Origin of the sequence: Amycolatopsis sp. A133 (assembly GCF_031082405.1) — a bacterium.
In the GTDB taxonomy this organism is placed as follows: domain Bacteria; phylum Actinomycetota; class Actinomycetes; order Mycobacteriales; family Pseudonocardiaceae; genus Amycolatopsis.
The window spans coordinates 1-57671 of sequence record NZ_JAVHJU010000002.1; the positions used below are offsets into that span (position 1 = coordinate 1).

The 57671-nt window shown below is 70.5% G+C and carries 47 protein-coding genes, 2 tRNA genes and 1 pseudogene (1 of these 50 running past the window's edge); 19 read left to right on the forward strand and 31 right to left on the reverse strand.

Features of this window, described 5'->3' with window-relative positions:
* From Q5425_RS01885 to Q5425_RS01905, 5 genes and pseudogenes are all read left to right on the forward strand, one after another.
* Positions 1–81: pseudogene (locus tag Q5425_RS01885) on the forward strand (RNA polymerase subunit sigma); the annotation flags it as partial.
* Positions 82–147: 66 nt separating this feature from the next.
* The gene (locus Q5425_RS01890) at positions 148–711 is read left to right on the forward strand and encodes a hypothetical protein (RefSeq protein ID WP_308670295.1); all 564 of its coding nucleotides are present in this window, start codon (positions 148–150) and stop codon (positions 709–711) included.
* 368 nt (positions 712–1079) lie between these two features.
* Positions 1080–1757, forward strand: a complete 678-nt coding sequence (locus Q5425_RS01895; protein ID WP_308670296.1) for an HU family DNA-binding protein — start codon at positions 1080–1082, stop codon at positions 1755–1757.
* A 687-nt stretch (positions 1758–2444) separates the two neighbouring features.
* A complete protein-coding gene (locus Q5425_RS01900; RefSeq protein WP_308670297.1) occupies positions 2445–2639 on the forward strand; it encodes a hypothetical protein in 195 nt (64 codons plus the stop codon).
* Between the two features lie 238 nt (positions 2640–2877).
* Positions 2878–3291, forward strand: coding sequence for an Lsr2 family protein (locus tag Q5425_RS01905; protein ID WP_308670298.1), 414 nt, complete (start codon positions 2878–2880; stop codon positions 3289–3291).
* Between the two features lie 208 nt (positions 3292–3499).
* On the opposite strand, the gene Q5425_RS01910 is transcribed toward Q5425_RS01905, so the two are convergent.
* Genes Q5425_RS01910 through Q5425_RS01920 form a run of 3 tightly spaced genes read right to left on the reverse strand, consistent with a single transcriptional unit; the run spans position 3500 to position 6664 of the window.
* Positions 3500–4099 carry a TetR/AcrR family transcriptional regulator gene (locus Q5425_RS01910; protein ID WP_308670299.1) on the reverse strand — a complete coding sequence of 200 codons (600 nt, stop codon included), beginning with the start codon at positions 4097–4099 and terminating at the stop codon, positions 3500–3502.
* Between the two features lie 28 nt (positions 4100–4127).
* The gene (locus Q5425_RS01915; protein WP_308670300.1) at positions 4128–5210 is read right to left on the reverse strand and encodes a hypothetical protein; all 1083 of its coding nucleotides are present in this window, start codon (positions 5208–5210) and stop codon (positions 4128–4130) included.
* Positions 5207–6664 carry an FAD-dependent monooxygenase gene (locus tag Q5425_RS01920; RefSeq protein ID WP_308670301.1) on the reverse strand — a complete coding sequence of 486 codons (1458 nt, stop codon included), beginning with the start codon at positions 6662–6664 and terminating at the stop codon, positions 5207–5209. Before Q5425_RS01920 ends, Q5425_RS01915 begins: the two co-directional genes overlap by 4 nt.
* A 201-nt stretch (positions 6665–6865) precedes the next feature.
* On the opposite strand from Q5425_RS01920, the gene Q5425_RS01925 reads away from it, so the two are divergent.
* Positions 6866–7249, forward strand: a complete 384-nt coding sequence (locus tag Q5425_RS01925) for a DUF6292 family protein (RefSeq protein ID WP_308670302.1) — start codon at positions 6866–6868, stop codon at positions 7247–7249.
* 33 nt (positions 7250–7282) lie between these two features.
* Here Q5425_RS01925 and Q5425_RS01930 read toward each other — a convergent pair whose 3' ends face one another.
* From Q5425_RS01930 to Q5425_RS01940, 3 genes are read right to left on the reverse strand one after another with little or no spacing between them, the layout of a single operon-like run.
* Complete coding sequence (locus tag Q5425_RS01930) at positions 7283–10333, reverse strand: hypothetical protein (RefSeq protein WP_396135118.1); 3051 nt, start codon at positions 10331–10333, stop codon at positions 7283–7285.
* A complete protein-coding gene (locus Q5425_RS01935; RefSeq protein WP_308670304.1) occupies positions 10246–11013 on the reverse strand; it encodes an ATP-binding protein in 768 nt (255 codons plus the stop codon). Before Q5425_RS01935 ends, Q5425_RS01930 begins: the two co-directional genes overlap by 88 nt.
* On the reverse strand, positions 11013–12188 hold the full coding sequence (locus tag Q5425_RS01940) for a toll/interleukin-1 receptor domain-containing protein (protein ID WP_308670305.1): 1176 nt from the start codon (positions 12186–12188) through the stop codon (positions 11013–11015). Before Q5425_RS01940 ends, Q5425_RS01935 begins: the two co-directional genes overlap by 1 nt.
* 293 nt (positions 12189–12481) lie before the next feature.
* Between Q5425_RS01940 and Q5425_RS01945 the strand changes: the two genes are divergently transcribed.
* The 3 genes from Q5425_RS01945 (at position 12482) to Q5425_RS01955 (ending at position 17769) form a co-directional block, all read left to right on the forward strand.
* On the forward strand, positions 12482–13516 hold the full coding sequence (locus tag Q5425_RS01945; protein ID WP_396135115.1) for a GlxA family transcriptional regulator: 1035 nt from the start codon (positions 12482–12484) through the stop codon (positions 13514–13516).
* A 95-nt stretch (positions 13517–13611) separates the two neighbouring features.
* Positions 13612–13992, forward strand: coding sequence for a peptidase inhibitor family I36 protein (locus Q5425_RS01950; RefSeq protein ID WP_308670306.1), 381 nt, complete (start codon positions 13612–13614; stop codon positions 13990–13992).
* A 1698-nt stretch (positions 13993–15690) separates the two neighbouring features.
* The gene (locus tag Q5425_RS01955) at positions 15691–17769 is read left to right on the forward strand and encodes an NB-ARC domain-containing protein (RefSeq protein WP_308670307.1); all 2079 of its coding nucleotides are present in this window, start codon (positions 15691–15693) and stop codon (positions 17767–17769) included.
* Positions 17770–17777: 8 nt separating this feature from the next.
* Here Q5425_RS01955 and Q5425_RS01960 read toward each other — a convergent pair whose 3' ends face one another.
* Positions 17778–19406: a hypothetical protein gene (locus Q5425_RS01960; protein WP_308670308.1), complete on the reverse strand. Its 1629-nt coding sequence runs from the start codon at positions 19404–19406 to the stop codon at positions 17778–17780.
* A 239-nt stretch (positions 19407–19645) separates the two neighbouring features.
* On the opposite strand from Q5425_RS01960, the gene Q5425_RS01965 reads away from it, so the two are divergent.
* A complete protein-coding gene (locus tag Q5425_RS01965) occupies positions 19646–20506 on the forward strand; it encodes a helix-turn-helix transcriptional regulator (RefSeq protein WP_308670309.1) in 861 nt (286 codons plus the stop codon).
* Between the two features lie 150 nt (positions 20507–20656).
* A complete protein-coding gene (locus tag Q5425_RS45680) occupies positions 20657–20896 on the forward strand; it encodes a DUF397 domain-containing protein (RefSeq protein WP_396135116.1) in 240 nt (79 codons plus the stop codon).
* Positions 20897–21811: 915 nt separating this feature from the next.
* Here Q5425_RS45680 and Q5425_RS01970 read toward each other — a convergent pair.
* From Q5425_RS01970 to Q5425_RS01980, 3 genes are all read right to left on the reverse strand, one after another.
* Positions 21812–21887: transfer RNA gene (locus tag Q5425_RS01970), tRNA-Glu, on the reverse strand.
* Positions 21888–21987: 100 nt separating this feature from the next.
* Positions 21988–22059 (reverse strand) — tRNA-Gln (locus Q5425_RS01975).
* Between the two features lie 49 nt (positions 22060–22108).
* Entirely contained in the window at positions 22109–22936 is an 828-nt protein-coding gene (locus Q5425_RS01980) for an HAD family hydrolase (RefSeq protein ID WP_308670310.1), read from the reverse strand.
* Between the two features lie 405 nt (positions 22937–23341).
* Between Q5425_RS01980 and Q5425_RS01985 the strand changes: the two genes are divergently transcribed.
* Positions 23342–24583: an FAD-dependent oxidoreductase gene (locus Q5425_RS01985; protein WP_396135117.1), complete on the forward strand. Its 1242-nt coding sequence runs from the start codon at positions 23342–23344 to the stop codon at positions 24581–24583.
* On the opposite strand, the gene Q5425_RS01990 is transcribed toward Q5425_RS01985, so the two are convergent.
* The 6 genes from Q5425_RS01990 to Q5425_RS02015 form a co-directional block, all read right to left on the reverse strand.
* Positions 24580–25350: a fumarylacetoacetate hydrolase family protein gene (locus tag Q5425_RS01990; RefSeq protein WP_308670312.1), complete on the reverse strand. Its 771-nt coding sequence runs from the start codon at positions 25348–25350 to the stop codon at positions 24580–24582. The genes Q5425_RS01985 and Q5425_RS01990 overlap by 4 nt on opposite strands.
* Before the next feature lie 31 nt (positions 25351–25381).
* Positions 25382–26986, reverse strand: a complete 1605-nt coding sequence (cimA, locus tag Q5425_RS01995; protein ID WP_308670313.1) for a citramalate synthase — start codon at positions 26984–26986, stop codon at positions 25382–25384.
* 698 nt (positions 26987–27684) lie between these two features.
* Positions 27685–28725, reverse strand: coding sequence for a 3-isopropylmalate dehydrogenase (locus tag Q5425_RS02000; protein ID WP_308670314.1), 1041 nt, complete (start codon positions 28723–28725; stop codon positions 27685–27687).
* 225 nt (positions 28726–28950) lie between these two features.
* Positions 28951–32313 (reverse strand): S8 family serine peptidase, encoded by a 3363-nt coding sequence (locus tag Q5425_RS02005; RefSeq protein ID WP_308670315.1) that lies wholly within the window; start codon positions 32311–32313, stop codon positions 28951–28953.
* Between the two features lie 229 nt (positions 32314–32542).
* Positions 32543–34141, reverse strand: coding sequence for a phosphoglycerate dehydrogenase (gene serA, locus Q5425_RS02010; protein ID WP_308670316.1), 1599 nt, complete (start codon positions 34139–34141; stop codon positions 32543–32545).
* Positions 34142–34266: 125 nt separating this feature from the next.
* Positions 34267–34830: a helix-turn-helix domain-containing protein gene (locus Q5425_RS02015; protein ID WP_308670317.1), complete on the reverse strand. Its 564-nt coding sequence runs from the start codon at positions 34828–34830 to the stop codon at positions 34267–34269.
* Between the two features lie 124 nt (positions 34831–34954).
* Between Q5425_RS02015 and Q5425_RS02020 the strand changes: the two genes are divergently transcribed.
* From Q5425_RS02020 to Q5425_RS02030, 3 genes are all read left to right on the forward strand, one after another.
* Complete coding sequence (locus Q5425_RS02020; RefSeq protein ID WP_308670318.1) at positions 34955–35779, forward strand: TIGR03620 family F420-dependent LLM class oxidoreductase; 825 nt, start codon at positions 34955–34957, stop codon at positions 35777–35779.
* A 146-nt stretch (positions 35780–35925) separates the two neighbouring features.
* Entirely contained in the window at positions 35926–37248 is a 1323-nt protein-coding gene (locus Q5425_RS02025; RefSeq protein WP_308670319.1) for an ankyrin repeat domain-containing protein, read from the forward strand.
* Between the two features lie 71 nt (positions 37249–37319).
* Positions 37320–38201, forward strand: coding sequence for a nuclear transport factor 2 family protein (locus Q5425_RS02030; protein WP_308670320.1), 882 nt, complete (start codon positions 37320–37322; stop codon positions 38199–38201).
* Here the strand turns inward: Q5425_RS02030 and Q5425_RS02035 are convergent.
* The 4 genes from Q5425_RS02035 to Q5425_RS02050 all read right to left on the reverse strand — a co-directional run bounded on the left by Q5425_RS02035 (position 38198) and on the right by Q5425_RS02050 (position 42013).
* Positions 38198–38479 (reverse strand): DUF397 domain-containing protein, encoded by a 282-nt coding sequence (locus Q5425_RS02035; protein WP_013223584.1) that lies wholly within the window; start codon positions 38477–38479, stop codon positions 38198–38200. The genes Q5425_RS02030 and Q5425_RS02035 overlap by 4 nt on opposite strands.
* 87 nt (positions 38480–38566) lie before the next feature.
* On the reverse strand, positions 38567–39580 hold the full coding sequence (gene ilvC / locus Q5425_RS02040) for a ketol-acid reductoisomerase (protein ID WP_308670322.1): 1014 nt from the start codon (positions 39578–39580) through the stop codon (positions 38567–38569).
* A 32-nt stretch (positions 39581–39612) separates the two neighbouring features.
* Positions 39613–40119, reverse strand: a complete 507-nt coding sequence (gene ilvN / locus Q5425_RS02045; protein WP_003080760.1) for an acetolactate synthase small subunit — start codon at positions 40117–40119, stop codon at positions 39613–39615.
* Between the two features lies 1 nt (position 40120).
* Entirely contained in the window at positions 40121–42013 is a 1893-nt protein-coding gene (locus Q5425_RS02050; protein ID WP_308670324.1) for an acetolactate synthase large subunit, read from the reverse strand.
* Positions 42014–42278: 265 nt separating this feature from the next.
* Between Q5425_RS02050 and Q5425_RS02055 the strand changes: the two genes are divergently transcribed.
* The gene (locus Q5425_RS02055; RefSeq protein ID WP_308670325.1) at positions 42279–42800 is read left to right on the forward strand and encodes a PH domain-containing protein; all 522 of its coding nucleotides are present in this window, start codon (positions 42279–42281) and stop codon (positions 42798–42800) included.
* An 81-nt stretch (positions 42801–42881) separates the two neighbouring features.
* The gene (ilvD, locus tag Q5425_RS02060) at positions 42882–44726 is read left to right on the forward strand and encodes a dihydroxy-acid dehydratase (RefSeq protein WP_308670326.1); all 1845 of its coding nucleotides are present in this window, start codon (positions 42882–42884) and stop codon (positions 44724–44726) included.
* A 786-nt stretch (positions 44727–45512) separates the two neighbouring features.
* On the opposite strand, the gene Q5425_RS02065 is transcribed toward ilvD, so the two are convergent.
* The gene (locus tag Q5425_RS02065) at positions 45513–46088 is read right to left on the reverse strand and encodes a DoxX family protein (protein WP_308670327.1); all 576 of its coding nucleotides are present in this window, start codon (positions 46086–46088) and stop codon (positions 45513–45515) included.
* A 37-nt stretch (positions 46089–46125) separates the two neighbouring features.
* A complete protein-coding gene (locus Q5425_RS02070; RefSeq protein ID WP_308670328.1) occupies positions 46126–47034 on the reverse strand; it encodes a 2-hydroxyacid dehydrogenase in 909 nt (302 codons plus the stop codon).
* Positions 47035–47099: 65 nt separating this feature from the next.
* On the opposite strand from Q5425_RS02070, the gene Q5425_RS02075 reads away from it, so the two are divergent.
* Positions 47100–48308 (forward strand): PQQ-dependent sugar dehydrogenase, encoded by a 1209-nt coding sequence (locus tag Q5425_RS02075; RefSeq protein WP_308670329.1) that lies wholly within the window; start codon positions 47100–47102, stop codon positions 48306–48308.
* A gap of 134 nt (positions 48309–48442) precedes the next feature.
* Here the strand turns inward: Q5425_RS02075 and Q5425_RS02080 are convergent, their stop codons facing one another.
* From Q5425_RS02080 to gatC, 8 genes are all read right to left on the reverse strand, one after another.
* The gene (locus tag Q5425_RS02080; protein ID WP_308670330.1) at positions 48443–49585 is read right to left on the reverse strand and encodes a Gfo/Idh/MocA family oxidoreductase; all 1143 of its coding nucleotides are present in this window, start codon (positions 49583–49585) and stop codon (positions 48443–48445) included.
* Positions 49585–50304 (reverse strand): cupin domain-containing protein, encoded by a 720-nt coding sequence (locus Q5425_RS02085; protein ID WP_308670331.1) that lies wholly within the window; start codon positions 50302–50304, stop codon positions 49585–49587. Before Q5425_RS02085 ends, Q5425_RS02080 begins: the two co-directional genes overlap by 1 nt.
* On the reverse strand, positions 50301–51221 hold the full coding sequence (locus tag Q5425_RS02090) for a PmoA family protein (protein ID WP_308670332.1): 921 nt from the start codon (positions 51219–51221) through the stop codon (positions 50301–50303). The genes Q5425_RS02085 and Q5425_RS02090 overlap by 4 nt, the downstream gene beginning before the upstream one ends.
* On the reverse strand, positions 51218–52294 hold the full coding sequence (locus Q5425_RS02095; RefSeq protein ID WP_308670333.1) for a Gfo/Idh/MocA family oxidoreductase: 1077 nt from the start codon (positions 52292–52294) through the stop codon (positions 51218–51220). The genes Q5425_RS02090 and Q5425_RS02095 overlap by 4 nt, the downstream gene beginning before the upstream one ends.
* A gap of 277 nt (positions 52295–52571) precedes the next feature.
* Positions 52572–53102: a hypothetical protein gene (locus Q5425_RS02100; protein ID WP_308670334.1), complete on the reverse strand. Its 531-nt coding sequence runs from the start codon at positions 53100–53102 to the stop codon at positions 52572–52574.
* Entirely contained in the window at positions 53099–54604 is a 1506-nt protein-coding gene (gatB, locus tag Q5425_RS02105; RefSeq protein ID WP_308670335.1) for an Asp-tRNA(Asn)/Glu-tRNA(Gln) amidotransferase subunit GatB, read from the reverse strand. Before gatB ends, Q5425_RS02100 begins: the two co-directional genes overlap by 4 nt.
* Positions 54601–56118, reverse strand: a complete 1518-nt coding sequence (gene gatA / locus Q5425_RS02110; RefSeq protein WP_308670336.1) for an Asp-tRNA(Asn)/Glu-tRNA(Gln) amidotransferase subunit GatA — start codon at positions 56116–56118, stop codon at positions 54601–54603. Before gatA ends, gatB begins: the two co-directional genes overlap by 4 nt.
* A complete protein-coding gene (gene gatC / locus Q5425_RS02115; RefSeq protein ID WP_308670337.1) occupies positions 56115–56414 on the reverse strand; it encodes an Asp-tRNA(Asn)/Glu-tRNA(Gln) amidotransferase subunit GatC in 300 nt (99 codons plus the stop codon). The genes gatA and gatC overlap by 4 nt, the downstream gene beginning before the upstream one ends.
* Positions 56415–56650: 236 nt before the next feature.
* On the opposite strand from gatC, the gene Q5425_RS02120 reads away from it, so the two are divergent.
* Positions 56651–57304 (forward strand): amino acid-binding protein, encoded by a 654-nt coding sequence (locus Q5425_RS02120; protein ID WP_308670472.1) that lies wholly within the window; start codon positions 56651–56653, stop codon positions 57302–57304.
* A 71-nt stretch (positions 57305–57375) separates the two neighbouring features.
* On the opposite strand, the gene Q5425_RS02125 is transcribed toward Q5425_RS02120, so the two are convergent.
* On the reverse strand, positions 57376–57671 hold the 3' portion of the coding sequence (locus Q5425_RS02125) for a GNAT family N-acetyltransferase (RefSeq protein WP_308670338.1). It continues 199 nt past the right edge of the window; the window shows 296 of its 495 coding nt (coding positions 200–495); its start codon lies beyond the right edge, outside the window; it ends in the stop codon at positions 57376–57378.

Sequence of the window (57671 nt, forward strand, 5' to 3'; positions counted from 1 at the left end):
ACCCCCGGCGCCGTCCGCGTCGCCCAGCACCGCGCCCTCGCGCGGCTGAGAAAGGTCCTGGCCGCGGAGGAGGTGATCTGAGTGAGCCGAAGGCCGGTGACGAGGCCCGGGGAACCCTGGGCGTACCAGGCTGTCCACCGGTCGATCGTGGCCGTCGACGTCGCGGGGTACGGGGACAGCCGCAGGACCAGCCCTCACCGGCTGGTCCTGCGGCAGGCGCTCTACCAGGCCCTGCAGCAGGCCTTCGGCGTGGCACGAGTGCCCTGGCAGGCCTGTCAGCACATCGACTGCGGCGACGGCGTACTGGTGCTCGTCCCTCCCGAGATCCCCAAGAGTGCCCTCGCAGACTCACTCCCTCGCGCGCTGACCGACCGCCTGCGGCGCCACAACGATCTGCACCCACCGGAAGAGCAGCTCGGTCTGCGGATGGCTCTGCACGCCGGAGAGATCGTCCGCGACGAGTACGGAGTTACTGCGCCGTCGATCAATCACGCGTTCCGGCTCCTCGCGGCACCGCCGGTCAAGGCCGCGTTGGCTGCCGCGGGACCGCTGGTCATGGTCACTTCCGCTTGGTTCTACGACGAGGTGGTGCGGCAGTGCCCCACGATCGACTCCGGCGCGTTCCGCCCGGTCGAGGTCGCGGTGAAGGAGACCTATGCGGTCGGGTGGCTGGCTCTCCCGGGGACCACTGCGGCGCCCCGGCACCCCTGACTCGGGCCTGTCGGGCCGGCCCGCGATCCCCGCCCGCTGCGCGGGATCGGGCCGGGGGTGGCCTCGGCCACCCGCCGGGACGCCCGCTCCGGCGTGTCGCGGGAAAAGTTCTCCGGAAGGGCCTCGGGTCCTATATGGACGACCACTGTGGACGGCTCCGGAACCGGGTTTTGCCTGTTCAGAGCCGTGCCGGGGGTCCGGGCCGCGCTCCGGGCGGCGTCCGGGGGAGGGCCTTCCGGAGGCGGAACCCGCCCCCGTACAAGGAAATATTTCGACCCCCGGTTGGATTTTGTGCGGTATTGGTAATACCGTGTGCAGTGTCGGCCGAGATGGGCCGTGTACTAGTAGTTCCACTATGGAGGACTGGAATGACGAACAAGGCCCAGCTGATCGAGGCGCTGTCGGAGCGTCTGGGCGACAAGAAGGTGGCTTCGCAGGCCGTTGACGGTCTGGTGGACATCATCATCCGGACGGTCAACAAGGGCGAAAAGGTCAACATCACCGGCTTCGGGGTGTTCGAGAAGCGCGCCCGCGCCGCTCGCACCGCCCGCAACCCGCGCACCGGTGAGGCCGTGAAGGTCAAGAAGACCAACGTGCCCGCCTTCCGCGCCGGCACCACCTTCAAGGACGTCATCTCCGGCACCAAGAAGCTGCCCAAGGCGACGCCGGTCAAGCGCGCCAGCGCGGCCACCAGCACGCGGGCGACCGCCACCAAGGCCGCCGCCACCGCTGCGCCGGCCAAGGCGACGACGACCCGCACCACCCGTGCGGCGGCGGCCAAGCCGGCCACCACGCGCTCGACCACCACGCGGACCCGCGCCACCGCGGCGAAGCCGGCCGCCAAGGCCACCACCGCCACCAAGGCGGCCCCGAAGACCGCCGCGTCCAAGACGACGGCGGCCAAGGCCACCACGGCGAAGGCGACCACCACGCGGGCCAAGACCGCCGCCGCCAAGCCGGCGGCCGCGACCAAGACCGCCGCGGCGAAGAAAACCACGGCAGCCAAGGCCCCGGCCAAGCGCACGTCGGCGGCCAAGAAGAAGTAGTAACCAGGGTTCACTCCCGGAAGGGCCCCGCACCGGCTGGTGCGGGGCCCTTCCGGCGTCCGGGGGTAGGGCTGAGGCCGCCGCTCCCGGCCTGCGGGGGAAATGTGGAGCGCCGGAGTGCCGATCGGGTGCCGACCGCTCTGGGGCCGCTTGAACGCCGCCGCCGGCGCTTTCCCACGCGGTGCGCCCGGCGGCTGCTGTGCGGACAGCCGATGGCGGGACGCCGGCCCGGCGAGGGAAGGCCCCGCCGGGGCTCGACACGTTTCGAGCCGCCGGCACCGCCCACAGGGACACAGCCCGGCTCAACACCGTTTCCAGCGCAACGGCGCCACCTCGCGGACATCGCCCGGCTCAACGCAGTTTCCCGGCAAAGCTCACCGGCGCCGCCCCCAAGGACACAGCCCCGCTTAACACCGTTTCCAGCGCAACGAGCTCACCGGCGCCGCCACGCGGACATCGCACCCCGCCCGGCAAAGAACCACCACTACCGCTTCCCTTCCCCTCCGCGAAGCACTTCGGAACCGGTCCCGGTCACCGGCACCCACCCCCGGCAATTCCCCCGCCTGTTCTAGGCCACTCGTTGGGGTGAACGCACGCCAAGGCGGTTTCCCCGCTCCCCCGACGGTTGCCTTCGCGGCTGCGCGGGTAGCCGTCGAAGACGGAAACGACCCTCGGCAAGGAGTGGTGATGACGGGGAACGAAAACCGGCCCGGCGATCCCGAAGCGGACCTCGCCCACAGCCGCCGGCTCATCAAAGAAGCCAAAGAAGCGGCCGAGGAGGCGCACCTGGCCGATCCCGCCGAAGGCGCCGCCGACGAGGCGCTGGCGACCGATCCGCCCTACCACCACGGTGAACAGGGTTCCACGCCCTCGGGTACCTAGATTTGCGCCGGTAATGCCGCCTCGCCGGCGTTCCGCCCGGGTCGCGGCCTTTCCGCCCGGAACTCCGGCGGCGGCCCGGTCCTATCAGGACCACCCGGGCCGCCGCCGTTCCGCGTTGTCGACAGGAAATTGCCGTACCTCTCCCCGGGTGGATACACTCCACCGAAGAACGCCGACCATTGTGCAACTTGTCACATGTCGCGTTCCCCGGACGCACATCCAGCTGAGGAGCATTCACGTGGCCCAGAAAGTCCTCGTCGAGATCCTGGACGACATCGACGGCACCACCGCCGCCCAGACCGTTCAGTTCGGCCTCGACGGCGTCACCTACGAAATCGACCTTTCGGACGAGAACGCCACCGCCCTGCGCGACGAACTGGCCCGCTTCATCGCGGCCGGCCGGCGCATCGGCGGCCGCAAGGTCCGCGTCGCCACCGGGCAGTCGACCACGACCAGCACGACCGACCGCGAGCGCAACCAGCAGATCCGCGCCTGGGCCAACGCGAACGGCTACGAGGTCTCCGAGCGGGGACGCCTGTCCTCCGAGGTGATCGCCGCCTACGAGCAGGCCCAGGTCGAAGAGGCCGAGGCGCCCGCGGCGCCGCCGCGCAAGCGCGCCCCGCGCAAGAGGGTCGCCGCCGCCAAGAAGTAACGCGGTGGCCGGGAGATCACTGGGGAAAGATCACGGTAGCCGGCCGCCCGGCGGCGAGGGCGCACCCCTCGCCGCCGATGCCGGGCCCGGCATTCCGGGCCGCGCGTGGGCGGCATCACACATCCCGCGTTGTCAGGAATTGTCAGCGCATTCCGCCGGGCCTTTCCGCAAAACCTGAGCGCGACCGCGGGAGCACCCAGAGCGAGAATCAGGAGCGCAGCGCCGGCCCGATCCAGCGGCGGACCAGCGCCCGCAGCTCGTCATCGGTGTGCGGCGGCGTCGACGGGTACTGCAGGAACGACAGGAAGAGCCGCATCAGGACCTCGGCGAGCCCCTGCAGCTCCGCCTCGGTGGTGATCCCGGCGGCCGCCCAGTCCACCGGCACGTTGCGCAGGATCCCCGCGCCGAACGAAAACGCGAGCGGGGACAGGACGCCGTCGGTGAAGTAGTCGGCTTCGCCCGCCTGCAGGAGCAGTCCCATGTGCGGCTCGCCGGGGATCGCCCGGACGGCGAACACCACGGACTCCACGGCGGCTTCGGCGGCACTGCCCGATGCCGCGAGGTGCCGTGCCATCCGCCCGGCGAACTCCTCGACGCCGGCCAGCGCGACCGCCCGCAGGATGTCCTTCAGCCCCGGGAAGTAGCGGTAGACGGTCTGCCGGGTGACGCCCGCCTCGGCGGCGACGTCGGAGAGGCTCGTCTTGGCCAGGCCGGCGCGGTCGAGGCACGCCGTTGCGGCTTCGACGATCCGGCGGCGTGCCTCGTCTTCGGTGCCGGGCGGGTTGCCCTGCCATCCGTGGTGCCCCATGTGGTCCATCTTCCCCGAGCCGGCGAGCTCAGCCGGGGGCAGGTGCCCCGGGGTTCTTCCGGAACAGCGCGATCAGCAGCAGCCCGGCCGCGGCGAAGCAGGCGAGCGCGTAGAGCCCGCTGCCGATCGGGGTGCCGTCCGCGGTGACGCCGTCGTGCGCGGCGAAGTAGGCCGGGAGGGCACCGATCCAGAACACCGCCAGCGCGCCCAGGTAGGCGGCCGGGTACCACCGCGTGAACGCGGACAAGGGCTCGCGGCGGGGAGACCGCAGGGCGGACCCGGCGATCCCGGCGCCGGCCAGCCAGATCAGCGCCAGCTCGGCGCCGAGGATCCAGGCCCGCGCGGTGGTGTGCTCGCCGGCGAGCCCCGACGGGATCCCGGCGATCGCCATGGCCGGCGGGGTGAGGACGCCCGCCAGCAGCGTCCGCAGCACCAGCGGCCACCCGCGGCGCGGCACCGGGCCGCCGGTGAGGCGCACGACCAGGTACGTCATGGCGGCCATCGAAACCGAAGCGAACAGCACCATGCTGGTCATCGGCACCGACGCGAGCGCCGGGTGGTTCACGACGGTGTTGCCCGGGTTCCAGGCCCACCACTTCAGCTGCGGGCCGAGGTGGTCGAAGACTTCGTAGAACACCTGGCAGACGAAGGCCACGGCCACGGAACCGGTCAGCGCACCCCGCCGGAAGATCCCGAGCGAGCGCACGACCTCGTAGGCGAGCTGGCTGATCACCGGGTAGAACGCCACGATGTAGAGCGGCAACCGGTCCGCCATGAACTGCACGGTGAACCGGTTGTGGGCGAAGATGAAGCCGTAGAGCCGGTCGAGGCCGAACCACTCCGGGAAGTACAGCGGCGGCTCGGTCACGAAGAGGTAGACCAGCGAGGCGCACCACAGCGCCAGGTTCACCGGATCGCCCTCGCGGCGACGGCGGAGCGCGTGCACCAGCGCGAACACCGCGCCGGCGACGATCAGCACCTCCAGCAGCGGCATCGTCCAGTGGGTCGGCGCCCACGGCGGGCGGAGCGAAACCACCGGCGAGACGTCGTGGCAGTCGAAACCGAGGCCGCGGGTGACGGCTTCGGCGTCCGGCCCGCACGCCGCGCTCATCGCGCGGTCGCCGTGGCCGGCGAGTAGTCGGTGGCCGGCGGCTCGGCCTGGGGGTCGAACCCGGACGGAACCCGGTGGCGGCCCAGCGCCGCGCGGACGCGGTAGCGCACCAGCCCCGCGAGCACCCGCGGGTTGCGCAGCATCTCCCCCAGCGGCTCGTCGAGGTTGAACACCTTCGCGAAGTGCTCGTCGACCACCTCGTCTTCGCGGGCGGCGCCGACGATGAGACTGAACGCCGGAGCCGACACGGCCGCGACGATGCGCCGCCGCCACTCGGGCAGTTTCTCGGTGCCCACCGCACACGCGTAGCCCTGGTCCCTGGCCATCGCCAGGGACCACGGCACGCGCAGCAACGCGCGTTGTGCCGCGTAGAAGCTCGAGGAGAACTTCGCGTCGAGCCGCCCGGCGCGGGACAGGTGCTCGCGCAGCAGCAGCGCCGAGGCCGACGCGGAGCTGATCCCCTGGGCGTAGAAGGGGTTGAACGCGCAGATCGAGTCGCCGACGAACACCAGCCGCCGCGGCGGGGTGCGCAGGCGGTCGTAGCGCCGCCACTTGTTGCCGGTCGAGCGGGTGAGGTGCACCGGCGACGCGGGGGCGCACCGGTCCATCGCGGCGGCGAACAACGGCGTCCGCACCCGGCGCGCCGTTTCGACGAACGCGTCGGTGCTGCTGGGCATCTCCAGTCCCCACGACCCCATGCAGGCGATGACGCGGTTGCCTTCGATCGGGAAGAAGTTGACCAGGAACTCGTGCTCGGCGGGGTGTTCGCCCTTGTCCGGCGTCGGCATGATCACCAGGTGCCGCCACCACCACGACGCGGGGCGTTCGGCGGGCAGGTCGTACCAGCGCGAGGTGTAGGTGACTTTGGCGTCGAGCGTCTGCACCTCGGGTTCGGGCCAGCCGGCCGCCGCCAGCCAGCCGGCGACCGGGGAACCGCGGCCCATCGCGTCCACCACGAAGTCGGCGTCGACGTGCTCCTCGCCGTCGGAGGCGGTGAAGCCGACCCCGGTGATCTCCCCGTCTTCCGTGGTGAGCCCACGCACCGCGACCCCTTCGCGGACGACGACGTTGGCCAGCTCGCGCACCTTGTCCCGCAGCACCCGTTCGATGAGGATCCGCGAGCCGTAGACCATCGTCATGGCGCTGCGCTTGCGGGCCGACCAGCCCGGCCCGTCGAGGTAGGCGGCATCCATGGACGGCATCAGCAGCAGCCCGCCCGCCGCGATGAGGTCGTCCTCGAACCCGGGGAACAGCGCCCCGATCGCGCGGCGGCCCGAGTTCAGCAGGAAGTGCGGGTGCTTGCTCTGCGGCACGCCGCGGCGGTGCTCGGCCCCGGCGGGCAGTTCGTCGCGTTCCAGCACCAGCACGCGGTCGAAGTGGGGGGCGAGCGCGCCGGCGGCGCACAGACCGGCGGCGCTGCCACCGAGGACGACGGCGGTCTTGCCGAGCCGCATGCGGATCAACTCCCGTCATTCATACAAAGAGACAATGAATGTATGAATGACCGCGACCGCGTGTCAAGCCCCCTCCGGTGTCCACAGTGGACGCTCCGGCCCGATTCGCCGGGGATTTCCGGGAGGCGCAGTCCTCGCCGGGTCCGGCGTTTCCCGCCCCGCCGCCGCGGGTAGCCACCCCCCGGCGACAGGAGGCGGGCCATGACCGACCACGAACCGTCCACGGCCGCGCACATGCAGGCCGTGGCCGCGGAACTCGGGCTGCAGCCCGAGGACACGCGCTCGCACACCGGCGACTTCGCGGGCGGGCAGATCCGGCTCGCGGGCCTCACCGCCGACCGCGAATCGAGCGACTACCTGCTGCGCTGGACCCCCGGCGAAGGCTGGCAGCTCGCCGCGGAGGACGGCCCGTCCCGCGAGCTGCGGACCGTCGCCGAGCTGCCGGGCCGGCAGCAGCACCAGCCCGAATCGGTGGCCGACTTCGTCCTCACCGCCCTGACCTCGCGCGGGGAACGCCCGGTGCGCCGGTCGGACGAGCCGGGACCGGAGACCCTCCCGCGAGAACCGGCTCAGCGGCGCTGGTAGCCACGGACCCGGCGACGAACAGCCCGGAGTCCGTCACGCACAAGGCAGGTCGGTGAGCGCACCCGGCGAAACCTTGGTGATCTCCTCGGCAGCCAGCGGACGGCCGACGGCTCGGCAGAGTTCCGCGAACCACGTGTCCGGGTTCAGGGTCACCGCAAAAGGCGCGGTCCTGGTGTCGACCACAAGGGTGTCTCCCTCAACGCGCAAGCTGCCGGCGACCGACGGGTCGGAAGTGATCCGCACGGTGCTGACGAAGCCGCGGGCGAAGTCCCAAGCGGTGACATCGGGCCAGCCCTCCGCGAGAACGGTGTCCCCGCGGCCGAAAGCGACGAGATGCCCCGGGACCGGGACCGGTCCGGCGATCCTGGCTCCGCTCTCGAGATCCCACACCGCCGGCCCGCCTTCGGGCGACAGGATCGCGATCTTCGCCCCCGCGGTGTCGATCACCGCCGAGCTCGAGGTGCCCTCCGCCACGGCGAACCCGAGCGGAACGGTCTTCACGACGAGCCGGCGTTCGACGTCCCGGATCCGCAGCACATCCGCCTGCACGGTGACGACCTCGTGCGGATGGCCCGGCCGGACCAGAACCACGTCCGGCTTCGTGCCGAACGGCACCGGTTCCCCCAGCGCGGCCCCGGTACCGGCGTCCCAGCGGTGGAGGAACGGCCCGCAGACCAGCGCCAGCTCCCGGTCCTGCGGGGTGAGCAGCGTGCTCTCGCCGGAGACACACGGCGACGCGGCGGCCGGCAGCCGGATCGTCCGCCGTGGCGTGAAGTACGGCGTGTCGAACACCGCGATCTCCGCGCCGCGGACGGCGACGACGTGGTTCCCGTCCGCGGTGAAGGCGGCCGAGGTGAAGTCGCCGGAATGAGCGCCGAGGACGGCACCGTCGGCGAGGTCCACCAGCTCGTGCCGCTCGCCGGCGGCCCGGAGGGCGTACCGGCCGGTGGGGTCCGGCCGTCCGCCGTCGACCGTGCTGTCAGGCACCTCGGGCGCCCGCAGGGTGAGCACCGACTTCCCCGCCTGCCGGCGGATCAGCAGGTCGCCGTTGTGGTCCGGCGCCGCCGTCGCCACAAAAGCGGTCTGCTCCGGGATCGCGGGTGCGCGGAAGAGGTAGTGCTTGCGCGTCACCAGGTCGACGGCGATCCCCGCCCGGTAGGGGTCGGCGGTGCTGCCGTCGAACCCGAAAAGGTAGCGCCCGCTTCGGTCGAGGACCGGGTCCGGACACGGGAAGGACGGGATGACGTACTTGTCCGCACCGGTCGCGACGGCGACGACGTGCACGGTCCCGTGCAGGTCGCACGTCACCACGGTGGCGCCGTTTTCGGCCGGGAGCGCCCCGGCCGGCAGGCCGCGGATCTTCTCCCCGGTGGCGATCCGGATCACCGCGCCCGGCAGGGGCTGCGGTTCGGTGAAAACGGGAGTGGACGGCGCCGGAGCCACCTCGACGAAGGTGTCGGATCCGGCCCCGAACGTCGCGTCGAACCCCGGCGGGAGGTCGTCGTGCCGTTCGTAGACGACCCGCCGGGCCGTCAGGTCCACCACGGCGAGCGGGGTGGGCCACTTGGGGTTGAGCTCGGCCCGGGGCCGCGCCCACAGCAGCAGGTACCTGTTGTCGGGTGAGATGCGCAGGGAGTCGGCCATCGTCCGGTAGGGCGCGGTCGCCCCGGCCGGCGTGAACGGCCGTGGGTCACCGCCGCCGGTCCACAAGTTCAGGGAACCCGATGGGCCGACGAACGCGATCGTCTTGCCGTCCCGGCTGATCGCGAACGAGCCCACGCTGCCTTCGGCGATCGTCCGGGAGCTCGGCGCCGGGCCGAGCAGTCCGGTCTGGACGACGAGCCGGGTTCCCCCGCCGGCGGTCCGGCTCGCCATCGCGGCGGTGCCGCCGTCGGCGGAGAAAGTCCACCCGGGGAGCTTCGTGCCGCCGGCGACGTCGTGGTCGATGTGGTCGACCGAACCCATCGCCAGGTACTGCCGGAAGAGCGCCTCGTACGCTTCCTGCGTGCCGTTGTCGTTGTGCCACGCGGCCAAGGCGAGCTGGAGGGACCGGACCGGCTCGGCTTCGTCGCGCGAGGCGCGGCCGAGCATGTGCGACCCCTGCGTGTGCAGCTGCCGTTCGTTCGCCACGCTCGTCCGCCACGCGAGGAGCCCGGCGATCGAGGCGATCACCACCAGCAACGCCAGCGAGACGACCGTCGCCCGCCGGATCTTCCTGGTGCGCTGCTCGTGGCGCCGCGACGCGTCCAGGAACTGCGCGCCGGTCGAGCTCAGTTCGAAGCGGTAGCGGGCTTCGGGCCGCTCGCCGGCGGTGTCCGTCGCCCACTCCAGCGCCGTCCGCAGTGCGTCGCCCCGGTACAGGCGGGAAGGCTCCCGGCCACCACGGTCCCAAGCCGTGGCGGCTTCTTCGACCTCCTGCCGCGTGAGGTGACCGGTGGGGTCCTCCTCGAGCCACTGCTCCAGTTCCGGCCAGCTGTGCAGGAGCACGTCGTGGGTGATCTGCACGGTGTCCTGCTGCCGGGTGAGCAGGCGGGCGTCGACGAACGCGTTCATCACCGCCGTCGCGGCAGGCGGTTGCGCGAACGAGCCGGTCAGCTCCGCCTGGGGCAGGCGGCGCCGGGTGGGATCGCTGTCGCCGCTCACCTTGATCAGGCGCAGGAACACGGCCTTCGCCAGCAGCCGGTCGCGCTTGTTCAAGCCGGCGAAGATTTTGTCGGCGGTCGTGGCGATGGCGTGCCGGATACCGCCGGTCTTCCGGTACCCCTCGACGGTCATTGTGGATCCGTGGCGTTCCCGCCAGGTGCCGCGCAGCGCGTGCGCGAGGAACGGCAGCCGGCCGGCCTCGTACCGGACCGGCGCGTCCGTGCCGGGGCCCGCGACCACGCCGAGGTCGCCGAGCAGCACGTCGACCAGCCCGTTTTCCAGCTCGAGGCCGACGTCGAGCGCGGGGTTGACGATCGCCTCGCGCAGCTGCGTCGCCGACAGCGGGCCGACGATCAGCGGCGCGTCCTCCAGCGCGGGGCGCAGTTGCGGACGGCTCGAGAGCTGCTCGTAGAGATCCGCGCGGACACCGAGGACGACCAGGCCGAGCGGCCGCCGTCCGCGGCTCCGTCCGCCGCCCGGGCGAGGAAGCCGAGGAACGTCCTGCGCTGCGCCTCGTCTTCGCAGGCGTCGAACAGCTCCTCGAACTGGTCGACGATCACCACGAGCCGGGCGTCCGGGTGCTGCGCGCGGATCGTGGTCCGCAAATCCGCGATCAAGGAGTCCAGGCCGGCTTCGGCACCGGCCAGGAGCCGCTCCTGCAGCGTCGCCCGGTCGGTGCCGGTTTCCGCCGCCAGCCGCGACAACAGCGCGTCCAGGGGTTCGGCGGTGGGGGTCAGGAAAAGCGTGGGCCACGCGTGCGAACCCGGCAGCGCGGCCTGCCGGAGCCGGGGCACCAGGCCGGCGCCGAGGAGCGACGACTTCCCGGCCCCCGAGGGCGCGAGGACGAGCTGGATCCCGCCGCCGTCCCGGCGCCGGTCGAGCCGGCCGACCAGCTCCGCGACGAGCTGGTCCCGGCCGAAGAACCACTTGGCCTGGTCCGGCCGGAACGGGGACAAGCCGGGGTAGGGGCACTCGGGCGGTGGCCCGCCGGACGTCGTGCGCCGCGTCCCCTGCGGGTAGTGGATGTGCTGGTCCCGGCCGGCCTGGTGAATCGAGCCCGGGCCGTGGTGGTGCGCCTCGAGGTGCGGGCCCGCGCCGGTTTCCCCGTCGTCGTGCGCCATCACGCCCCGGTGATGTGCTGATCGCGCCCGGCCTGGAAGACCCGGCCGGTGCCGTAGTTGTACGCGGTCATCCTCGTCGTGCCGGAGACTTGCGAGACCTCGTCGTCGTCCGGCAGCGGCGCCCCGGCGGGCGGGGTGATCCGGTCGGCGTGGCCGGCGGTCAGGACGGCCATCAGGTCCGCGATCCCGTCCGCGTCGAGGGAGCCGACGTGGTACCGGTCCGCGGAATGGGGTTGCAGGAAGTAGGGGATTTCGGCCTTCGTGTGCCCGGGCAGCACCACCGGCAGCAGCTTGCGCTTCCACCGCGGCCGGTCGCCGTGCAGCTCGTCGCGGATGACCGCCGCTTCCGACTGGACGCCCGGGTTCCGGAGGGAATCGTCGAGGTCGTCGGCGGCCCGCTTGTAGTCCGGTGACGCGATGACGATCGTGAAGTCGCAGCGCACGATGGCCCGGACCGCCCAGGTCCCCCAGTCCTGCCGCCCCGGGGGCACCCACTGGTCGAGAACGACTTCGGCGCCGCTGTCCCGGAGGAGTTCGGCGAACCGGCGGACCTGGTCCTTGTGCGCCGGTGAGTCGTGGGCGTAGGAGACGAACACGGTCGGCGGGCGGTGGCCGTCCTCTCCGGGCTCCCCGTCGGTTCCGGGCAGCGGCACCGAGACGAACCGCTCGGCACCGAGGCGGACGTCGTCCCGCAGCAGCCCGGCGAAGGCGTCGAACTGGGTCTCGGTCAGGTCTTCCCGCGCCTGTTCCCACTGCCGCCGTCGCCAGTCGCCGGGCTCGAGCCGGGGCTCCCGGACCGCCACCCGCAGGTGCTCCCCCGGAACGGCCGTAACGCGGCCGAGGTCGAACATCCGCAGGACGAGCCGCGTCAGCACCGGAACGGCGACCAGGTCGTGGTGGGCGTGCGCCAGGGCCGTGGTGACGGCCACGCCGTTGTACAGCAGCCTGCCGGCAGCGTCGGGCACCTCGACCGGCCGCAGATCCCCCGGCGTGCCGAACGTCGCCAGTTCCGCACACTGCCGGGCAAGCGCGGCGACAACGGGGTACGGGTCCGCGTCCGGCAGCCCCAGCGCCACGACCATCCGGACGAGCGACGCCGCGGTCACCCGCCGGCTCCCCGCCTCGGTCCCGGCACCGGCGAGATCTGCGGGCTCGGCCGCACCGTCGGCCACCACCGATCGCCTCCTCCCGCCGCCACGCACGGCAACTGACGACGAGGCTACCGGCACCCACCCCACCCGATCGTGTGGATGATGCCCGAATCCGGCGACCTTACGGTGAATTGTCCCGCTTTTGTCCACTACCTGCGGAGAAAGCCTTCAGCAGCAATTCCACTGTGGACAGTGGGCCGCTTTCGGTCGTCTCGCTACCGGTCGCCGGGTTGCCTCCCCGAAACTCGACGTCTGCGCGACACTGGCAGTGAACCGGCGAACAGCCGACCGTCCTACCGGGCGAGGGGGCCTCGGACGTGAACACTGCAGTCACCGGGAACCGGCGGGTGCTGGTCGTCGCCTACGACGATGCGCAGATCCTCGACGTCGCCTGTCCGAGCGCGTCGCTCGAGATCGCGAACAGCCACGGCGCCGGGCCGCCGTACACCATCGAACTCGCCACCGTCAGCGGGAAGCCCGTGCGCAGCTCGTCCGGGATCGGGTTGACCGGGGCCCGGCGGCTCGCCTCCGTCACCGGCCGGATCGACACGTTGCTGATCGTCGGCGGTCACGGGACCGAAGCCGCCATGGCCGACGACGCGCTGCTGACGCAGGTGCGGCGGCTGGCTCCCCGGAGCCGGCGGATCGCCTCGGTGTGCACCGGGGCCTTCGTGCTCGCGGCGGCGGGACTGCTCGACGGGCGGCGAGCCACCACGCACTGGGGGTACGGCGAGCTCATGGCGTCGGTGTTCCCCGACGTCACCGTGGACCTCGCGCCGCTTTACGTCCGCGACGGCAACGTCTACACCTCCGCCGGCGTCACGAGTGCGCTCGACCTCACGCTGGCCCTGATCGAAGACGACCACGGCCCCACGCTGGCCCGCGAGGTGGCGCGGGAACTGGTCACCTACCTGCACCGCCCGGCGGACCAGGCCCAGATCAGCACGTTCCTCGCGCCGCCGCCGGGCGACCGGGTCGTCGGCGACCTGCTGGGCTACGTCAGCGCCCACCTCCCCGAGGACCTGAGCCCGTCGGCGCTGGCCGCACGGGCCGGGATCAGCACCCGCCACCTGAACCGGCTTTTCACGCGCCAGCTGGGCATCACCCCGGCTCGCGCCGTGCGCGAAGCGCGGACCGAGGCCGCCGCGCACTTGGTGCGGGGCAGCGAACTGTCCCTCGCCGCGGTCGCCCGCCGGTGCGGGTTCCGGTCGGCGGAGACGCTCCGGCAGGCGTTCCTCAGCCACTACGGGCTGAGCGGGGACACGATTCGCAGGATGGCGGACATGCCCCAACCACGGGACGACGACCAGCCGCAGACTTCCCGGCGCAAGGGGCGCACACACGGGGGGTAGGCCGCTTCCCCGGGGAGGGGAAGCGGCTTCCCGGACCGCAAGCCGGTTCAAGCCTCCGTGTACCGCGCCCGTCAACGGTTATGGAGGGAACCACCATGCGCCGAACTTTCACCAGGCTCTCGCTCACGTTGTCCGGAGCGGCGATGCTCGCCGGAGCGGTCGTCCCGACGGCGTCAGCCGGCACCCTGTCCCCGCTCCACGTCGACTCGCTGGGCGACTGCCCGAGCGGACGCGTCTGCATGTGGACGGCGGGCAACTTCGCGTACGCGCCGACGGCCTACCCGGCCGTGTCGTTCCGCTCGCTCAACCCGGGCGACCACGACGGGGTCAGCAGCTGGGCCAACAAGACGTCGTACCAGTACTGCCTGTACGACAACGGCAACACGATCCTCCTCGACACGCTGGCCCCGGGCCGCTCGCGCGGAACGATGCCCGCCGGCACCAACGATCGGGCGGACGCCTACGGGCGCTGCTGAACCGAACCGCAAGACGCCGGAGGCCCCGCACCGGCTCGGTGCGGGGCCTTCGGAGTGCTTCACACAGAACACATTCCAGCAGCACCGAGAGACTCCCGGCCTTCCCGCGGCTCGGACCGTCGTCGAGTACGGCCGGCGCCGACGAAACTATCTCCTGGATCTGGTCCCACATCGTCTACGGCCTGCCCTCTGCGCCGACATCGCCTCGGCCGCCCAACCGAGCACTCTCGGCGTCGCTGCCAGCCGACAGAGCACGTTTGTCGGGGCACGACCGCACCTCGCTCCTGCTCAGACCCTGTTGACCACGGCGATTCCGCACCTGCCCCGGCCCCGGGCGGTTCCGCACCCCGTTGCGATGGACGAAGCCCTGAGCCGTGATCTGGAACTCCCCCCCGTCCTGGCCCGCGCTTGCCTTGTCGCACAATCCGCCGCCGAACGTCTCGCCCCACCCGCTGCCGGCGTTGATTTGATGACCGGAGCCGGGCGCCCGGCTCGACGAACCGACCGGCAGCTTGCAGGTCGCCGTCAACGATGACACCAACGCCGCGCAGGTCACCGCCGTTGGGGGTACCCCGGTCAAGGTCACCCGCGACCGGAACCAGCTGCGGCGTCTCAGCGGTGAAGGAGCCCGGCTCGCCGCCGGCGTACCTTCCGCGAGCGGGTGGGGCACCGAACCGATCACCGGCACCGTGCGCCCGTGGCTCCAACCCCACACGCTCCACCGGATCACCGACTGGAGGTGCCTTGCCGGGTCTGCACAACAGAGGTTCAGGTCACCCGAAGTCCGCGCTTCGATCAACCCCGCGATCGTTTCGGCGCGGCGAATGCGCAATTTCATCGTCGATCCATGGATCCCATTGCCGCATCTCGGCCCGGAAGCTCTCAGCTCCACTTCGGACCCAGCGACGCGTCCATGAAACTCATCGGGCACGCCCTGACACGAGCGCGAACGAACCTACACATCTCACGCCAGGGCATTCGCGGACATCGGTTTCAGAGATCGACATGCGCACTCCGTCGAGCAAGAGCTTTTTTAACCAGCGCGCTGCCGTCCGCGAATAAGATATAACACTTACGTCACTCATTGATACCGATATCATAACATCCTAAATGAGGGTCAGCTCGGCCCTCCGAAGCGGCATGCGCGCACTCAGCCAAGGGGGCGCCACTCAGCGTGTTCGCTGTAGCAGCAGCCGAACCAGGTGCGACTGAAAAGCCATGACCCGTTGCCCGGTTTTCGCCCGCACCCCATGACCACGGACGAAACCACACGATGGGGGGCCGCGTCCGGCTTCGATGACACCGATTCGGGCCTTATCGTGCGGACCATGCCATGCTCATGCTTCTGCACGTGCACTCAGTCGGGTATCGAGGTAGGCGGTTCGCCACGCTGCGCCGCTGAACCGCGGGTCCCGTGTGACTTGAGTGAAGGCGTGAGAGTGACATCGTCGATGAGCGAGAAGCGCACTGTAACCACCTCCGAACCGTGCACAGCTTCCCTTTTTACCCTGATCAAGGGTGACGAACGGGCAATGCTGCCGCACGCAACGGCACAGAGTCTGATTATCGCACCGCCAGGAGTCGGCTACGGTGCGCCCAATGGGCTCAAAGCTGGAGAGCGACCGCAGAAGCACGGTATGGTGGGACGCTCCAGAACAACATCGCACGGCGTTGAGTCACTCGGCGGGGAGCGAGCGAATGAGCGCTGAGACCGAGTCCGACAGGCTCGCGGTACCGATCAGTCGTCGTACCCCGATGGCTCGTTCGACCTCGGCGCCTTACACGCTCAACGACACCCCTCAGCAACTCCCACCCGAACCCTCGTTGTTCGTCAACCGGTCACGAGAGCTTTCGGCAATTTCCGACAAGGTACGGAAAACGGAGGACAACCGGGCAGCCGTGATCGTGCTGAGCGGGCTGGGCGGTGTCGGGAAGACCGCAGCAGTGCTCAAGTGGGCTCACCACCACCTCGAGCGCTTCACCGAAGGCCAGCTGTATGCCGACCTCGCCGACTACCGACGTCCCGGCGGCGTCGAGCTTTCCGAGGTGCTGGGCAGCTTTCTCCGTGTCCTCGGCGTTCGCGAGGACTACCTGCCTTCATCGTTCCCGGAGCGGGCCGCGATGTTCCGGTCCCGCACCTTGACGAGGCGACTGCTGGTGGTGCTTGAAAACGCGGACCTGGCGGCACAGGTGCGGCCGTTGATCCCCGGTTCCAGCAAGAGCGTCGTCCTGGTCACCAGCCGTCGCAGACTGGGCAGCCTCATCACCGACGGCGCCGAATTCATCGATGTCGCCCCGCTGACAGTCTCCGACGGCAAGCTGCTGATGACGGAAATCGTGCCGGAGCTCCCGGCCAACGACCGCGCAGCCGTCGGCGAACTGGTCGGCTTGTGCGGGGGCCTCCCACTGGCGCTGTGCGTGGCCGGCGCCCAACTGGCCTTGCGGAAACAGTGGTCCATACCACGTCTGATCCGGTATCTCACGGACGAGCGGCACCGGCTCGACCGGCTGGAGTTCGAGGGCGAGGACGGAGTGCGGTCCATGTTCGACGCGGCTTACAGCGAACTACCGGCCGATGCCGGACGGGTGTACCGGCTGCTGGGACTCCATCCCGGCCCCCAGTTCTCGCTGAACGCGGCGGCCGCACTGGCCGGGCTGACCCTCGATGCCGCGGACGAGCTCCTCGGCGTCCTCCTTGCGTCGAACCTCCTTCAGGAACTCGGCAACGACCGCTACCGGATGCACGATCTCGTCCATTTGCATGCTCAGGCCGTGGCCGAGCGCGACGAGCCGAAGGAATCCGGCGACACCGCCGTCACGCGCATGATCGACTGGTACACGCGCGCCGCGGCCGCAGCCGATCGGGCCGTGATGGGCGACGGCCGGTGGCGAGTCTCCGGCCGGGCGCCCGAGGAGTCGGAGCCACGGTTCGATAAACCGGGCGCGATGGAGTGGTTTTCGGCAGAGCGATCCCACCTCCTCGCGGTCGTTCAGGAAGCGTGGCGTCGCGAGATGCTCGATACGGTGTGGTGGCTCTGCGAATCATTGTGGGCTTTCTACTACAATATGAAGGTTCATTCGGATTGGATCGCAACACACCGGCTCGGCGTTGTCGCAGCGCACCGGCGCGGAAACGGCTCCGCCGAAGCGCGCATCCGCAACCAGCTTGCCCGGGCGTTCATCGAATTACGTGATTTCGAATCGGCTGACGAACAGCTGACGGCGGCTATTGCAGTCGCAGAAGGTGACCTGCATGCAGAAGCTGTGATAGCGGAATCACGGGGACTCTTGTTTCGCGCTTTACGCCGTTACCGGGAGTCCGAAGAAAACCTGCGCCGGGCCCGCGATCTCAACCGACGTCTCGGCAGCGACCGCGGCGTGGTCATCCAGTCTTGCCAGCTCGGGGATCTGCTGATCCAAGCCGGGCACACTGACGACGGCCTGCGCACGCTCACCGAAGCAATGTCCATCGCCGAACAGATCCAGGACAGCATGTGCGCCGCGAAGGCGGGCATCGCGCTGGGTAGCGCCTACGAAAGCCTGGAACGCTTCGAGGACGCGCGATCCGTGCTGCGGTCCGCGATCCAGACGACTCGCGACAGCCGGCTACCGGTGAAAGAAGCTCAGGCGCTGGAAATCCTCGTCAAGGTCGCCCAGCACGACAACGACCGCGAACTGCTTCGGCACTCGGCCAAGCGACTCGTCCAGCTCTACGAAGCAACGGGAAGCCCTTCGGTCAACGTGGCCAAGAGCCTGCTCGATGAAGACCCGTCCTGACTGCCGGATCACGGCACGGGAGTGAAGTCGAAGCGCTCGACCTCCCCCGGCCGGTAGCTGTATGCCGCACTTCCCGGCCGATCGAGCGGATTGCCGTCCAGCCACATGCGGTGCAGCACAGTCGCCGCAGCGAACACGTCGTCGCAGGCGACGTCGACACGAGGGCCGCGCCGCCAGCGCACAGCGCACCCGCCGGCATAGCGGTAGGCGGCCACCAGAGCGTTGGGCATCTCGGTCGGGACCCGATCGCCTCCGGGCCCGTCCTCTCCGTACGGGGTCAGCGTCGCGTGCACCCACTTCTCACCTTCGGCCTTGGTGATCGGGTGTGAGCGGAGCAAGAGCTCGCTGTTGTACCGGTACGTCCCGTCCACTTCGGCATCGTCGGCAACCTGCCAGACGTCGTCATCCGGGCCCGCCCACGAATTCCGGGCGATCCGGGGATAGCGTTCGATGAGGACGGCGCCATCGCCCGGCTTGGCCTTCGTCGAGACGACCCAGGCGGTGATCCGGCGACCCGTGATGGGCTCGGGATCACCCACCGGGGTCATCCGAGGCGGCTCAGGAAGGTCGGAAAGCCCGGCAAGGGTCCGGACGACGAACCGCACGTTGGCCCACGCGCTGCCCTGCTCCTGGAAGATCGAATCCGCGACGGCCTGAGGGGACAGCCGGCGCGGGCCGCGCAGGTGGCGCTCGATCTGAGAGCGGAGATCTCCCTCGAGATCCAGCGGGATCGCCTGCTCGCACAGCCGCGCCAGGGGCGACCCGGGAACGAGCTCCTTCCGCCCGTCGGCGGCCAGGAGGAACCGGCATCCGATCGATGCGGCGTAAATGGACAGTGAGGAGTGGTCCCCGAGGCAGAGGTCGAGCGCGATCAAACCGGGCTCCCACGGCGTGTGGGGCGGAACGACGACGAGCCCGCTGTCCAGTTCTTCGCGCAGCTTCACCTTGATGCAGGCCGGCGAGTCGGCGAACCAGACGTTCGGGTGCATGATCAGCAACACCGAGTACTGATCCATCGGCAGCTGCGCGAGCAGCCTCATCGGCAGGCTCGCGCAGCTGCCCACCGTGGCGTTCTGCCCCCACGTCGACGTAACCGCGATCAGGATCTTGCCCGGGCAAATCCCGAAGCGCTCCCGAAATTCGTCGCGCCTGGACCGCGACGCGGCGATCCGATCGAACACCGGATCGCCGATGACCACGGCCCGGCCGGCGGCTTCGGGCGCGCTTACCCGCAGCCGCTCGGCCTGTTCCTCGTGGGACACGCCGATGGCGGTGGGGATCACCGTCCCCGCGGCCGTCGTCAGCTGGCCGCTCACCAGGCCGGTGGCGAACTGGTCGCTACCGCTCGACCAGGACACCAACCGCTGGTATCCGGCGCCGTGCGGGATCACGAAGACCAGGCCGCGAAGCTCACCGAGAGCAGCAGTGGCATGGGCGGCCAAGACGACGTCGAAACGGGTGATCTTCGCTTCCGCCCAGGTGAGCACCTCGAAGCCGAGCTGCTCGATGTGCGGCCCGAGACCCCGGGCAAACTTCGATCCTTTCTCGACGACGAACTTGATGTGCGGCGGCTCAGGGGACAGCGCCTCGAGCAGCGTGAGCATGCGGTCGAGGGTGGTGAAGGTGCGGACCACCATGAGGACCGAGTAGGGCGCCCGCAGGGTTCGGCATTCTCGGCCGTCATCGTGCCGACCATCCACTCGCGATGCCCCGATCGTGCGTGCTTACTCACCAGTTGCTACTGCGGGTAGCAGATGGTACTACTATGGATCTATGGCGGACCGCCACCTGGCAGATTTGGAGACTGGCATTTTGCTCACCGGTCATCAAGCTAGCAGGCTGTGACCGGACGAGACCAGTAGAGAGTGGGCTGATCATGCTCGGGGGACGCAATCCGGTTACCGAACGACGTAGGCTGCTGGCCGAACTCCGGCGCTTGCGCAGCGCAGCGGGGCTGACCCAGAAGCAAGTTTCCGCTGGACTCGAGTGGTCGCTGTCCAAAGTGATCCGTATCGAAGGCGGCACCGTCGGCCTCTCGATCACCGACTTGAAGGCGCTGCTGACACTCTACGGCGTCGAGGACCCCGAGGTCGTCGACGACCTCGCGGCGGCCGCGAGAACCGCCCGCGAGAAGGCATGGTGGGACGACTACCGGCCACATGTGAGCCCGGCCCTGATCGACTTCATCGCGGTCGAGGCCGCGGCGACCAGCATGGCGGAGTACCAGAACTTCGTCGTGCCGGGCATCCTGCAAGTCCCCGCCTACATCCGCGGCGTCGGACAGGCCTTCGGCTCAAGCGAGGAAGCGATCGAGCGCTCTGTCTTCATGCGCACCGAACGCCGTGGCCTCCTGACCGGGCCCCAGCCGCTGGAGGCCCGGTTCATCCTGGATGAGGCCTCGATCCGCCGGACGATCGGATCCGCCGACGTCATGCGGGACCAGCTCGACTTCCTGGTCGAGCTCAACGAGCTGCCCAACATCACCATCCAGATCGCCCCGCTCGGCCGCGGCGTGACCGATGGCATGCAGTCCTCCTTCACGCTTTTCGAACTGCTCGACCAAGATCACGTGGTGTACCTCGACCAACCGGGGTACCAAGTGCTCGCTCGGACGGACCCCGACGAGGTCGGCCGGTACCTCGACGCCTTCGACAAGCTGACGGGTCCGGATTACGCCACGCCGCCGGACGAGCTGAAGGCCACTGTTGGCCGTGTCCGGGCATCCCTCGCCGAATGACCACCCCGGCCGGCTTCGTACGGCCAGGTACGTCGCGGACGGTGCCGGAATGAAACCGGTGCGTTTGCGAAAGGGGGTAGAATCGGGTGGCTCTGAAGCACGTCCATTGGCCGGGGTGATCTCCGGCCGATCATAGGTCGGGAGGGCCTCATGACCGGACGATTTGATGCGCCCATAGCCGAGTTCGATCAGCACGGCATTGCGTGGCACCGGAGTTCCCGGTCTCACCCGACCACGGAGCCGAAGTGCGCGGAAGCAGCTCTGGACGGGGAGATCGTGCGCGTTCGCGATTCGAAATCGCCTCGATCAGGTGAACTGCAGTTCAGCCACGGAGCGTGGGAGCACCTCACCCGTCGACTGAGCGCAAAGGCCGAACGCCAGAGCGACTGAACTGAATCGCGAGACCTCCGGCATTGGCCATACCGGGACCGCCCGGGAGTGAATGCACATGCCGATGCACACCTAACTTCATATTACATGTCCCGCGCACGTTTTTGTCAGCTTTTTGTCCAATTCGGCGAGACCGGTCGCATTCTCCATTACGGCCCACGAGTCGCAGGCACCGGCAAGCGCCGGCCGTGACGATGATCGCCCCTGAGAACCACCCCGCCACTGGCCGGTGATCGCGTAGCTCGGCGCGTAGCCTCGGGGACCGCTGCGGGCGTCGTGGAAGTACTCCCCCGCGTCGGACGGCAATGCCGCGCCCTCGCCCGGGAAGAGCGTGGGGATCCAGGAATACTTGTCGGACAGGACCCGGGGCGCGAGGCCGGCGCACCGGAGGGGGGCGAGGCAGGCGGAGGCTAGTCGGACGCCTGCGCGGCCCGCTTCGCCGAGTCCGGTGGCGTCGGCATCCGGATGCCCAGTTCGTGATCGCGTCCCGTCCGAGGTTGGCGAAGCGCTGGATGTTCTGCTTCGGGGTGTCCGGCACCGGGCTCACGATCAGGTGGGCCAGCAGGCCCACTCCGTCGATCGGCGCGTCCCACTGCATGAGCCGACTTCATCAGCACACAAACGCCGTCACTCTTCGCCCCGTCGGTCGGCATGCCGGGGCCGCAGTGGCGGTCACTCCCACAACGCCGGGGGCCTCTACTTTCGCCGCCAACCGGCCAAGGTGCGAAAACTGCTGCACGAGCTGTCGAGGTCACTCAGCTGGGGGCCAAAGTCCAGGGGAGGTGACGAGCACAGGCGAACTGCCAATGGATCAACCGCCGAAGACGGCGCGAGTCGCAGGAGGATCTTCGACGCCATGTCTGCCGATCGACCAAAAAGCCCGCCTGACCTGGGTCAGACGGGCTTGGTTACTGCTGGTACCCCCGATGGGATTCGAACCCACGCTACCGGCGTGAGAGGCCGGCGTCCTAGGCCGCTAGACGACGGGGGCTAGGATCTTCCCTGGTTTCCCAGGGGCTTTTCTGTTTTTCTTACCGGAGAGAACTTACCAGAGCCGCTTTCTCGCTCTGCAAGGGGGTCACTCTCCGCAGCTGGGGTACCAGGACTCGAACCTAGACTAACTGGACCAGAACCAGTCGTGCTGCCAATTACACCATACCCCAGTGAGGTACTGCTCCGGCTGGCCGGTTCAGCACCGCACGAGGAGAAATACTAGAGCACGCCGTTCCGGACGGTGAACGCGGGGGTGCCACTGCGGCGCTGGGCCGGGACACCGATCGTGGCGTACTCCGAAACCAGCAGCTCAGGCAGCTCGGCGAGGCCGGCCACCGTGTGGACGCCTTCGGGGGCCCGCTCGCCGATGCTGTCGCGGTCGAGCCACACCGCGCCCAGGCCGGCGTCGCGCGCGCCGATCGCGTCCGTGTCCAGTTTGTCGCCCACGTGGACCGCCTGGGCGGGGGCGCAGCCCAGGCCCAGGCACACCGTGTGGAACATCACCGGGTCGGGTTTGGCCACGCCCAGCTCACCGGCGATGGCGACGTGGTCGAAAAACGGCGAGAGGCCCAGGTCGGCGATTTTCTTCCGCTGGTGCCCGCCCGAGGCGTTCGTCACCGCGGCCAGCATCAGGCCGGCCGCGCGCAGCCACTCCAGGCAGTCGAGGACGTCGTCGAACAGCTGCCACGAGTGGTCGAGCAATTCTCTTCGGCGGCGCTCGAAGGAACTCACCTGCTCGGCGTCGGCGAGGATGCCGATTTCGGCCAGGAAGCAGTCGGTGCGCCGCTGGTGCATCGTCGCGTAGTCGAGTTCGCCCGCGACGACGAGCGCGACGTGCTCCTCGGTGATCAAGTCCCACAACGGCCACAGGTCGCCCCGGCCGGTGAGGATGTGGAGGCTCCGGCGGATGGCGGCCGTGCAGTCGATGAGCGTGTCGTCGATGTCCAGGCACACCAGCCGCAGCTCGGGCGGCGCCCAGGGCTCGGACGCCACCGCGGCGGGCGGGGCGGTTCGCGAAGGGGTCGGGGGTGCCAGGGCGAAATCCACCCAGTGAGGCTAGGGCAACCGCCGCGTTCGCGACGCTGCCAAAGAGGTGATTGCCGCTGCCCTGTTCCGGCGCACCGGCTCTACTCCCAGTTGGCGAACCGTCCCCATTCGGTTATCCGGCACCCCGCACCGGAGACGCCTCCCCGTCGACATAGGCCACATAACCCTTGTGCCGCTTGGGAATCCGCTCCGTCCACACGGGCACCTCGACCCCGGCCGCCGGCGCCGACCGCAACCGGAACACGGCCGACGAACTGTCGCGTTTGGACGGTTTCTGGTCACCGGGGCGCCCGCCGGCCCGCCGTAGCCCGATCAGCGTATCTCCGCTTCTGCCCCTTGACGCCGGTGCCGGTCAGGTGCATCCTCGAGTTATTCAACAGGCGATGAATAAGGGAGATGGTCGAGATGACCGAGCGCACGACCTGCGTCGTCATCGGTGGCGGGCCGGCCGGGATGGTCACGGGACTGCTGCTGGCCCGGGCCGGCGTCGAGGTGACGGTGCTGGAGAAGCACGCCGACTTCCTGCGCGACTTCCGCGGGGACACGGTGCACCCGTCGACGCTGACGCTGCTCGACGAACTGGGCCTGGGCGAGAAGTTCCACGCGCTGCCGCACAGCGAGCTGACCGCGGCGGGCTTCCCGCAGGAAAACGGCGAAATGATGAAGCTCGCCGACTTCACGCGGCTGAAGGTGGCGCACCCCTACATCGCGATGGTGCCGCAGTGGGATTTCCTCGATCTGCTGGCCGAGAGCGCCCGGAAGGAGCCGACGTTCGTCCTGCGGATGGAGACCGAGTGCACCGGCCTTGTGCGCGAGCACGGCCGGGTGCACGGCATCACCTACCGCACGGCGGCGGGCGAGACCGGCGAACTCCGCGCCGACCTGGTGATCGCCGCGGACGGCCGCTGGTCGCTGGCCCGGCGCGAAGCCGGCCTCGTGCCCCGCGAGTACGACTGCCCGTTCGACGTCTGGTGGTTCCGGCTCTCCCGGCACGAGAGTGAGGAGGGCAGCATGCTGCTGCCGAAGATGCGGGACCGCCGGTTCGCCGTGCCGCTCCCCCGCCCCGGCTTCTTCCAGGTCGCCTACCTCAGCCCCAAGGGTGACGACCTGCGCGAAGAGGGCATCGACGCGTTCCGCCACAACGTCACGCAGATCTTGCCGGAGTTCGCCGACCGCGTGGACGAGCTCGAGTCGATGGACGACGTCAGGATGCTCGACGTGCGGCTCAACCTGCTGCGCAAGTGGCACACCGACGGGCTGCTCTGCATCGGCGACGCGGCGCACGCGATGTCGCCGATCGGCGGGGTCGGGATCAACCTGGCGGTGCAGGACGCGGTCGCGGCGGCGACGCTGCTGGCCGAGCCGCTGCGCCGGGGCCGTCCGTCGGAAGCGGACCTGGCCAAGGTGCGCTCGCGCCGCCTGGCGCCGACGATGCTGGTGCAGGGGCTGCAGCGGCTGCTGCACCGGACCGTGATGCGGGCGGTGATGGCCGGCAGGCGCAACGGCCCGCCGGCGCCGATGATCAAGCTGTTCGCGCGGTTCCCGCGGCTGTCGTACCTGCCGGCCCGGCTCCTCGGCCTCGGGCTGCGGCCGGAGCACGCTCCGGCGTTCGCCCGGCGGCCGATGGAGCCGGTGGGCCGGGGTTAGACGTCCTCGACCGGGTTGGTCAGGGTGCCGATGCCTTCGATGGTGATCGAGACGCTCTGGCCGCCCTCGATCGGGCCGACGCCCTCGGGCGTGCCGGTGAGGATGATGTCGCCGGGCAGGAGCGTCATGACGCCGGAGACGAACTCGACCAGCTCGGGGATCTTGTGGACGAGGTCGGACGTGCGGCCGTCCTGCTTGAGCTCGCCGTCGACCTCGGCCCGCAGCGAGAGGTCCGACGGGTCGATCGCGGTCTCGATCCACGGGCCGATCGGGCAGAAGGTGTCGAAGCCCTTGGCGCGGCCCCACTGGCCGTCGGACTTCTGCAGGTCGCGGGCGCTGACGTCGTTGGCGATCGTGTACCCGAGGACGACGCTCGCGGCGCGGGCGGCGGGCACGTTCTTCACCGGCTGCCCGATGACGATCGCCAGCTCGCCCTCGAAGTCGACACGGCCGATGCCGGACGGACGCCGGATGGCCGCGTGGGGCCCGACGACCGTCGTCGACGGCTTGATGAACAGCATCGGCTCGCTGGGCACGTCGTTGCCGAATTCGGCCGCGTGCTTGGCGTAGTTGCGGCCGACGGCGATCACCTTCGACGGCAGGATCGGCGCGAGCAGCCGGACGTCGGCCAGCGGCCACCGCTTGCCGGTGAAGTTCGGCTGGCCGAAGGGGTGCTCGGCGATTTCGAGGACCTGGGCGTCGTCGCCGTCGCCTTCGATCGAGGCGAACGCGACACCACCGGGATGAGCAATTCGGGCTAGGCGCACGCGGCCAGTCTACGTGCGCCCCGCCCGTACCTCAGGCCACGGTGGTGCTCTTGTGGACGAGCGCGTCGCACAGCGCCAGCCAGCTGGCCTCGACGATGTTGCCGTGCACGCCCACGGTGGTCCACTCGCGCTCGCCGTCGGTGCTCTCGACCAGCACGCGCGTCACCGCGTCGGTGCCGGGGTGGCCCTGGAGGATGCGGACCTTGTAGTCGGCCAGCTCCACACTGTCCAACCAGGACAGGTGCGGCGACAGCGCCTCCCGCAGAGCGGCGTCAAGGGCGTGCACCGGCCCGATGCCCTCGGCGGTGGCGATGACGCGCCGGCCGCCGACGTGCACCTTGACCGTCGCCTCGGCCACGACCTCGCCGTCCTGGCGGTGGTCGAGCACCACCCGGTAGGACTCCAGCTCGAACGGCGCCTCCGCGGGGACGTCGGCCTCCTGGCGCAGCAGGAGCTCCAGGGAGGCGTCGGCAGCCTCGAAGGACCAGCCTTCCGCTTCGAGCCGCTTGACCTTCGTGATCGCGCTCGTCAGCGCTTCGGGCCGGCCGGCAAGGTCGACCCCGAGCTCACGTCCCTTGAGCTCGAGGCTGGCCCTGCCGGCCATCTCGGTGACCAGTACCCGCATGTCGTTGCCGACGGAAGCTGGATCGATGTGGTTGTACAACAACGGATCCACCTTGATCGCGCTCGCGTGCAGTCCCGCCTTGTGGGCGAAAGCCGACGCCCCTACGTAAGCCTGGTGGGTGTAGGGGGCGAGGTTGGCGATTTCGGCAAGAGCATGGGAGACCCGGGTGAGTTCGGCGGCGCCTCCGGTCGGGAGGACGTCCATGCCGAGCTTGGTCACCAGGTTTCCCGTCACGGCGAAGAGGTCGGCGTTGCCGGCCCGCTCCCCGTAACCGTTGGCGGTGCACTGGACGTGCGTCACGCCGGCCTGCACCGCGGCGACGGAATTCGCCACGGCGCAGGAAGTGTCGTCCTGACAGTGGATTCCGAGCCGGAACCCGGTCTTTTCCTTGATCGTCCGGACGGTCTCGGCGAGGCCGAGGGGCAGCTGACCGCCGTTGGTGTCGCAGAGCACGAGGACGTCGGCGCCCGCGTGGGCGGCGGCGTCGAGGACCTTGAGCGAGGTCTCCGGGGAATGCGCGTAGCCGTCGAAGAAGTGCTCGGCGTCGAGGAAGACCCGCCGTCCCTCTTTCGTGAGGAACTCGACGGTGTCTTTCACCATCGCGCAGGCTTCGTCGACGTCGACGCGCAGCGCCCGTTCGATGTGCCGGAGGTCGGACTTGGCGACGAGGGTGATGACCGGCGCCTCGCTGTCGAGCAGGGCCCGGACCTGCGGATCGGCGTCGGCGGTGGTGCCGGCCTTGCGAGTCGCCCCGAAGGCGACGAGAGCCGCGTGGCGGAGTTTCAGCTCGCCTTTTGCGGCGCGGGCGAAGAACTCCGTGTCCTTGGGGAGCGCCCCCGGCCAGCCGCCCTCGATGAACCCGACACCGAGCTCGTCCAGCAGCCGCGCGACGGCGAGCTTGTCCTGGACGGAGTAGGAGATGCCTTCCCGCTGCGCACCGTCGCGCAGGGTGGTGTCGTAGAGGTGGAAGGCGTCGCCGAGCGGGGTATCGGCGGGCTCCTTGCGGTTCACGGTCTTCTCCTAGCGTTCCGAGGCAACAAAAAAACCTCCCGCATGGGTGCGAGAGGTTGCGCGCCGGGGGCTCTTGTGGAGCTATCGTCCGGCGCGCTCGTCGATAATGATCGCGAAGCTGGTCACGGTCGCATCATGCCACAGCGTTCGCGGACAAGTCCAGAACCTGGGCCAAGCTCCCACCATCCGGGAATGCGGGAGGTCGCGAACGGCTCTTTCACCACGTCGGCGAGATGAGCGACCTGTTCACGATTCCGGGGTCGGCGCCGGCGATGAGAAAGTGCCACCTGGTGCGCCGATTGCCGGAATTCGCCTCCCCCGCCCGACGAGCAAGCCCCACCGCACCCTGGGGGCTGACCCCGGTCCAGTCTATCGGCAGCGGCGGACAGAACCGGCCACAAAGCCGTCGGACGGCCGGCTTGTCCACATCACGGCGGCCCTGTGGACAAGGCCGTCCGCACGGGCCGCCGTCGCGAGTTCTCCCGGCACGGCGGGGGCGAATCCGACCCGATCCCCAGGTCGCGAATGACTCATTCGAGACGTCCGGGGTCCCGAATGAGTCATTCGCGACCCCGCCCCCGCACCGGAGCCGCCGAGGCAAGGCCCCAGCGTCTGCCGAGGGGCACCCCGCTCAAGGGGCACGAAAAAGCCCCGCACCCAGCAAGGGCACGGGGCTTCCCCAAAAAGTCAGCCGAAAATCAGCCGGCCGTCCGCACGTTGGACGAAACCAAAGCCGCCAGCCGGTCACCGATCGCGGTCGTGGCTCCCGGCGAAGCCTGGTCGCGCGTCGCCAGGTCGAACGCCACCGACGCCTCGATCCGCCGAGCCGCTTCCTTCTGGCCCAGGTGGTCGAGCAGCAGCGCCACCGAAAGCACCGCCGCCGTCGGGTCCGCCAGCCCCTGGCCCGCGATGTCCGGCGCCGAACCGTGCACCGGCTCGAACATGCTCGGGTTGCGGCGGGTCATGTCCAGGTTGCCGCTGGCCGCCAGGCCGATGCCGCCCGTCACCGCGGCCGCGAGGTCGGTGATGATGTCGCCGAACAGGTTGTCCGTGACGATCACGTCGAACCGCGACGGGTCCGTGACCAGGTGGATGGTCGCCGCGTCCACATGGGAGTACGCGACCGTCACGTCGGGGTGCTCCAGCGAAACCTCTTCGACGATCCGCGACCACAGCGAACCGGCGAACGAGAGCACGTTGGTCTTGTGCACCAGCGTGAGGTGCTTGCGCGGCCGGGCCTCGGCGCGGCTGAACGCGTCCGCGACCACGCGCCGGACACCGAACGCCGTGTTGACGCTGACCTCGGTCGCGATCTCGTGCTCGGTGTCCTTGCGGATCAGGCCGCCGGTACCCGCGTACGGGCCTTCGGTCCCTTCCCGCACGACGACCATGTCGACGTCGCCCGCGTCGGCCAGCGGTCCCCGGACACCCGGGTAGAGCCGCGCCGGGCGCAGGTTGACGTGGTGGTCCATTTCGAACCGCAAGCGCAGCAGCAGGCCGCGCTCCAGGATCCCGCTCGGCACCGACGGATCACCGACCGCGCCCAGCAGGATCGCGTCGTGCTGGCGGAGCTCGCCGAGGACCGACTCCGGGAGCAGCTCACCGGTCGAGTGCCATCGGGCCGCGCCGAGGTCGTAGTTCGTGATCTCCGCCGTAGGTACTACCTCGCCGAGCACCTTCAGCGCCTCGGAGACCACCTCGGGCCCGATCCCGTCACCTGGGATCACCGCGAGCCGCATCCACACACCTCCGTCGACCGGACCACCGGCGCACCGATGGCCCACCGCAACAAAACGCCAGCAGCCGGAAGGTTACCGGCCGTAGACAAACGGCCGTAGCCGCACCACCCTTATGCCGCATCCTCCCGCAGGGTGAGACACCCGATCGGGTGAACAAAAGCGGGGTGTCCCCGGCGGAAATCCGCCGGGGACACCCGTTCCTGCATAAATCGATCTTCCCGGGGACTAGCGGCGACCAGCCCCGATCGGCTGACGGTCGTTCCCCGGCCGGGCGCCCTGCGCCGTGTCCACCTTGACCACGTTCGCGCGGTTGCCCGCGGCGTTGTGGTGCTCGATGGCCAGCAGCCCGAGCGCGTTGTCCGCCGCGGCCGAGGCCGCGTTCCGCGTCACGACCAGCGCCGTGCCCGGCTTGGCGACGTAGCCGAGCGCGGCGTCGCCGCCGCCCTGCACGAAGTAGCCCGGCGCGAGCGCGTCGAACGAAAGCGGCGTGCCGACGTAGTCGATCAGCCCGTTCGTCGTGCCCGGCGCGACGTAGAACCCGCTGACACCCACCGTGTAGGAGATGCGGTGGCTGTCGGCGTTCGCGTCGATGCCCAGCGCGGCCAGCGAAACCGGCAGCGTGAGCACGTTCGTGTCGAACACGTTGGTGTCGACGTCGCCGAGCTGGCCGTTGACCGCTTGGACGTCGACGGTCGGGAAGCCCGGGGTCAGCGCGACCGTGTTGGCCAGGAGCACGTCGGTCGACGTCGCCTTGGTCACGTAGGTCTCGAAGTCCGGCTGCCCGTCCCCGGTGGTGTCGATGTCGACGAACGGGGAGGTGTTGCTGCCGATGTTCGCCCAGTCGCCCCAGGTGGACAGGCCGAACGCGAGGATCGCGTTCTCCGGCTCACCCTGCTCCTTCGCCAGCGGAGCGGTCGACGCCGCGCCGATGTAGCGGAGGTCGCCGCCCTTGGCCGTCTTGTTCAGCGTGCAGTCGGTGACCACGTCCGCGTCGCACTCGGGCAGCTGCGGGGACTCCACCTGCAGCTCGAGCACGCTGATCAGCGAGCGGTACCGCTGCGCGCCGGCACCCTGGTCGACGCCCTTGCCGCTCAGGTTCAGCACGGCCTGGGTGGCGTCCGGCGCGAACTTCACCGACTGCGGCGTCGAAATCGTCGACACCGGCTTCGGCGCGGAGTAGACCGAAACCCGCAGCGGCACTTTCGCCCCGCTGACGGGCGTGAAGGCGACGCGGCCGGAGGCGTCGGCGACGAACTGCCGGGCCAGGCCGGCCTGGGTGGCCTGCATGGTCGGGTCCATGACCTTGCGCAGCGCCTTCGGATCGGTGATCTTCAGCGTCACCTTGACCTTCGCGGTCCCGCGCGGGGTCAGCTTCACCGACGGCTTGTCCACTGTGTACTCGACGCCGGGCAGCGCGTTGACCGCCTGGTAGGCGACGGAGTACTCGGCGGGCGTGACGCCCTTGTTGACGAGCTTGATCGTCTTCGACAGCGTCACCGGACCGGACGCCTCGACGGTGCCGAAGCTGACGCTGACCGCGCCCGGGTCGTCGACGACGTAGGCGAGCACCTGGTTGTCCAGCGCCGCCTTCGCGTCGATCCGGCCGCTGCCGACGCGCTGCGGTGCGTAGGTGTGGCCCGCGCCGTCGGAGACGTCGTGGCCGGCGGTGTCGATGACCGACGCCTTGACCTCCTCGACCGACCAGTCCGGGTGCGACTGGCGGACCAGCGCGGTGATGCCCGCGGTGTGCGGGGCCGCCATCGACGTGCCCGAGAGCACGGTCCGGCCGTTGCCGCTGCCGCGGAACGCCGAGGTGATCGTGTCACCCGGCGCGGCGACGTCCGGCTTGAGGGCCGGGCCGCGGGTGCCGCGCGAGGTGAACGAGCTCGGGGTGTCGACGATCGTCTTGTCGTAGGTCTGGATCGACGCGCGGCCGGCGCCGAAGAGCCGGACCTGCAGCGTGCCCGCAGTCAGCGCCGCGCGCAGCGTCTTCGTCGCGGACCCGGTGAACTGGAACATCGGGATCGCCGCGTTGCCCGCGATGCCCGCGCTGAAGTGCTCCAAAGTGGACGAGAGCAGCGCGCCCTTCGCCCCGGCGGCCTGCGCGTTGTTGGCGCGGGCGGCCGAACCGCAGGCGCGGGTCGAGTCGTTGTCGTCCCACTCCAGGAAGACGAACTTGCCCGCCGCCTTCGCCTTGTCCTCGGCGGAGTACGGCGCACAGCCGGCCGCGTTGGCCGCGGAGAGGGCCACGACCGGCGCGGTCACGTCCAGGGTGTCGTAGCCGGTGTAGTTCTGGCTGTACTGCCCGGTCTTCTGGCCCGCGGCGCCCGAGGGCGCCTTGACCTCGGCGGCGTCGCGCAGGATGCCCGCGTCGCGCGTGCTGGCGACGGTGAGCGCCTCGGGGGTGTTGCCCGGGGACCCGGCGATGTCGTTGATGTCGCCGCCGTTGCCCGCGGAGATCACCGGCAGCACGTTGTTGGCGGCGAGCTTGCGCACGAACAGCGAGTCCGGGTCGTCCGGCGCGCCGAAGTCGGAGCCGAGCGAGAGGTTGACGATGTCGAGGTGGTCGGTGAAGTCGCCGTCGCCGTCCGGGTCGAGCGCCCAGTCCAGCGCCTGCGAGGTGACGTTCGTCGAGCCCGCGCAGCCGAACACCTTGATCGCGTAGAGCAGCGACTTCGGCGCCGTGCCCGGGCCGATCTGCATCGCGTCGACCTTCTTGGCGTCCAGCTTCTTGTAGTCGCCCTTGAAGGTCTTGCCGTCGGCGGTGACGCCGAAACCGCCGATGGTGCCGGCGACGTGCGTGCCGTGCTCGCCGCAGGCGAGGGGGTTCGGGTCCGGCTTCGGGGTCGTCTTGCCCGCCGTGGCGGCGTCGTAGTCGTCGCCGACGAGGTCGGTGCCGCCGACCACCTTGGCGCTCGGGAAGAGCGGGGTCGGCTGGGTGCTGTCGACGCTCTTGTAGGCGGCCTGCGTGCCGGGGCCGCCGAAGTCGGCGTGGGTGTAGTCGATGCCGTCGTCGATGACGCCGACGCGGACGCCGTCGCCGAACCTGCCGGTCTGCTGCCACGCGGCGAGCGTGTTGGTCAGCTGTTCGGCGCTGGCGTTGGTGCGCGTCTTCGGCACGACCGTGCGCACCGCGATGACGTCGGCCCGCTTCGCGACCTCACGCAGCTTCGCGGCGTCGGCCGTGACGACCACGCCGGGAACGGCGTTGGCGGTCCGGGTGACGACCTGCGGCTTGGCGTCGGCCGCGCGCAGCTGGCCGACGACGGAGTCGATCGCGGCGGCGGTGTCGGCCTTGGCGCTGCGGGCGGCCCGCTTCGCCTGTTCCTTGCCCTGCGGCTGTGCGGCGGTGAACGCGTCGACGGCCGGTTTCCGGTCCAGCTCGACGAACGCGGTGACCCGGCCCTGCGCGGCCCCCAGGCGCGGCGACAGCTTGCCCTGCAGCTTCGCGTCGTCGATCTTGGCCGGTGCGACGCCGTCGGCGAGCGGAGCATCGGCTGCGCTCGCGACCGGCGCCCCGAGCGCGGCCGCCAGTACGACGGCGAAGGCCGCCGTCGTGGCGCGCGCGGGGAGGCGGGATCTGCTCATGAGTCGGCCCCTTACCGAGGTCTGGACCCGAACCTGCCTGCCGCTCCTGACACCCCCGACGGTGAAGCGCGGCACAGCGTCGTGCCCTCGACGACGCGTGGTTCGACCTCGCGCAGAGAACCTAATCCCCCAAAACACCTACTTACGTAGGCAAAAGACTCCGTTACGTGAATGTGATTGCGTAAGAGGGCCCCCTGCCGGGTGACAGGGGGCCCTCGAAAGAGTTACGTCAGTTGAAGTCGACGGCGCGGATCGTGTGCGCGCCGACCGAAGCCCCGATCGGGTCCAGCAGGTGCGCGTCGATGTGGCGGTCGACGCGCAGCAGCATCACCGCGTCGGAGCCGTCGGTGGTCTGGCTGATCTGCGCGGCCTCGATGTTGATGCCCGCCTCGCCCAGCAGCGTCCCGACGCGGCCCATCACGCCCGGGCGGTCCGGGTACTCGACCAGCAGGACGGTGCCTTCGGCGCGCAGGTCGAAGCCGCGGCCGTTGACCTCGACCAGCTTCTCGACCTCGTCGAGGCCGGTGACTGAACCCGACACGCTCAGCACCGCGCCGTCGGAGTGCACCGCGCGCACGGTGACCAGGCTGCGGAACTTCGGGCTCTCCGGCTCGGTCTCCAGCTCGACCTGTACGCCCAGCTTCTCCGCCAGCTGCGGCGCGTTGACGAACGTGACCTGGTCCTCGACCACGCCGGTGAACACCCCGCGCAGCGCCGCCAGCTGCAGCACGCCGGTGTCCTCGTTGGAGATCTCGCCCTTCACCTGCACGGTCACCGACGTCGGCGCCGTCGGGTTGAGCGCCGTCAGCAGCTGCCCCAGCTTCTGGACCAGCGACAGGTACGGACGGACGTGCTCGCCGACCGCGCCGCCGCCGGTGACGTTCACCGCGTCCGGCACGAAGTCGCCGCGCAGGGCCAGCAGCACCGACTTCGCGACGTCGGTGCCCGCGCGGTCCTGCGCCTCGGCCGTCGAGGCGCCCAGGTGCGGCGTCACGACGACGTTCTCCAGCTCGAACAGCGGGCTGGACGTGGTCGGCTCGGTGACGAAGACGTCGACGCCGGCGCCGCCGACGTGGCCCGAGCGCAGCGCGTCGGCCAGGTCTTCCTCGACGATGAGCCCGCCGCGGGCGGCGTTCACGATGATGACGCCCGGCTTGGTCTTCTTCAGCGCCTCGGCGTCGATGAGGCCCTTGGTCTCCGGCGTCTTCGGCAGGTGGATGGAGATGGCGTCGGCGCGGGTCAGCAGCTCGTCGAGGGTGACCAGCTCGATGCCGAGCTGGGCGGCGCGCGCGGCCGAGACGTAGGGGTCGTAAGCGATGAGGTGCGTGTCGAACGCGGCGAGCCGCTGGGCGAACAGCTGGCCGATCTTGCCGAGGCCGACCACACCGATGGTCTTGCCCTGCAGCTCGACGCCGGAGAACGAGCTGCGCTTCCACTCGCCGCCGCGCAGGCTCTGGTCGGCGGCCGGGACCCGGCGCGCGACCGACAGCAGCAGGGCGACGGCGTGCTCGGCGGCGGAGACGATGTTCGACGTCGGCGCGTTGACGACCAAGACGCCGCGCTCGGTCGCGGCGGGCACCTCGACGTTGTCGAGGCCGACGCCGGCGCGGGCGACCACCTTCAGCTGGGTGGTGGCCGCAAAAACCTCGGCGTTCACCTGGGTGGCGGAGCGGACCAGGAGCGCGTCGGCGCTCTTCACCGCCTCGAGCAGCGCGGACCGGTCCGTGCCGTCGACGTGCCGGACCTCCACCTCGTCACCGAAGACACTCAGCACGGAGGGGGCGAGCTTTTCCGCGATGAGGACGACGGGCTTGCTGGGCTTGCTCACGATACGGCTCCCACTATCTGGTCATTTCCAGGACGCTCGGTGTCGGCGGACGGTCTCAGCACGTCGTTGTGCCCCGGTCGAGGCGGAGTTTAACGCGCCGGCCGGACCTGTGGCGTCTCCTGGTGTTAACTCGCCCGCAATCCCTCGAAAACAAGAGCGAGGAGGCGGTGCATGCCCCTTTCGCCGGGCAGGTGACCGCCCGCCCAGGATGCCGCGTGCAGCAACAGAAGCAGCTCCTGCGCCGTGACGTCCCGGCGCAGCTCGCCCGCGTGCTTGGCGCGTTCCACCAGCTGGGAACCGGCCTCGCGCATCGTGTGGCAGGACTCGTACAACCGGGACGATTCGTCGTTCAGCGCGCCGGCGGTGAGTTCGGCCAGGCCGCGGAAGGTGCCGGTGGCGTCGCCGAGTCCGGCGAGCCAGGTCTGCAGGGCGTTGAGCGGCTCGGGGTGGGTCAGCAGTTCGCGGGCGCGGTCGGCCTGGGCGTCGAAGCGGGCGCGCAGGAGCGTCTCGAGCAGCGCGTCCCGGGTCGGGAAGTGCCGGTAGAGCGTGCCGATGCCGACTCCGGCGCGGCGCGCGATGTCCTCCAGGGACGCCTCGACGCCGTGTTCGGCGAAGGCGCGTTGAGCCTCTTCGAGGAGGCGCTCGTAGTTGCGGCGGGCGTCCGCGCGCATCGGTTTCACGTCGGTCATCGCCCTCCCGACCTTACCGGGTAGCCAAGCGGAGGCAGCCTCCGTAAGCTAACCGGAGGCAGCCTCAGCTTACTGGAGGGATCTTGTTCGTGAAATCCACTGTGGACACACCGGAGGTGGCGCGGTGAGCGTGGGAATCTGGCGGTTCTTCGACGGCGTCCCGATCGGCGTCCTCCGCGAAACGGCCGCTGAAATCGAAGAACTCGGCTTCGACGCGATCTGGTTCGGCGAGTTCGGGGGGCGGGAAGCGTTCACCCAGGCGTCGCTGCTGCTCGCGGCGACCTCTCGCCTGACGATCGCCACCGGGGTCGCGCGGTTCGACCAGCGGTCTTCGCTCGCGGCCGAAGGCGCCGTCCGGGCGCTGGGCGAGGCCCACCCGGGCCGGTTCATCGCGGGCCTGGGCGGGCACCGGCCGGGCGCGCGGCCGCTCGCCGCGTTGCGCGAGTACCTGGACGGCATGGACGCAGCCGAGCTGCCGGGTCTTCCGCAGCCGGACCCGCGCCCGCTCCGGGTCCTCGCCGCGCTGGGCCCGAAGCTCCTGGACCTGGCGGCCGAGCGCGCCGACGGCGCCCACCCGTACTTCGTGCCGCCCGAGCACACGGCGATGGCCAGGGACCGGCTCGGCCCGGGCAAGTACCTGGCCGTCGAGCAGGCGGTGGTGCTGGACGCCACCCCCGAAGCGGCCCACGCCATCGCCCGGGAGCACGTGGGTCCGTACGTCCGGCAAGCACCGCACCACCAGGCCAACCTGCGCCGTCTCGGCTTCACCGACGCCGACCTCGCCGACGGCGGCAGCGACCGCTTGGTCGACGCCATCGTCGCGACCGGCGAGCAGGCGGTGGCCGACCGGATCCAGGCCCACCTCGACGCGGGCGCCGACCACGTCTGCGTCCAGGTCCTGGCCCGGACGGAGAAGTCGTACCGCCGCTTGGCGGATCTGCTGCCCTGACGGGCGTACGCTGACGGGGCGCGGTGCGGGCCGCGCCCCGTCCGCGGAAAGGGCCGAGCCCACCCCTGCTTCACCGCATCACCAGCTCCGCACCTTCTTTCCTGCCCGGTGCCGGCGGACCACGGGCGACGAGGGAAGGAGGCACCATGGGCACGCTGCCCGCAAAACCCAGCCTGGACCAGCTCCGCAAACGCGCGAAGGACCTCGCGCGCGCCGAAGGCGTCAAGCTCGCCGAAGCGCAGTTCCGCATCGCCCGGGACCACGGTTTCCCGAGCTGGCCGAAGCTGCAGGCCTACGTCCGGCGCGTCACCGAACACGGGGAAGCCCTGCAGCACCCGTACCACCAGGACGCCGGGTACTACGCCGAACGCGCGCAAGGCCTGCTCGCCTCGGCGGACGACGGCACGCCCGGCGCCGAGGAGCCGTTCGACCGCTGGGGACAGCCGCGCACCCGCGACGGCGCCCGCGCGGTCGTCGCCCGGGAGCACGGTTTCGGCTCCTGGAAAGCCCTCCGCGAGCACGTCGGGTCTCTTGTGGACAGCGGAGAGCCGTTCGCCCGTGCGTACCGGGCGATCGAGGCGCGGGACCCGGCCGGGCTCGAAAAGCTGCTGGACGAGTTCCCCGGCCTCGTCGCCGCCCGCGGCACCAACGGCAACGACCTGCTCGGCATGGCCTGCGCGACCTGCGACGAGCGGCTCGGCCGGATCCTCCTCGACCACGGCGCCGACCCGGCCCGCGGCAACGTCCACGGCTGGACTCCCCTGCACCAAGCGGCCTACAGCAACCTGCCGCTCCTGCTCGACCTGCTGCTGCAGCACGGCGCGCCGGTCGACGTCCCGGCCCGCGGCGACGGCGGCACGCCCCTGGTCGTCGCCCTGTTCTGGGGCCACCGCGAGGCCGCGGAGAAGCTGGCGGAACACGGCCGGGCGCCGGGCAACCTGCGCGTCGCGGCCGGGCTCGGCGACGCCGCCCTCCTCGACGAGCTGCTCGAACCGGGCCACCCGGCGGCCGGCGCGCACCGGGGTTTCTACCGCCCCCACAGCGGCTTCCCGCGCTGGCAGCCGGCGGACGACCCCGCCGAAGCCCGGAACGAAGCCCTGGCCTGGGCGGCGCGCAACGACCGCGTCGACGCATTGAGGACCCTCGTCGCCCACGGCGCCGATCCGGACGCCGACGTCTACCGCGGCACCGCGCTGGCGTGGGCGGCGGCGCAGGGCAGGCTCGACGCCGTCCGGGCGCTGTTGGACCTCGGCGCCGACGTGAACCTCCCCGGCACGTTCGGCGGTCCGCACCACGGCGAGGGCGTCACGGCCCTGCACCTGGCCGCGCAGTCCGGGCACCTCGACGTCATCCGCGCCTTGGTCGAAAACGGGGCGAACCCCGGCGCGCGGGACGCGATCTTCGGCAGCACCCCGGCGAGGTGGGCGGAGGTGTGCGGGCAGCCGGCCGCACGGGACCTCCTCCAGTAGACAAACGGAGTCAGTAGTCCGTATCGTCGAATGCGGACTACTGACTCCGTTTTGCCCTCTGGGAGGACCTCATGAACTCACCTCGCGACGTGTTCGCCGCACTGTCCGACGGCATCAGCGAAGGACGCTGGGACGAGCTTTCCGCGCTCTACGCCGAAGACGCCGTCGTCGAACACCCCCAGGCCGTGCCGCGGCCCACGCGCATCACCGGTCGCGCGACGGTCCACGAACGGTTCACCGGCGCCCTCGCCGGCACCCTGCGGCTCAAGCGCAAGAACGTGGTCGTGCACGAGACCACGGACCCCGAGGTGATCGTCGCCGAGTACGACTACGACGCCGAAGCGGTGGCGACCGGGCGGACGATCCCGGCGGCCAACATCCAGGTGCTGCGGGTCCGCGACGGCCGCATCGTCAATTCCCGCGACTACCACGACTACCTGCGGCTCGCCGTGATCCGCGACGGCGTCGACCACCTGGTCAAGGCCTACGAAGAGGCGCCGCCGCGCGAGTTGTCCCCGATCCGGCAACGGACCTCGAGCGACCCGAAGAGCCGGCGCGGGGTGTTCGAACAGCTCGTCTACGGCGTTTCCGACAAGCGGGGAGAGGAACTGGCGGACCTGTACGCCGGGCAGACGCACGTCACGCACCCGTTCCTGCCGGGTTCGGCGGTCATCCGCACGCGCGAGGAGCTGCGGGCGCACTTCCGCCAGTCCACGGAGCTGGGGGTCGACCTCGACGCGACCGACCTGGTCACCTACGAGGGCACCGACCCGGAGGTCCTGATCGCCGAGTTCGCCTACCAGGGCGAATACGGCGGCCGCCCGGTCCGGATCGCGAACATCTTCGCCATGCGGATCTCGGGCGGCCTGGTCGTCGAATCCCGCGACTACGGCGACCACCTCGGCATCGCCGGCGACCTCGGCCGGATCCCCGAACTGGCCGCGAAGCTCTAAGCCTCCGCGGCGAGGTCCTCGGGCAGGTCGAACTCGCCGTCGCGGACGCCCTTGACGAACGCGTCCCACTCCCCCGGGGTGAAGACGAGGATCACGCCGTCCGGCTTCGCCGACTGCCGCATCGCCGTGTAGGTGACACCGTCGGTGTGCTCGATGAAGGCGTACTCGACGCAGTCGTCGAGGGTCACGCCTTCGGGCTCGGCCCGGATCCACTCGGCCTTGGTGAAGTCGAGGTGGTGCCGGATGTGCGCCTTGTCGTCGACCGGCTGATCACTCATATCACCAGCGTAGCGACCCGGGCACCGAACGCACTGAAGGGGACGCCCGGCACCGGGCGTCCCCTTCAGCGTCTGGCCGAAAAACGGTCAGGCGGTCTCGGTGATCGGCCGGTCCACCCACGACATCAGGTCGCGCAGCTTCTTGCCGGTCGCCTCGATCGGGTGCTGGTTGCCCTGCTCCTCGAGCTTGGTGAAGTTCGGCCGGCCGGCCTCGTCCTCGGCGACCCATTCACGGGCGAACGTGCCGTCCTGGATCTCGCCGAGGATCTTCTTCATCTCCTCCTTGACCGCCGGCGAGATGACGCGCGGGCCGCGGGTCAGGTCGCCGTACTCGGCGGTGTCGGAGATCGAGTAGCGCTGGCGCGCGATGCCGCCCTCGTACATGAGGTCGACGATCAGCTTCAGCTCGTGCAGCACCTCGAAGTAGGCGATCTCCGGGGCGTAGCCGGCCTCGGTGAGCACCTCGAAGCCGGTCTGCACCAGCGCGGAGGCGCCACCGCAGAGCACGGCCTGCTCGCCGAAGAGGTCGGTCTCGGTCTCCTCGGTGAACGTCGTCTTGATGACGCCGGCGCGGGCACCACCGATGGCGGCCGCGTAGGAGAGGGCGAGCGCCTGGGCGTTGCCGGTGGCGTCCTGCTCGACCGCGATGAGCGCCGGGACGCCCTTGCCGTCGACGAACTGGCGGCGGACCAGGTGGCCCGGGCCCTTCGGGGCGACCATCGCGACGTCGACGTTCGACGGCGGCTTGATCAGGTCGTAGCGGATGTTGAAGCCGTGCCCGAAGAAGATCGCGTCGCCGTCCTTGAGGTTCGGCGCGATGTCCTGCTCGTAGATGAAGCGCTGCTTGGTGTCCGGCGCCAGGATCATGATCAGGTCGGCCTCGGCCGACGCCTCGGCCGGGGTGAGCACACGCAGGCCCTGCTCCTCGGCCTTCGCCCGCGACTTGGACCCCTCGGGCAGGCCGATGCGGACGTCGACGCCGGAGTCGCGCAGGCTCAGCGAGTGGGCGTGGCCCTGGCTGCCGTAGCCGATGACAGCGACCTTGCGCCCCTGGATGATCGAGAGGTCGGCGTCGTCGTCGTAGAAGATTTCCACTGCCATGGGGGTTACTGCTTCCTTTCCTGACTTACTTCTTAACGCGGTGAGGTGGCGGTGATCGAACGGGCGCCGCGACCCACCGCGACCATGCCGGACTGCACGAGCTCGCGGATGCCATACGGCTCCAGCATCCGCAGCAACGCACCGATCTTGTCGGACGTCCCGGTGGCCTCGACGGTGAGTGCCTCGGGAGAGACGTCCACCACCTTGGCCCGGAAGAGCTGGACGGTCTCGAGGACCTGGCTGCGCACGGTGTTGTCGGCGCGCACCTTCACGAGCAGCAGTTCACGCTGCACGGCGGTCGACTGTTCCAGCTCGACGATCTTGATCACGTTGACCAGCTTGTTGAGCTGCTTCGTCACCTGTTCGAGCGGTAGCTCTTCCACGGCGACCACGATCGTCATGCGGGACACCTCGGGGTTTTCCGTGGGCCCGACGGCGAGGGACTCGATGTTGAAACCGCGGCGGGAGAACAGGCCCGAGACGCGCGCGAGCACACCGGGCTTGTTTTCGACCAGGACGCTCAGCGTGTGGACGCTCATCTCAGCGCTCACCTTCCCCAGCGGCTTCCGCGGCGGCTTCGGTCGTCTCGACCGAAACCTCGTCGTCGTCGAACAGCGGCCGGATGCCCCGGACCGCCATGATCTCGTCGTTGCCCGTGCCGGCCGCGACCATCGGCCACACCTGGGCATCCTTCCCCACGACGAAGTCGATCACGACGGGGCGGTCGTTGATCTCCATCGCGCGGCGGATGGTGGCGTCGACGTCTTCCTTCGTTTCGCACCGCAGGCCGGCGCAGCCCAGCGCCTCGGCCAGCAGGACGAAGTCCGGGATGCGGTGCTTGTGCGTCCCGAGGTCGGTGTTGGAGTACCGCTCCGAGTAGAAGAGGTTCTGCCACTGCCGGACCATGCCCAGGTTGCCGTTGTTGATGACGGCGACCTTGATCGGCGCGCCTTCGATGGCGCAGGTGGCCAGCTCCTGGTTGGTCATCTGGAAGCAGCCGTCGCCGTCGATCGCCCACACGGCCTTGTCCGGGACGCCGAACTGCGCGCCCATCGCGGCGGGCACGGCGTAGCCCATGGTGCCGAGGCCGCCGGAGTTGATCCAGGTGCGCGGGTTCTCGTACTTGACGAACTGCGCGGCCCACATCTGGTGCTGGCCGACACCGGCGGCGTAGACGGCGTCCGGGCCGACGAGCTGGCCGATCCGTTCGATGACGTACTGCGGCGACAGCGAACCGTCGTCGGGCCACTCGTAGCCGGCCGGGTAGTTCTTGCGCCAGTCGTCGGCCTGGGTCCACCAGTCGGCCAGGTCGGGCTGGCCGCTGTGGTCGAACTCCGTCTTCACGGCGGTGATCAGCTCGCCGATGATCTCCTTGCAGTCGCCCACGATCGGGACGTCGGCCTTGCGGTTCTTGGAGATCTCGGCCGGGTCGATGTCGGCGTGCACGATCGCGGCGTCCGGCGCGAACGACGACAGCTGGCCGGTGACCCGGTCGTCGAACCGGGCGCCGAGCGCGATCAGCAGGTCGGCGCGCTGCATGGCGGCGACCGCGGCGACCGTGCCGTGCATGCCCGGCATGCCGAGGTGCTGCGGGTGCGAGTCGGGGAACGCGCCGCGCGCCATCAGCGTGGTGACGACGGGGACCCCGGTCAGCTCGGCGAGCTGCTTCAGCTGCTCGTGGGCTTCGGCCTTGATCACGCCACCGCCGACGTAGAGCACCGGGCGCCGCGACTTCGCGATCAGCTTCGCGGCTTCGCGGACCTGCTTGCCGTGCGGGCGCAGCGTCGGGCGGTAACCCGGGAGGCGCAGCTCGGTCGGCCAGGAGAACGAGGTCATCTCCTGCAGCACGTCCTTGGGGATGTCCACCAGGACGGGGCCGGGTCGGCCCGTGCTCGCCAGGTGGAACGCCTCGGCGATGGTCCGCGGGATGTCCGCGGGGTCGGTGACGAGAAAGTTGTGCTTGGTGATCGGCATGGTGATGCCGCAGATGTCGGCTTCCTGGAACGCGTCCGTGCCGATCAGCGCGCGGGACTGCTGGCCGGTGATGGCCACGACCGGGACCGAGTCCATGTTCGCGTCGGCGAGCGGGGTGACCAGGTTGGTCGCGCCCGGGCCGGAGGTGGCCATGCAGACGCCGACCTTGCCGGTGGCCTGCGCGTAGCCGGTGGCCGCGTGGCCGGCGCCCTGTTCGTGGCGGACCAGGACGTGGCGGACCTTCGTCGAGTCGAGCAGGGGGTCGTAGGCGGGCAGGATGGTGCCGCCCGGAATCCCGAAGACCACCTCGGCGCCGACGGCCTCGAGCGAGCGCACGAGCGACTGGGCGCCGGTGACGCGCACCGGCGTTCCCGCCGGTGGCGCCGGCTTCGGACGTGCTCCGGGCGTTCCGGGCGTCGGCCCGGGTTTCGCGTCGCTGCGCGACGTGGCACTGGTCATCGGATCTGCCTCGTGGGTCTCGGTGTCACTCGTTCGGGTCTTTTTTGAGCTCGATTGGTGCGGTGGGGCCAGGAATCTCTTCCCTAGGGCAACAAAAAACCCTCGCCGACCGTAAGGTCGCACGAGGGTTCGCGCGTCGACGCAGCGGAAAGTCTTCCCTAAGCGTCGACGCGCTTGGGAAGTACGAGGCCGGTCAGCGGTGTCACGGCGATGACGCTAGACCGAACGCCGGGCAGGTGTCAACTCTGCGGGACGGTGTGTCCGCATGCTGGACGCCCGGGCGGCGTACGTCACCCCGGCGCGACCCGGTTCCGAGGCGGGCGTGCGCGCGGTGCACCATTTCCGCGTGGCCGAAAAACAGCAGGACGAAGGCCGGAAGGCCGTCTTCCGCATCCCCCGCACGTCGTTCATGGCGATCGCCCTCCTGACGGTCTGCGTGACACCGATCGCGCTCGGGGAGATCCCGTACCTGCAGTGGCTCTACATCTTCCCGATCGCGCTGGCGGTGTTCGTGGTCCGCCACCGCACCGTCGCGACGCGCTCGGGGCTGGCCGTCCGCACGGTGTTCGGCCACCGCGACATCCCGTGGTCGGCGCTGAAGGGGCTCGCGATCACCAAGAAGTCGCGCGTGCAGGCCGTGCTGAAGGACGACACGAAGGTGCCGCTGCCGACCGTCCGGACCCGGCACCTGCCGGTGCTGTCGCTGGTCAGCGAGGGACTCGTCGCGGACCCGAGCGGGGTGCTCGAGACCGGCGACCTCAAGCCCGGGACGTCAGCCGCCGAGTAGCCCCGCGGCGGACCCGGTGGGGTTACCGGCGTAAATTGGTCCTACCAGTTTCGCTGGCCACCCTTTGACCTGGGAGTTCCCGTGCCGCCTCTCCGTTCCCGGACCACCACCCACGGCCGCAACGCGGCGGGCGCGCGCTCGCTCTGGCGCGCCACGGGCATGACCGACAGCGACTTCGGCAAGCCGATCGTGGCCATCGCCAACTCCTACACCCAGTTCGTGCCCGGCCACGTGCACCTCAAGGACCTCGGCGAGATCGTCGCCGGCGCGGTCAAGGAAGCCGGCGGCGTCGCGCGCGAGTTCCACACGATCGCCGTCGACGACGGCATCGCGATGGGCCACTCCGGCATGCTCTACTCGCTGCCTTCGCGCGAGATCATCGCCGACTCGGTCGAGTACATGGTCAACGCGCACCAGGCCGACGCGCTGGTGTGCATCTCCAACTGCGACAAGATCACCCCGGGCATGCTCAACGCCGCGATGCGGCTCAACATCCCGGTCGTGTTCGTCTCCGGCGGCCCGATGGAGGCCGGCAAGGCCGTCGTCGTGGGCGGCGTCGCGCAGGCCCCGACCGACCTGATCACCGCGATCGCGGCGTCGGCGAGCCCCGAGGTCGACGACGACGGCCTCGACGTCGTCGAGCGTTCGGCCTGCCCGACCTGTGGGTCGTGCTCCGGCATGTTCACCGCCAACTCGATGAACTGCCTGACCGAAGCCCTCGGTTTGTCGCTTCCCGGCAACGGCTCCACGCTGGCGACGCACGCCGCGCGCCGCGCGCTGTTCGAGGCGGCCGGGCGCACCGTCGTCGAGCTGTGCCGCCGCTGGTACGAGGAGGACGACGCTTCGGTCCTGCCGCGCTCGATCGCGTCGAAGGCGGCGTTCGAGAACGCGATGGCGCTCGACATGGCCATGGGCGGTTCGACGAACACGGTGCTGCACATCCTCGCGGCCGCCCAGGAGGGCGAGGTCGACTTCACGATCGCCGACATCGACGCGATCGGCCGCCGCGTGCCGTGCCTGTCGAAGGTGGCGCCGAACTCCGATTACCACATGGAGGACGTCCACCGGGCCGGCGGCATCCCGGCGATCCTCGGCGAGCTGTACCGCGGCGGGCTGCTCAACACCGACGTGTGGTCGGTGCACTCCCGGGACCTGGACTCGTGGCTCGGTTCCTGGGACATCCGCGCTGCTTCCCCGTCCGACGTCGCGGTGGAGCTCTTCCACGCGGCCCCGGGCGGCGTCCGCACGACGCAGGCGTTTTCCACGGAGAACCGTTGGTCATCGTTGGACACGGACGCGGCGGGCGGCTGCATCCGCGACGTCGAGCACGCGTACACGAAGGACGGCGGCCTGGCGATCCTGCGCGGCAACCTGGCGGAGAACGGCGCGGTGATCAAGGCCGCGGGCATCGACGAGGACCTGTGGCACTTCGAGGGCCCGGCCCGGGTGCTGGAGAGCCAGGAGCAAGCCGTGTCGGCGATCCTCAAGAAGGAGATCCAGCCGGGCGAGGTGCTGGTGATCCGCTACGAGGGCCCGGCGGGCGGCCCGGGCATGCAGGAGATGCTGCACCCGACGGCGTTCCTGAAGGGATCGGGCTTGGGCAAGAAGTGCGCCCTGATCACGGACGGCAGGTTCTCGGGCGGATCGTCGGGCATCTCGGTCGGTCACATCTCCCCGGAGGCGGCGGCGGGCGGCCTGATCGGCCTGGTGGAGAACGGCGACCGGATCCTGCTGGACATCCACGAGCGCCGCTTGGAGCTGCTGGTCGACGAGGCAGTGCTGGCGGAGCGCCGGGCGAAGATGGAGGCGTCCGAGCGCCCGTGGCAGCCGAAGGACCGCCAGCGCCCGGTGACGGCGGCCTTGCGCGCGTACGCCCGGATGGCGACATCGGCGGACACCGGCGCGGTTCGCGACGTGAACAAGTAATCCCGGCTTCCGGCTGCGAAGGCCGTCCCGTTCTCGGGGCGGCCTTCGCGGCGTTTCCGCCTTTCACGGCCCTCAGCCGCGAGGGGGCTCCCCGGTTTCAACGTTACCGAAAGCCACCGACAATTCCCCGCCCCGGAACCGCAGTTGTCCACAGACCGCCGCGAACCACCCGAGTTGTCCCCAGGCCGCAAGGGCCACGCCGTTGCGGTGCCCGGTCTGGTCGGTCGGCTTCCGGGATCACGGCGGTGATATCGCGGCCGCGCAGATGCCTGCGGATCGTCCTTGAGGAGAAGGTCTTGTCGCCGCGGACGCAGTTGGGCCGGGTACGCGTTCGAAGCGAGCGACGGCGCGCCGCATCAGGTGCGGGACATCGGTGCATCCCTCGGCCTGTCCGGACCCCGTCAACGCCACCAGCGGTCGGTCGTTGCCGCCGACGAGGTGGTGCTCCAGCCGCCGAGCGCGTGGTCAGGCGGCTCGCCTCGTAGATCCGCGTCCCAGGTGCCGTCACCGGCCATCCGGCGGCGTCAAGTCCAGCTCGTCTGCCCCAGGCCGAACACCGCCGACCCTTACCGGCGCGGACCGCAGCAGGTCCTCGAACCACGCCACCGAACATCCGAAACCGCGGCACCGACCGACGACATCCCAGCCCGACGGCCGAGACATTTCGTCAGGAACGCCCCGGGGGACCCCCGGTTTCAACGTTACCGAAAGCCACCGACAATTCCCCGCCCCAGAACCGCAGTTATCCACAGACCGCCGCGAACCACCCGAGTTGCCCCCAGCCCGCTACCGCGTCAAGACGATGACCACCACGGCCGCCGCCGCGGCCAGCAGCAGCGACACCAGCCCCAACGGCAGCGGCCGCTTCCGCCAGGGCGTGTTCCGCTCCAGCGAGATCGGCCCGGCCCCGGTGAACAGCAGGCTCAACGCCGCCGCCGCGAGCAGCAGTTCGAGCTCGAATCCCTGCCCCTGCCTCTCGAAGAACCCGCCGTGGAACTTCGCGTACACGGCGTTGGCCGCGACGCCGAGCAGGCCCGCCGCCGCCAGCGGGGTGAACAGCCCGACGATCACCAGGACACCGCCGGCGACCTCGGTGACGCCGGTGATCCACGACAGCAGTGTCGTCTGCTTGTGGTAGCCGAACGTCTCGAGCACCCGCGCGAACCCGCCGATGCCCGGCCCGCCGAACAGGCCGAACAGGTGCTGCAGGCCGTGCGCGCCCATGGTCGCGCCGAGCGCCAGCCGCAGGACCAGCAGGCCGAGACCGAGACCGCGCTGGCGCGGGGTGTCGTCCGCCCCGTCGTCCTCGACCCCCGACAGGACGCTGGTGGGCTGCTGCGAAAAGTCGTCTCCACTGCTCACCCGCGCAGGTTAGGGGATCCCCGCGGGCCTGGCGAGCTCAGTATTCGCCGTGGACGAGGTTGTCCGGCAGCTCCCCGCCGGCGTACCGGGCGATCTCCGCCGCGGCGACGGCGTACGACCGGCCACGGACCCCGCGCACGGCCCCGCCGACGTGCGGGGTCAGCAGCAGGCCCGGCACCGTCCACAGCGGGTGCCCGGCGGGCGGCGGCTCGGGGTCGGTGACGTCGAGCGCGGCCCGCAGCCGGCCCGTGGTCAATTCGGCGACCAGGGCGTCGGTGACCACGACGGCGCCGCGGGAGACGTTGACCAGCACCGCGCCGTCGCGCATCCGGGCCAGGAACTCCGCGTCGACCATCCCGCGCGTGCGGGACGTCAACGGCACCATCAGCACGACGACGTCGTGCAGTTCGAGCAACGCGGGCAGCTCGCGCACGGCGTGCACGCCGTCCCGCGCGGTCATCCCGACCATCGTGCAGCGCACGTCGAACGGCTCGAGCCGGCGCCGCAGGTGCCGCCCGAGGTCGCCGGCGCCGATGACGAGCACGCGCTTGCCCTGGAGCGTGTCGGCCGTCTGGCGCTCCCACCGGCCTTCGCGCTGCGCCGTGGCGAAGACGTTCAATTTCCGGTAAATCGACAGCAGCGCCGCGACGACCCACTCGGCGGTGCTGCCGCCGTGCGCGCCGCGGCAGGTGGACAGCAGGACGCCGTCGGGCACCTTGCCGACCCAGTCCTCGGCGCCGGCGGACAGCAGCTGGATCAGCCTCAGGCTCGGCAGGGTGCGCCACAGCTGCTCGCCGGGCGGGTGCTTGCCGGGGATGAGCACCTCGGCCTTCGCAGCCTCGCGGGGCACCGGCTCGCCCCACTGGTAGCGCACGGGCAGGACCCGCGGAACCTCGGCGAGCACGGTCATGCCCTCGTCGTCGGGCACCAGCACGGTCAGCGTCATGATCCCCAACGTAATCCAGGAGTACTCACCCATGGTTCACGCACCGGCCCCTAGGCTGGGGGATCATGCGCACCCGGTACCGCTCGGCCCTGCTGGCGATCTTGGCCTGCGGCGTCCTGCTGCCCGCGGGGTGCGCGCGGTTCGACGACACCGCGGCGGGCCAGACGTTCAGCCCCGCGCCCGTGCCGAGCCCCGAGTCGCCGCCCGAGGTCCAGGGTCCCGGCGCGGACTCCGGGAGCGACGGCAAGCAGGCACGGCCCGGCCAGTCGGCCACGCCGGTGCCGCCGCCGCAGGGCTGCAAGGACTTCGACCCGTCGGTGATCGCGACGTGCCTGGACACCGTCGCCGCGGTGGCCGGCCTGCCGGGGGACGGCTCCACGCCGAGCGCGCTGGCCGGCGAGCGCAAGAGCGGCCGCGTCCTGCTGGCGACGGCCGGCAAGGACGCGACGGAATTCGCGAAGCTCGACGTCCGGGCGGACGGCGACGGCGGTTTGACCGGGCTCGCGACCTCGCCGTCGTACGTCGAGGACCAGCTGGTGTTCGCCTACATCACCACCGCGACCGACAACCGCGTCGTGCGGTTCGCCAAGGGCCAGGCGCCGAAGCCGGTGCTCACCGGCATCCCGAAGGGCGCGTCCGGCAACCGCGGCACGATCGGCACCGACAACCGCGGCGCGCTGCTGATCGCGACCGGCGACGCGGGCAACCCGAACGCCGCGGCCGACGCGAACTCCCTCGCCGGGAAGCTGCTGCGGATCGACACGTCGGGCAAGGCCGCGGCGGGTAACCCGAACGGCTCGCTCGTGGTGGCGACCGGCCTGCACGCGCCGGGCGGGGTGTGCGCCTCCGCCGACGGCGGCCGCGTCTGGGTCACCGACCGGCTCGCCGACAAGGACGCCCTCTACCGCATCGAGGCGGGCCGTCCGCTGACGACGCCCGCGTGGACGTGGCCGGACAAGCCGGGCGTCGCGGGCTGCGCCGACTTCGTCGACGCGAACGGCTCGATCTCGGTCGGCACGTCACTGGCCGGAAATCTGCAAAGCCTGCCGGTGACCCCCGAGGGCGCGATCAGCGGCAAGCCGACGGTGAGCCTCGACGGGAAAACCGGCAAGCCCCCGGTGACGTACGGACGGCTCGCGGGCATGAGCATGATCAACCCGCAGCTGGCCGTGGCGGGCACGGTCAACAAGGGCGGCGGCACCCCGGTCTCGAGCGACGACAGGGTCGTGCTGATCAGCCCGGCCACCTCCGGCGGCGGCAACGGCAAGGACTGACCCGCGGATATCCGCCTGTCGCCGATGATCGACCACGGCGTCACCATGGCTTTCGCCGGCCGAAGCAGTTCGCCGCGACGGGATCGACCGGCCGTGCGCCGCACGGCCGGCCCCCCACCTCGTCCGGCAGCCGGTCAGCTCAACGGCTTCAGCTCCACGCGGCGCCCCTCCGCCGACGACGTCAGCCCGGCCTCCGCCAGCTGCAGTCCCCGCGCGGCCGAGAAGAAGTCGTACCGGTGTTGCCGCCCGGCGACCACGTCCCGCACGAACTCCTCCCACTGCGCCTTGAAGCCGTTGTCGAACTCGGCGTTGTCCGGCACTTCCTGCCACTGGTCGCGGAACTGCTCGGTCGCGGGCAGGTCGGGGTTCCAGACGGGCTTCGGCGTCGCCGAACGGTGCTGGACGCGGCAGCGCCGCAGCCCGGCGACCGCGCTGCCCTCGGTGCCGTCGACCTGGAATTCGACCAGCTCGTCGCGGAACACCCGGGTGGACCACGACGAGTTGATCTGCGCGATGGCCCCCGTCTCCAGTTCGAAGATGCCGTACGCGGCGTCGTCCGCCGTCGCCGCGTAGGCCTCGCCCTGCTCGTCCCAGCGGCGCGGGATATGCGTCACCGCCTTGGCCGTCACCGCCGAAACGCGGCCGAAGAGGTCTTCGAGCACGTAGTTCCAGTGGCAGAACATGTCGAGCACGATCCCGCCGCCGTCCTCGGCGCGGTAGTTCCAGCTCGGGCGCTGCGCCTCCTGCCAGTCGCCCTCGAACACCCAGTAGCCGAACTCGCCGCGCACCGACAGGATCCGCCCGAAGAACCCGCCGTCGACCAGCCGCCGCAGCTTCCGCAGCCCGGGCAGGAACAGCTTGTCGTGCACGACGCCGTGGCAGATCCCCGCGTCCCGGGCGAGCCCGGCCAGCTCCAGCGCCGCCGGCAGCGTTTCGGCGAGGGGCTTCTCGGCGTAGACGTGCTTGCCCTCGGCGATCGCCGCCCGCACCGACGGCTCGCGCGCCGACGTCAGCTGCGCGTCGAAGTAGATCTCGACGTCGGAGAGCGCGGAGACGGCGTCGGTGGTCCACGCCGTCAGGCCGTGCCGGTCGGCGAGGTCCTTGAGTTTCGCCGCGTTGCGCCCGGCGAGGATCGGTTCGAGCTGCACGCGGCGGCCGTCCGGCAGGGCGACGCCACCCTGTTCGCGGATCGCCAGGACCGACCGGAGCAGGTGCTGCCGGTAGCCCATCCGGCCCGTCACCCCGTTGAGCAGCACTCCGATGCTGGACTGGTTCATCACTGCAAGCCTTCCTGGTCGAGCGGGATGTCGTATTCGGCACGGCGGCCGCACATGCCGTAGCCGTCGGGGTTCGACGGCGTCGCGACCCGCAGGCCGGACCGGTCGAGGTGGCTCCCGTCGCCGTCGGCGAGCGCCTTGAGGTGCGCGCCGGTCAGTTCGGCGGCCCGCAGTGCCCCGGCCCGCCAGCGCGGTACCCACTCTGCGACCTTCGGGGCGACCAGCGCGACGGCCGCGCGGTGGAACGCCCGCAGCGGTTCGGGATCGCCGTCTCGCAGAGCGTCACGCAGCGGCAGGTACCCGCGAACGGCCAGGTCACGGCGGTGCCGCGCGGCGTCGTCGGTTTTCGGCAACGCCGCGGCCTCGGCGTAGGCGGCCGCGTCGGCGAGCACGTCGGGCGGGAACGTGAACACGGCGTCCCCGGCCTCCGGCAGCCCGCTGTTCTGCATGAGGACCGTGACGCGCAGGTCGTCGTCCTGCACCATCCGGTGCACGGTGCCGGGCGCGAACCACGCGATCACCCCGGCGGCCAGGGGCGTCTCCGCGTAACCGCCGACGCTCAGCGTCTGGACGGCGCCACGGCCGCCGGTGACGACGTAGGCCTCGGTGCAGGCGAGGTGGACGTGCGGGCTGCCGCCGCAGACGCCGTCCTCGGCCTCCCAGTCGTAGGCGCGCAGGTGCGAGACGCCGATGCCGCCCGGTAGCGGAAATTCGTTCATGACCACCCGTGCCCGTCGAGGTAGCCGGTCACCCGGTCGCGGTCCCAGGCGCCGTCGGCGACGACGATCCGGTAGCGGTAGCTGAAGCTTTCACCCGGCGGGAGGTCGAATTCTGCAAAAAACGCCCAGGAGAACGCGACCATGGGCGTCTCCTGGGAACGGACGAACCAGTGCGACTCGTGGATCGCCTTGTCGTTCTCGGGCGCGTGCGCGAAGACGAGTGTCGAATGCGCGTCGACGTCGTCGTGCTCGCCGACGAACGCGAGCCACGGCGCCTGCGCGCCCATCATCTCCTCGCCCTCGAGGTCGCCGGGCCCGAGGACCCGGCCCCCGCCGAAGTCCCGGGGCCCTCGCCAGTGCAGGCCGGTGTACCCGGCCAGTTCGCGGCCGGCGGTGGTCGGGCTGCCGAACACGAGCGGGGTGTCGCGGACGTTGGTCAGCTCGATCCCCCAGTCGAGTGCCCAAGCCCCTTCGGCCGGCTCGACCGAGTGGACGACGAGGTCGCGCCGCTCCCGCGCCCACTCGCCGCCGCCGTCGGCGACCCAGGTGAGGTGTTCGGTGAGGCTCAGCCGATCGCGTTCGACGGTGAAGCCGGCGAATTCGTCGTGGCGCATGGAGCCGATGCGATCGGGCAGGTTCTGGTACCCCTGGCCGGGGACGTAGGTGTGGCCGCCCCAGAAGTTCTGCCCGGACAGGTGGCTCGCCGTCATCTGCAGGCCCTTGTGCCACCGGTGGTCGGCGGGCCGGTACCCGCTGACGGGCCGGCCGCCGAGGGTGCGCAGCGGGTGGGCGTAGGGCTTGCGCGACTCGAAGGCCACCGGGTCCGGTTTGTACACATAGGACATCAGCTGGACGCCGCCCGCCTCGACCGAGACGTGTTCGCCGTGCCGGTGGGTCACCGTGATGGCCGCGCTCATCCGCGCGCCCCGGTCTGGGTGCGGGTGCCGGCCATGGAACGGTAGAAGGCGTCGCCGGGCCCGATCTCCCCGCGCCGCACGCCGAGCCCGGTGGACGCGGACTTGTAGAGCGCCGCGACGAGCTCCAGCACCTGCCGCCCGTCGCCCCCGCTGCACGGCGGCCGCCGCCCGGCCCGGTAGGCGGCGAGGATCGGCGTGAACGCGGCGGCGTGCGAGCTGTCGACGTCGGCGGGCGGGGTGAGCCAGCGCTGCATGGCCTCCCCCTCGATGTGCGGGGCCGGCGTGTAGTGCCAGTTCTTGACCCCATACCCGTAGAGGTGGGTCAGCTCCGCGGTGGCGCGCTCGCAGTCGATCCGGATCCGGCTCACCTCGTCCGGCGAAAGGACGCTGTTGACGACGGTCGCGAGCGCCCCCGACTCGAACCGGACGAGCGCCGTGGAGACGTCTTCGGTCTCGACGTCGTGCACCAGCCGCGCAGTCATCGCGCGGACCTCGGCCCACTCGCCGAGCAGGTGGAGCAGCAGATCCATCTGGTGGATGCCGTGCCCCATGGCCGGCCCGCCGCCCTCGGTCTCCCAGCGCCCGCGCCACGGCACCGCGTAGTAGGCGGCATCGCGGTACCAGGTGGTCTGGCAGTGTGCGACGAGCGGACGGCCCAGTTCGCCCTCCGCGAGCAGGGACCGGAAGTGCGCGGCGGCCGAGCCGGACCGCTGCTGGTAGACGAAGGACGCGTACGGCCCGCTGTCTCGCTCGGCGACGGTCATTTCGTCGTATTCGGCGAGCGACCGGCACGGCGGCTTCTCGCACCAGACCCAGGCGCCGCTCTCGAGGGCCTGCTTGGTCTGCTCGACGTGCAGGCTCGGCGGCGTGCAGACCGAGACGAGGTCGGGCTCCTGCTCGACGAGCAGCGTGCCCAGGTCGTGGTAGGGCTGGACGTGGTCCATACCGGCGCAAAACGCGGTCACCCTGGCCTCGTCGACGTCGGCGGCGGCCACGATCTCGACGTCGTCGCCGTGGGCCTGGTAGGCGGTCCGGTGGCTTTCCGCGATGGCCCCGGTTCCGATGACGGCCACCCGTAAGCGCTTTCCTTCGGCCACCCGGGTCTCCCTCCTCGGTTCCGGCGCCCCTGCAGCGCCGGTCCGCATCGCCCGGCCCCCGCGGGGTGGCGATCTCCGCGGCTGGGCTGCGCCTCTCCGACCGTTCCAGAAAGCGCTTTCTCATGCAACGGGCGGTCACGATGTCAACGTTGTCAACGACCGCGATCAGCCGGTCGGACGACACGGGTATCCCGGTCGGAAATTCCCCAGCGGCAGGACTCTTACCGAAGGGACCGGGCGGCGCACTCGAAGGTCAGCTGCTCTTGCTGCGGGTCTTCCGCGGCTGCCGGCTTTCGGCCCGCATCGCCAGCATGTCCAGGAAAGCGGCCACGCCGGACACCAGCGCGGCGAACAGCCCGAGGAACCGGCCGACGCCCGGTCCGATGGCGACCCCGGCCGCCTGGAAGATGCCGCGCTGGTCGGCGTCGAACTCCCAGTCCAGCGTGAACCAGCCCAGCGCCATCAGCAGCAGCGACGCCGCGGCGACGATCAGCCACAGGTGCGGCAGGCCGCTGACCCGCAGGCTCCGGTTTCGCCCGAAAACGACCACGACCAGCCCGACCAGCAGCAACGGCAGCGGCGGGCACCAGGCGAAGAAGCTCGAGTGCCACGCGTCGCGGACGACGTCACCCTGCGGCAGCTGCGCGAGGATGTCTTCGATGTCCGGTCTGTCGGCGGTCAGCGTGGTCCACGGAAGGAACGTCGAGCCCGGCGCGAGCAGCCCGGCCGCCAGGCCGAGCCACTCGCGCCAGGTGACGCTTTTGACGAATCCCGGCAACGTCAAGAACCGACGCGCTCGATGATCAGTTCACGGACCCGCTTGGCGTCGGCTTGGCCCTTGGTCGCCTTCATGACCGCACCGACGATCGCACCCGCCGCGGCGACCTTCCCGCCGCGGATCTTGTCCGCGACGTCCGGCTGCGCCGCCAGGGCTTCGTCGATCGCGGCGAGGAGAGCCGAATCGTCCGAGACGACCTTCAGCCCCCGCTTCTCGACGACCTCCCGCGGCTCACCTTCACCGGCGAGCACCCCCTGGACGACTTCCTTCGCCAGCTTGTTCGTCAGCTCGCCGGAGGTGACCAGCCCGATCACCTCGGCCACCTGGGCCGGGGTGATCGCCAGCTCGGCGAGCTCGACCTCGCGGGCGTTGGCCTCCTGGGCGAGGGTGTTGACCCACCAGCCGCGGGCGTCATCCGGCGACGCACCGGCCTCGACCGTCGCCGCAACGAGGTCGACGGCGCCGACGTTCAGCAGGTCACGCAGGGCTTCGTCGGAAAGCGACCACTCGGTCTGGATCCGCTTCCGCCGCTCGGACGGCATCTCCGGCAGCGTGCCGCGCAGCTGCTCGACCCACTCGCGCGACGGCGCGATGGGGACCAGGTCGGGCTCCGGGAAGTACCGGTAGTCCTCGGCGGTCTCCTTCGTCCGGCCGGACGAAGTGGTGCCGTCGGCCTCCTGGAAGTGCCGCGTCTCCTGCTTGATCGTCCCGCCCTCGGCGAGGATCGCCGCCTGCCGCGTCATCTCGTAGCGGACGGCGCGCTCGACGCTGCGCAGCGAGTTGACGTTCTTCGTCTCGGTCCGGGTCCCGAACTCGGTCGCGTCCTTCGCCATCAGGGAGACGTTCGCGTCGCACCGCAGCGAGCCCTGGTCCATCCGGACGTCGGACACGTCGAGCGCGCGCAGCAGGTCCCGCAGGGCGCTCACGTACGCCCGCGCAACCTCGGGAGCCCGCTCGCCGGTGCCCTCGATCGGCTTGGTGACGATCTCGATCAGCGGCACGCCGGCCCGGTTGTAGTCGAGCAGCGAGTGCTCGGCACCGTGGATCCGCCCGGTGGCGCCGCCGACGTGCAGCGACTTGCCGGTGTCCTCCTCCATGTGCGCGCGCTCGATCTCCACGCGCACGACCTCGCCGTCGTCGAGCGTGACGTCGAGGTAGCCGTTGAAGGCGATCGGCTCGTCGTACTGCGACGTCTGGAAGTTCTTCGGCATGTCCGGGTAGAAGTAGTTCTTCCGCGCGAACCGGCACCACTCGGCGATCTCGCAGTTCAGCGCGAGACCGATCCGGATCGCGCCCTCGACGGCCTTGCCGTTGAGGGCAGGCAGCGCGCCGGGCAGGCCGAGGCAGGTCGGGCAGACCTTCGTGTTCGGCTCGCCGCCGAACTCGTTTTCGCAGCCGCAGAACATCTTCGTGTTCGTGTTCAGCTCGACGTGCACTTCGAGCCCGAGCACGGGGTCGAAGCGTTCGATGACGTCGGCGTAGTCCATCAACTCGGCCACGGCAGTCACTTCGTTCCTCCCAGCTCCGGGACCTTGTGGATGAGCGCCCCGCCGGCGGCGGCATCGCGGGCGGCCTCGTAGGCGGCGCCGACCCGGTAGAGCCGGTCGTCGGCGAGCGCCGGGGCCATGATCTGCAGCCCGACGGGCAGCCCGTCCTCGTCGGACAGCCCGCTCGGCACGCTCATGGCGGCGTTGCCGGCGAGGTTCGACGGGATCGTGCACAGGTCGGCGAGGTACATCGCCATCGGGTCGTCGACGCGCTCGCCGATCTTGAACGCCGTGGTCGGCGTCGTGGGCGAAACGAGGACGTCGACCTGCTCGAAGGCGGCGTCAAAGTCGCGCGTGATCAGCGTGCGCACCTTCTGCGCCGAGCCGTAGTAGGCGTCGTAGTAGCCGGACGACAACGCGTAGGTGCCCAGCATGATCCGCCGCTTGACCTCGGCGCCGAAGCCCTTCTCGCGGGTCAGCGACATGACCTCTTCGGCGCTGTGCGTGCCGTCGTCGGCGACGCGCAGGCCGTAGCGCATGGCGTCGAACCGCGCGAGGTTCGACGAGCACTCGCTCGGCGCGATCAGGTAGTACGCGGGCAGCGCGTAGACGAAATGCGGACAAGAGACCTCGACGACCTCGGCACCGAGCGCCCGCAGCTGCTCGACCGCGGCCTGGAACGACCGCAGCACGCCCGGCTGGTAGCCGTCGCCGCCGAACTCCTTCACGACGCCGACCTTGACGCCCTTCAGGTCGCCGTTCGCGCCCTGGCGCGCCGCGGCGACGACCGGCGGCACCGGCGCGTCGATGGACGTCGAGTCCCGCGGGTCGTACCCGGCGATGACCTCGTGCAGCAACGCGGCGTCGAGCACCGTCCGGGCGCAGGGCCCGGCCTGGTCGAGCGACGACGAAAAAGCGACGAGCCCGTACCGCGACACCCCGCCGTAGGTCGGCTTGACCCCGACGGTGCCGGTGACGGACCCGGGCTGCCGGATCGACCCCCCGGTGTCGGTGCCGATGGCGATGGCGGCTTCGAAGGCCGCGATCGACGCGGACGAGCCACCGCCCGACCCGCCCGGGATGCGGGCGTGGTCCCACGGGTTGTGCGTCGGGCCGTACGCCGAGTTCTCGGTCGAGGACCCCATGGCGAACTCGTCCATGTTGGTCTTGCCGAGGATGACGACACCGGCCTCGCGCAGCTTGCGCGTCACAGTTGCGTCGTACGGCGGGATCCAGCCCTCGAGCGTTTTCGAACCACAGGTCGTCGGCACACCCTCGGTGGTGAGGACGTCCTTGAGCGCGAGCGGCACGCCCGCCAGCGGCGACGCGGGCGCCTTGCCGTCGGCGATGCCCTCGTCGACGGCCTTGGCCGCGGCGAGCGCGCCCTCGGTGTCGACGTGCAGGAACGCGTGGATGTGGTCGTCGACCTCGGCGATCCGGTCCAGGTGGGCCTGGGTGACCTCGACCGCGGACACCTCGCGCGAGTGGATCTTCCCCGCCAGTTCCGCGGCGGTCAGCTTGATGAGCTCGGTCACTGCTCTTCCCCCAGAATCCGCGGCACCCGGAAACGCCCGTCCTCGGCGGCCGGCGCACCGGCCAGCGCCTGCTGCTGCGTGAGCCCGGGGACGACGACGTCCTGCCGGAAGACGTTCGTCAGCGGCACGGCGTGCGACGTGGGCGGCACATCGTCGGCGGCGACCTCGCTCACCTTGGCCACCGAGTCCAGGATCTGGTCGAGCTGGCCGGCGAAGACGTCGATCTCGTCGTCGGTCACGGCCAGCCTGGCCAGCTTCGCGAGGTGCGCGACCTCGTCTCGGGAAATGTTGGGCACGCGGGTGACTCCCGGGTTGTGCTGTGCGGGTTGTCTCGGAAGCTGCAAGTCTATGGTGGCGGCGTGGGCGGACTCGACTGGGTTACGCCCGGCGCAAGCCGGCTGCCGTCCGGCGACGCTCACATCCCGCCCGGCGGACAGCAGGTCCCGCGAGCCGGGTGGGTCTGTCACAATCGGCGACCGGCATCGAGCGTCCCACGGCAAGGCTGGGACGCCAGAGGTGAGAGGGGCGCGTGGTGTCGTTCCTGATCCGGGTCCTCCTTCCGGACAGCCCGGGGACCCTCGGCGCGGTGGCCACGGCGCTCGGCACGGTAGGCGCCGACATCCTGAGCGTGGACGTCGTCGAGCGCGGCACCGGCCTCGCCGTCGACGACCTGGTGGTCGAGCTCCCATCGGGCCGGCTGCCCGACGCGCTCATCACGGCGGCGGAGAGCGTCGAAGGCGTCGAAGTGGACGCGGTCCGTCCCTACGCAGGCGTCCTCGACACGCATCGTGAGCTCGAACTCGTCGAAGAAATCGCCGCCCAGCCGAAGTCGGGCCTCGACATCCTCGCCGAGGGCGTGCCCCGCATCGTGCGCGCCGGCTGGGCGATGATCGTCGAACATTCCGAAACCGGCGCGGTCCGGCTGGCCTCGTCCAGCGCGGCCCCGGAGACCCCGATCACCGACCTGCCCTGGCTGCCGCTCGAGCGCGCGACGGTCCTGGACAGCGAGGAAGCCTGGATCCCGGAGACGTGGAAGGAGCTCGGCACCGAGCTCGCCGCGACCCCGCTCGGCAAACCCGGCAAGGCGCTGCTCGTCGCGCGCCCCGGCGGCCCGAACTTCCGCGCCGCCGAGGTCGCCCGGCTCGCCCACCTCGCCGGCATCGTCGCGGTCGTCCTCGACGGCTAGCGCGAGATCGTCACGTCGTCGAGAAAGGGCGAGCCCGCCGCGGCTTCGTCCCTTTCTCGACGACGCCCAGGTCAGACGTCGATCTGATAGGCGAGCAGGATGATGTGCGGGAACGGCCGCCAGTCCCGCTCGGCCAGCCGCGCGAACCCGAGACGTTCGTAGAGCCGATGTGCGCTGTGCATCCGGTCGCCGCTGCTCAGCACCACCTTGCGGAGCCCCAGCGCGCGAGCGCGGTCGAACACCGCCCTGATCAGGGCTTCGCCGACCCCACGGCCACGCGCCGACGGCGCCACCGCCAGCATCCGGAACTCCAGCTCTCCCGGACGCGAGATCTCGGCGTACTCGGACCCGGGGTGCACGACGGTCA

Coding starts and splice junctions, on each gene's coding strand:
- Q5425_RS02085 (WP_308670331.1), bottom strand. CDS start 50,304: ATGAACGAATTTCCGCTACCGGGCGGCATCGGCGTCTCGCACCTGCGC.
- ilvN (WP_003080760.1), bottom strand. CDS start 40,119: ATGAGCGTCCACACGCTGAGCGTCCTGGTCGAAAACAAGCCCGGTGTG.
- Q5425_RS01935 (WP_308670304.1), bottom strand. CDS start 11,013: ATGGCGCACGACGACGGGGAAACCGGCGCGGGCCCGCACCTCGAGGCG.
- Q5425_RS01910 (WP_308670299.1), bottom strand. CDS start 4,099: ATGGGGCACCACGGATGGCAGGGCAACCCGCCCGGCACCGAAGACGAG.
- Q5425_RS01915 (WP_308670300.1), bottom strand. CDS start 5,210: ATGAGCGCGGCGTGCGGGCCGGACGCCGAAGCCGTCACCCGCGGCCTC.
- Q5425_RS02080 (WP_308670330.1), bottom strand. CDS start 49,585: ATGAACCAGTCCAGCATCGGAGTGCTGCTCAACGGGGTGACGGGCCGG.
- Q5425_RS01900 (WP_308670297.1), top strand. CDS start 2,445: ATGACGGGGAACGAAAACCGGCCCGGCGATCCCGAAGCGGACCTCGCC.
- Q5425_RS01955 (WP_308670307.1), top strand. CDS start 15,691: ATGAGCGCTGAGACCGAGTCCGACAGGCTCGCGGTACCGATCAGTCGT.
- Q5425_RS01950 (WP_308670306.1), top strand. CDS start 13,612: ATGCGCCGAACTTTCACCAGGCTCTCGCTCACGTTGTCCGGAGCGGCG.
- Q5425_RS02035 (WP_013223584.1), bottom strand. CDS start 38,479: ATGAGTGATCAGCCGGTCGACGACAAGGCGCACATCCGGCACCACCTC.
- Q5425_RS01960 (WP_308670308.1), bottom strand. CDS start 19,406: ATGGTGGTCCGCACCTTCACCACCCTCGACCGCATGCTCACGCTGCTC.
- Q5425_RS45680 (WP_396135116.1), top strand. CDS start 20,657: ATGACCGGACGATTTGATGCGCCCATAGCCGAGTTCGATCAGCACGGC.
- Q5425_RS02075 (WP_308670329.1), top strand. CDS start 47,100: ATGCGCACCCGGTACCGCTCGGCCCTGCTGGCGATCTTGGCCTGCGGC.
- Q5425_RS02030 (WP_308670320.1), top strand. CDS start 37,320: ATGAACTCACCTCGCGACGTGTTCGCCGCACTGTCCGACGGCATCAGC.
- Q5425_RS01895 (WP_308670296.1), top strand. CDS start 1,080: ATGACGAACAAGGCCCAGCTGATCGAGGCGCTGTCGGAGCGTCTGGGC.
- Q5425_RS02005 (WP_308670315.1), bottom strand. CDS start 32,313: ATGAGCAGATCCCGCCTCCCCGCGCGCGCCACGACGGCGGCCTTCGCC.
- Q5425_RS02050 (WP_308670324.1), bottom strand. CDS start 42,013: ATGACCAGTGCCACGTCGCGCAGCGACGCGAAACCCGGGCCGACGCCC.
- ilvC (WP_308670322.1), bottom strand. CDS start 39,580: ATGGCAGTGGAAATCTTCTACGACGACGACGCCGACCTCTCGATCATC.
- Q5425_RS02055 (WP_308670325.1), top strand. CDS start 42,279: ATGCTGGACGCCCGGGCGGCGTACGTCACCCCGGCGCGACCCGGTTCC.
- Q5425_RS01925 (WP_308670302.1), top strand. CDS start 6,866: ATGACCGACCACGAACCGTCCACGGCCGCGCACATGCAGGCCGTGGCC.
- Q5425_RS01920 (WP_308670301.1), bottom strand. CDS start 6,664: ATGCGGCTCGGCAAGACCGCCGTCGTCCTCGGTGGCAGCGCCGCCGGT.
- Q5425_RS02090 (WP_308670332.1), bottom strand. CDS start 51,221: ATGAGCGCGGCCATCACGGTGACCCACCGGCACGGCGAACACGTCTCG.
- Q5425_RS02000 (WP_308670314.1), bottom strand. CDS start 28,725: ATGCGGCTCGCGGTGATCCCAGGTGACGGGATCGGGCCCGAGGTGGTC.
- Q5425_RS02015 (WP_308670317.1), bottom strand. CDS start 34,830: ATGACCGACGTGAAACCGATGCGCGCGGACGCCCGCCGCAACTACGAG.
- Q5425_RS01985 (WP_396135117.1), top strand. CDS start 23,342: ATGACCGAGCGCACGACCTGCGTCGTCATCGGTGGCGGGCCGGCCGGG.
- Q5425_RS02070 (WP_308670328.1), bottom strand. CDS start 47,034: ATGACGCTGACCGTGCTGGTGCCCGACGACGAGGGCATGACCGTGCTC.
- Q5425_RS01965 (WP_308670309.1), top strand. CDS start 19,646: ATGCTCGGGGGACGCAATCCGGTTACCGAACGACGTAGGCTGCTGGCC.
- Q5425_RS02025 (WP_308670319.1), top strand. CDS start 35,926: ATGGGCACGCTGCCCGCAAAACCCAGCCTGGACCAGCTCCGCAAACGC.